This is a genomic window from Phenylobacterium sp. FG114 (genome assembly GCF_057809855.1).
Map to the genome: position 1 here is coordinate 391,712 of NZ_JBMDKU010000003.1, position 57,671 is coordinate 449,382.

42 protein-coding genes (2 of these 42 running past the window's edge) are annotated in these 57,671 nt (G+C 69.4%); 16 read left to right on the plus strand and 26 right to left on the minus strand.

The genetic code is table 11. The features are described 5' to 3' along the window. Window positions 1-1,000 carry the 3' portion of a pyridoxal phosphate-dependent aminotransferase gene (locus ACODSY_RS07230; protein ID WP_488951034.1) on the plus strand. Its footprint begins 179 nt before the window's first position, so 1,000 of the gene's 1,179 nt are visible here — the last part of the coding sequence; its start codon lies off the left edge, out of view; the stop codon is at window positions 998-1,000. A gap of 92 nt (window positions 1,001-1,092) precedes the next feature. Next, the gene (locus ACODSY_RS07235) at window positions 1,093-1,458 is read left to right on the plus strand and encodes a response regulator (RefSeq protein WP_488951035.1); all 366 of its coding nucleotides are present in this window, start codon (window positions 1,093-1,095) and stop codon (window positions 1,456-1,458) included. On the opposite strand, the gene nagE is transcribed toward ACODSY_RS07235, so the two are convergent. The 4 genes from nagE to ACODSY_RS07255 all read right to left on the minus strand — a co-directional run bounded on the left by nagE (window position 1,455) and on the right by ACODSY_RS07255 (window position 10,553). Next, entirely contained in the window at window positions 1,455-3,170 is a 1,716-nt protein-coding gene (nagE, locus tag ACODSY_RS07240; RefSeq protein ID WP_488951036.1) for an N-acetylglucosamine-specific PTS transporter subunit IIBC, read from the minus strand. The two genes, ACODSY_RS07235 and nagE, sit on opposite strands and share 4 nt — an antisense overlap. Continuing rightward, window positions 3,167-5,641 carry a phosphoenolpyruvate--protein phosphotransferase gene (gene ptsP / locus ACODSY_RS07245; protein ID WP_488951088.1) on the minus strand — a complete coding sequence of 825 codons (2,475 nt, stop codon included), beginning with the start codon at window positions 5,639-5,641 and terminating at the stop codon, window positions 3,167-3,169. Before ptsP ends, nagE begins: the two co-directional genes overlap by 4 nt. Before the next feature lie 53 nt (window positions 5,642-5,694). Beyond that, window positions 5,695-7,797 (minus strand): family 20 glycosylhydrolase, encoded by a 2,103-nt coding sequence (locus tag ACODSY_RS07250; protein WP_488951037.1) that lies wholly within the window; start codon window positions 7,795-7,797, stop codon window positions 5,695-5,697. Between the two features lie 89 nt (window positions 7,798-7,886). Continuing rightward, complete coding sequence (locus ACODSY_RS07255) at window positions 7,887-10,553, minus strand: TonB-dependent receptor (RefSeq protein ID WP_488951038.1); 2,667 nt, start codon at window positions 10,551-10,553, stop codon at window positions 7,887-7,889. 253 nt (window positions 10,554-10,806) lie between these two features. On the opposite strand from ACODSY_RS07255, the gene ACODSY_RS07260 reads away from it, so the two are divergent. The 8 genes from ACODSY_RS07260 (at window position 10,807) to ACODSY_RS07295 (ending at window position 20,443) form a co-directional block, all read left to right on the plus strand. Further along, window positions 10,807-11,556: a GntR family transcriptional regulator gene (locus ACODSY_RS07260; RefSeq protein WP_488951039.1), complete on the plus strand. Its 750-nt coding sequence runs from the start codon at window positions 10,807-10,809 to the stop codon at window positions 11,554-11,556. 64 nt (window positions 11,557-11,620) lie between these two features. After that, window positions 11,621-12,628 carry an SIS domain-containing protein gene (locus ACODSY_RS07265; protein WP_488951089.1) on the plus strand — a complete coding sequence of 336 codons (1,008 nt, stop codon included), beginning with the start codon at window positions 11,621-11,623 and terminating at the stop codon, window positions 12,626-12,628. Further along, window positions 12,628-13,773, plus strand: coding sequence for an N-acetylglucosamine-6-phosphate deacetylase (nagA, locus tag ACODSY_RS07270; protein ID WP_488951040.1), 1,146 nt, complete (start codon window positions 12,628-12,630; stop codon window positions 13,771-13,773). The genes ACODSY_RS07265 and nagA overlap by 1 nt, the downstream gene beginning before the upstream one ends. Window positions 13,774-14,042: 269 nt before the next feature. After that, window positions 14,043-17,495 carry a response regulator gene (locus tag ACODSY_RS07275; protein WP_488951041.1) on the plus strand — a complete coding sequence of 1,151 codons (3,453 nt, stop codon included), beginning with the start codon at window positions 14,043-14,045 and terminating at the stop codon, window positions 17,493-17,495. After that, entirely contained in the window at window positions 17,492-18,328 is an 837-nt protein-coding gene (locus ACODSY_RS07280; RefSeq protein WP_488951042.1) for a CheR family methyltransferase, read from the plus strand. The genes ACODSY_RS07275 and ACODSY_RS07280 overlap by 4 nt, the downstream gene beginning before the upstream one ends. Window positions 18,329-18,336: 8 nt before the next feature. Beyond that, window positions 18,337-18,900 (plus strand): chemotaxis protein CheB, encoded by a 564-nt coding sequence (locus tag ACODSY_RS07285; protein WP_488951043.1) that lies wholly within the window; start codon window positions 18,337-18,339, stop codon window positions 18,898-18,900. After that, the gene (locus ACODSY_RS07290; RefSeq protein ID WP_488951044.1) at window positions 18,897-20,039 is read left to right on the plus strand and encodes a hybrid sensor histidine kinase/response regulator; all 1,143 of its coding nucleotides are present in this window, start codon (window positions 18,897-18,899) and stop codon (window positions 20,037-20,039) included. The genes ACODSY_RS07285 and ACODSY_RS07290 overlap by 4 nt, the downstream gene beginning before the upstream one ends. Window positions 20,040-20,152: 113 nt before the next feature. Beyond that, window positions 20,153-20,443 carry a hypothetical protein gene (locus ACODSY_RS07295; protein WP_488951045.1) on the plus strand — a complete coding sequence of 97 codons (291 nt, stop codon included), beginning with the start codon at window positions 20,153-20,155 and terminating at the stop codon, window positions 20,441-20,443. A gap of 59 nt (window positions 20,444-20,502) precedes the next feature. Here ACODSY_RS07295 and ACODSY_RS07300 read toward each other — a convergent pair whose 3' ends face one another. The 6 genes from ACODSY_RS07300 to ACODSY_RS07325 all read right to left on the minus strand — a co-directional run bounded on the left by ACODSY_RS07300 (window position 20,503) and on the right by ACODSY_RS07325 (window position 27,482). After that, on the minus strand, window positions 20,503-21,690 hold the full coding sequence (locus ACODSY_RS07300; RefSeq protein ID WP_488951046.1) for an LLM class flavin-dependent oxidoreductase: 1,188 nt from the start codon (window positions 21,688-21,690) through the stop codon (window positions 20,503-20,505). 130 nt (window positions 21,691-21,820) lie between these two features. After that, entirely contained in the window at window positions 21,821-22,846 is a 1,026-nt protein-coding gene (locus tag ACODSY_RS07305) for an amidohydrolase family protein (protein WP_488951047.1), read from the minus strand. Window positions 22,847-22,895: 49 nt separating this feature from the next. Further along, the gene (locus ACODSY_RS07310) at window positions 22,896-25,190 is read right to left on the minus strand and encodes a TonB-dependent receptor (protein ID WP_488951048.1); all 2,295 of its coding nucleotides are present in this window, start codon (window positions 25,188-25,190) and stop codon (window positions 22,896-22,898) included. A gap of 44 nt (window positions 25,191-25,234) precedes the next feature. After that, window positions 25,235-25,753, minus strand: coding sequence for a VOC family protein (locus ACODSY_RS07315; protein WP_488951049.1), 519 nt, complete (start codon window positions 25,751-25,753; stop codon window positions 25,235-25,237). Window positions 25,754-25,978: 225 nt separating this feature from the next. After that, window positions 25,979-26,611 (minus strand): TetR/AcrR family transcriptional regulator, encoded by a 633-nt coding sequence (locus tag ACODSY_RS07320; RefSeq protein WP_488951050.1) that lies wholly within the window; start codon window positions 26,609-26,611, stop codon window positions 25,979-25,981. Window positions 26,612-26,687: 76 nt separating this feature from the next. Beyond that, entirely contained in the window at window positions 26,688-27,482 is a 795-nt protein-coding gene (locus ACODSY_RS07325) for an SDR family NAD(P)-dependent oxidoreductase (protein ID WP_488951051.1), read from the minus strand. Between the two features lie 99 nt (window positions 27,483-27,581). On the opposite strand from ACODSY_RS07325, the gene ACODSY_RS07330 reads away from it, so the two are divergent. Beyond that, on the plus strand, window positions 27,582-29,189 hold the full coding sequence (locus ACODSY_RS07330) for a flavin-containing monooxygenase (protein WP_488951052.1): 1,608 nt from the start codon (window positions 27,582-27,584) through the stop codon (window positions 29,187-29,189). Next, window positions 29,186-30,091 carry an alpha/beta hydrolase gene (locus ACODSY_RS07335; RefSeq protein WP_488951053.1) on the plus strand — a complete coding sequence of 302 codons (906 nt, stop codon included), beginning with the start codon at window positions 29,186-29,188 and terminating at the stop codon, window positions 30,089-30,091. Before ACODSY_RS07330 ends, ACODSY_RS07335 begins: the two co-directional genes overlap by 4 nt. Window positions 30,092-30,186: 95 nt before the next feature. Here the strand turns inward: ACODSY_RS07335 and ACODSY_RS07340 are convergent, their stop codons facing one another. The 7 genes from ACODSY_RS07340 to ACODSY_RS07370 all read right to left on the minus strand — a co-directional run bounded on the left by ACODSY_RS07340 (window position 30,187) and on the right by ACODSY_RS07370 (window position 40,967). Further along, the gene (locus tag ACODSY_RS07340) at window positions 30,187-31,239 is read right to left on the minus strand and encodes a hypothetical protein (protein WP_488951054.1); all 1,053 of its coding nucleotides are present in this window, start codon (window positions 31,237-31,239) and stop codon (window positions 30,187-30,189) included. 19 nt (window positions 31,240-31,258) lie between these two features. Then, on the minus strand, window positions 31,259-32,914 hold the full coding sequence (locus ACODSY_RS07345) for a tannase/feruloyl esterase family alpha/beta hydrolase (protein WP_488951055.1): 1,656 nt from the start codon (window positions 32,912-32,914) through the stop codon (window positions 31,259-31,261). 42 nt (window positions 32,915-32,956) lie between these two features. Beyond that, entirely contained in the window at window positions 32,957-33,952 is a 996-nt protein-coding gene (locus tag ACODSY_RS07350; protein ID WP_488951056.1) for an alpha/beta hydrolase, read from the minus strand. Next, window positions 33,949-35,970: an acetoacetate--CoA ligase gene (locus tag ACODSY_RS07355; RefSeq protein WP_488951057.1), complete on the minus strand. Its 2,022-nt coding sequence runs from the start codon at window positions 35,968-35,970 to the stop codon at window positions 33,949-33,951. The genes ACODSY_RS07350 and ACODSY_RS07355 overlap by 4 nt, the downstream gene beginning before the upstream one ends. A 138-nt stretch (window positions 35,971-36,108) precedes the next feature. Further along, window positions 36,109-38,364 (minus strand): TonB-dependent receptor, encoded by a 2,256-nt coding sequence (locus ACODSY_RS07360; protein WP_488951058.1) that lies wholly within the window; start codon window positions 38,362-38,364, stop codon window positions 36,109-36,111. A 147-nt stretch (window positions 38,365-38,511) separates the two neighbouring features. Next, entirely contained in the window at window positions 38,512-39,603 is a 1,092-nt protein-coding gene (locus tag ACODSY_RS07365; RefSeq protein WP_488951059.1) for an AraC family transcriptional regulator ligand-binding domain-containing protein, read from the minus strand. A 32-nt stretch (window positions 39,604-39,635) separates the two neighbouring features. Continuing rightward, on the minus strand, window positions 39,636-40,967 hold the full coding sequence (locus tag ACODSY_RS07370) for an MFS transporter (RefSeq protein WP_488951060.1): 1,332 nt from the start codon (window positions 40,965-40,967) through the stop codon (window positions 39,636-39,638). A gap of 124 nt (window positions 40,968-41,091) precedes the next feature. Here ACODSY_RS07370 and ACODSY_RS07375 point away from each other — a divergent pair, with 124 nt between their 5' ends. Next, window positions 41,092-42,186, plus strand: a complete 1,095-nt coding sequence (locus tag ACODSY_RS07375; RefSeq protein WP_488951061.1) for an AraC family transcriptional regulator — start codon at window positions 41,092-41,094, stop codon at window positions 42,184-42,186. Window positions 42,187-42,275: 89 nt separating this feature from the next. On the opposite strand, the gene ACODSY_RS07380 is transcribed toward ACODSY_RS07375, so the two are convergent. Then, window positions 42,276-42,770 (minus strand): MaoC family dehydratase, encoded by a 495-nt coding sequence (locus tag ACODSY_RS07380; RefSeq protein ID WP_488951062.1) that lies wholly within the window; start codon window positions 42,768-42,770, stop codon window positions 42,276-42,278. A gap of 3 nt (window positions 42,771-42,773) precedes the next feature. Then, on the minus strand, window positions 42,774-43,184 hold the full coding sequence (locus tag ACODSY_RS07385; protein ID WP_488951063.1) for an EthD family reductase: 411 nt from the start codon (window positions 43,182-43,184) through the stop codon (window positions 42,774-42,776). Between the two features lie 350 nt (window positions 43,185-43,534). Between ACODSY_RS07385 and ACODSY_RS07390 the strand changes: the two genes are divergently transcribed. Both ACODSY_RS07390 and ACODSY_RS07395 read left to right on the plus strand, forming a co-directional pair. Next, window positions 43,535-45,343: a winged helix-turn-helix domain-containing protein gene (locus ACODSY_RS07390; protein WP_488951064.1), complete on the plus strand. Its 1,809-nt coding sequence runs from the start codon at window positions 43,535-43,537 to the stop codon at window positions 45,341-45,343. Beyond that, on the plus strand, window positions 45,340-47,232 hold the full coding sequence (locus ACODSY_RS07395) for a winged helix-turn-helix domain-containing protein (protein WP_488951065.1): 1,893 nt from the start codon (window positions 45,340-45,342) through the stop codon (window positions 47,230-47,232). Before ACODSY_RS07390 ends, ACODSY_RS07395 begins: the two co-directional genes overlap by 4 nt. Here the strand turns inward: ACODSY_RS07395 and ACODSY_RS07400 are convergent. From ACODSY_RS07400 to ACODSY_RS07410, 3 genes are all read right to left on the minus strand, one after another. Beyond that, window positions 47,229-47,630: a helix-turn-helix domain-containing protein gene (locus ACODSY_RS07400; protein WP_488951066.1), complete on the minus strand. Its 402-nt coding sequence runs from the start codon at window positions 47,628-47,630 to the stop codon at window positions 47,229-47,231. The two genes, ACODSY_RS07395 and ACODSY_RS07400, sit on opposite strands and share 4 nt — an antisense overlap. Window positions 47,631-47,734: 104 nt before the next feature. Further along, window positions 47,735-49,090, minus strand: a complete 1,356-nt coding sequence (locus ACODSY_RS07405; RefSeq protein WP_488951067.1) for a TolC family protein — start codon at window positions 49,088-49,090, stop codon at window positions 47,735-47,737. 11 nt (window positions 49,091-49,101) lie between these two features. Further along, window positions 49,102-50,115 carry an HlyD family secretion protein gene (locus ACODSY_RS07410; RefSeq protein WP_488951068.1) on the minus strand — a complete coding sequence of 338 codons (1,014 nt, stop codon included), beginning with the start codon at window positions 50,113-50,115 and terminating at the stop codon, window positions 49,102-49,104. Between the two features lie 258 nt (window positions 50,116-50,373). Between ACODSY_RS07410 and ACODSY_RS07415 the strand changes: the two genes are divergently transcribed. Continuing rightward, window positions 50,374-51,945 carry a DHA2 family efflux MFS transporter permease subunit gene (locus ACODSY_RS07415; protein ID WP_488951069.1) on the plus strand — a complete coding sequence of 524 codons (1,572 nt, stop codon included), beginning with the start codon at window positions 50,374-50,376 and terminating at the stop codon, window positions 51,943-51,945. Window positions 51,946-52,003: 58 nt separating this feature from the next. Here ACODSY_RS07415 and ACODSY_RS07420 read toward each other — a convergent pair whose 3' ends face one another. From ACODSY_RS07420 to ACODSY_RS07435, 4 genes are all read right to left on the minus strand, one after another. After that, on the minus strand, window positions 52,004-52,990 hold the full coding sequence (locus ACODSY_RS07420; protein ID WP_488951070.1) for a class I SAM-dependent methyltransferase: 987 nt from the start codon (window positions 52,988-52,990) through the stop codon (window positions 52,004-52,006). 62 nt (window positions 52,991-53,052) lie between these two features. After that, complete coding sequence (locus ACODSY_RS07425; protein ID WP_488951071.1) at window positions 53,053-53,796, minus strand: hypothetical protein; 744 nt, start codon at window positions 53,794-53,796, stop codon at window positions 53,053-53,055. 503 nt (window positions 53,797-54,299) lie between these two features. Further along, on the minus strand, window positions 54,300-56,561 hold the full coding sequence (locus tag ACODSY_RS07430) for a TonB-dependent receptor (protein ID WP_488951072.1): 2,262 nt from the start codon (window positions 56,559-56,561) through the stop codon (window positions 54,300-54,302). A gap of 100 nt (window positions 56,562-56,661) precedes the next feature. After that, a protein-coding gene (locus ACODSY_RS07435) for a Gfo/Idh/MocA family protein (protein ID WP_488951073.1) crosses the window boundary here: on the minus strand, window positions 56,662-57,671 show its 3' portion. It continues 79 nt past the right edge of the window; 1,010 of the gene's 1,089 nt are visible here — the last part of the coding sequence; the start codon falls outside the window, past its right edge — the gene reads right to left on this strand; its stop codon occupies window positions 56,662-56,664.

A 57,671-nucleotide genomic window follows, 5' to 3' on the forward strand; every position in this document is an offset into this window, starting at 1 on the left:
GGACGTGGTGCGCAGCGCGTTCTCGCCGACCGTGACCTCGCGCTACGTCAGTGTCTTCGCCGACGGCAACCGCTACGCCGTCGGCGCCCTCTGTCGCCGCTATGGCCTGTCGCCCAACCAGATCGTGACCGCCACCGGCGCGACCGGCGCCCTCGGCATGGTGTTGAAGGCGCTGGTGAGCCCCGGCGACCACGTGCTGGTCGAGACGCCCGGCTTCGACATCCTGGCCCGCCAGGCGGTAGCCGCAGGCGCGGTGGTCGAGGACCTGGTCCGCCCGGCGCCGGACTATCGCATCGACCTGGACGCCCTGGCCGCGAAGCTGCGCCCCCGCACCCGCGCCGTGCTCATCACCAACCTGCACAATCCGACGGGCATGCGGCTGGACGCCGCCGAGATCGCCGCCGCCGCAAAGGTCGCCGCCCGCGTGGGCGCGGTTCTGGTGGTGGACGAAGTCTATGCCGAGTTCGCGGCGGACACCCGCGCGGCGCCGGCGGGAACGCTGGCGCCCAACGTCATCTCCGTCTCCAGCCTGACCAAGGTGTTCGGGCTGTTCTCGCTGAAGTTCGGATGGCTGGCGGGCGACGCCGACCTGGTCGCGCAGCTGCGGCTCAGCGCGCCGGACGGCGACATGGGCGTCTCGAAGCTGTCGCACGCGGTTGCGGCCCACGTGCTGGAGAACCCCGGGCCCTTCGAAGCCCATTGGCGCTCGGTGCTCGCGGCGACCCGGCCCGTGGTGGAGAGGCATCTGGCCGCCCTGGTCAGCGACGGCCTGCTCTCGGGCGACCTTCCGCCCTACGGCTGCATGTGCTTCCCGCGCGTGGTCGGCGTCGACGACACCCGCGCCCTGGGCCAGAGGCTGCTGGATGAGTTCGGCGTGCTGGTGGCGCCGGGCGAATACTTCGGCGCGCCGGGGCATATCCGCATCGGTTTCGGCGCCGACCCCGCGGCCATCGAGCAAGGCATGATCCGGCTGCGCGCCGGGCTCCAGGCGCTCCGCTAGCGCCTCCCGACGACTCTCACGCAGCGGCGCCTTGCAGCCGACGCAGGTTCGCACCACTCTGGGGTGCAGAGTGCAATTGCTGGGTGAGCCTCGTGAGCGACTTCAGTGGACACGTCCTGATTATCGAGGACGAGCCCATCATCGCCATCGAACTTGAAATCCTGTTGGGCGAGCTCGGCTATCGTAGCTTCACCGTGGCCGACACGCCGGAAGGCGCCTTGACCAGCGCGCGCGAACATCGCCCGGACCTGATCACGGCCGACTATCGCATCGTCGCCGGCACCGGCGTCGAAGCCGTCAGGCTGATCACCGCCGCACTGGGCCGGATCCCCGTGGTCTATGTCACCGGCAACCCTGACGTCCTCGCCGACGAGCCGAAGCCCAGCGTCGTGGACAAGCCGATCTCTCCCACCGCCTTGCGTCGCGCCTGCGCGTTCGCGACGGGCGCGCTGAACTAGGCGGAGGGCGCCGCCAGGTCGGCAGCCAGGGCGGCCGCCGTGGGACCGACCACGACGTGGAGCTGGTCGTCGCGCCGCCAGACGCCGCGCGCACCGTCCCGCTTCAAGGCTTCCACATCGACGGCCGCGGCGGCGGAGACCGTCAGCACCAGCCGGCCGTCGACCACCGCCAGGGCGCTTGCGCCCAGCGCCCGCAGCGACGCCGCCAGGCCGCCCGTCGCGCCGGCCTGCAGGGCGGCACGGATCTCCCCCGCCACCTGGTCGGCATGAGGCCCGAGCACTACCTGAAGTGCGGTGTTGCTGGGCCGCACGAGGCCGCGCGCGCCCAGAGCCCGCAAGGCCGCCTCGTCGACCGCCGCCTGGTCGCGCACTTCCAACCGCAGGCGGGTGGTGCAGGCGTCGACCTTCACGAGGTTGGCGGCTCCGCCGAGGGCGCGGGCGAAGGCCGGGCCGCGGGGCCCCGACACCGCCGCCGCGTTCGCGGCCGGGCTCGCGCCGGCCGGCTCGCGCCCCGGCGTCTTCAGGTCGAAGCGCACGATCGCGAAGCGGAAGACGCTATAGTAGACCGCCGCGTAGGCCAGCCCGATCGGCAGCAACAGCCAGGGCCGCGTGGCCTTGTTGAAGTTCAGCACATAGTCGAACAGGCCGGCCGAGAAGCCGAAGCCCAGGTGGATGTCGAGGGCGTTCATCAGCGCCATCGCCACGCCGGTCAGCACGGCGTGGACCGCGTAGAGCGCCGGCGCCAGGAACATGAAGCTAAACTCGATGGGCTCGGTCACGCCGGTCAGGAACGAGGTCAGGCCCACAGACATCAGCATCCCGCCCACCGCCTTGCGCCGCTCGGGCCGAGCGGTGTGGTACATGGCGAGACAGGCGGCCGGCAGGCCGAACATCATGACCGGGAAGAACCCGCTCATGAACGCGCCCGCGGTGGGGTCCCCCGCGGCGAAGCGGTTGAGGTCACCGGTCACGCCGTTGAAGTCGCCGATCAGAAACCAGGCGAGGTTGTTCAGGATGTGGTGCAGGCCGGTGACGATCAGCAGCCGGTTCAGCGCGCCGTAGAGGAAGAGGCCGACCGGCCCCAGCCCTAGGATGCCGGCGCTGAGGGCGTCCATGCCGCGCTCCAGCCCCGGCCACGCCAGGCCGAACACCAGCGCCAGGCCCACGCCGGCCAGGCCGCAGACGATGGGCACAAAGCGTCGGCCGCCGAAGAAGGCCAGGTATTCCGGCAGCCTGATGTCGCTGAAGCGGTTGTAGAGTACGCCCGAGATCACCCCGGACAGGATGCCGGCCGGGATGCCCAGCTTGCCGATCTCCTTCTGCCGCCAAGCCGCGCCGGCCAGGTCCTTGGCGCCCTCGGCGGCGTTGGCCAACACCTCGGGCGGAACCTGCAGCAGGCCCTTCGCGCCCTCGGTGGCGACGAGGAAGCAGACCACGCCCGCCAAGCCCGCTGCGCCGTGGTTCTCACGCGCCAGGCCCACGGCGACCCCGACCGCGAAGATCAGGCCGAGGTTGCCGAACACCGCGCCGCCCGCCGCGGCGAACACCTGGGCCAGGATGCCGAAGGCGCCGCCGGCGATCCCCGCCAGCGCGGGCGCGCCCAGCAGGTCGGGCTGGCCGAGGCGAAGCATCAGGGCCGCCACCGGCAGCACCGCGATCGGCAGCATCAGCGCGCGGCCGAGCTGCTGCAGAGAGCCCAGGGACAGGGTCATGTCAGGTCTCCCGGCGGGAAGCGTTCGAACAGCATGCCGCGCACGGCCTCAGCCGACGTGAGCGCCAGCGCGGCCTGGGCGGCCGAGCGGCACTGGTCGAGGGTGAGATCGCGCAGGCGCTGCTTCAGGCTTGGCACGGCGGCCGGCGCTGCGGACAGGCAGCCGACGCCCAGGCCCACCAGCACAGGCGCCGCCAGCGGGTCGGAGGCCAGGCCGCCGCAGACGCTGATCGGCTTGCCGGCCTCGGCGGCGGCGCGGGCGGCGAGCTCCACCAGGCGCAGGACGGCCGGGTGCAGGCCGTCGAGGCGCGGCGCCAGCTCGGGGTGCTCGCGGTCCATGGCCAGCGCGTATTGGGTCAGGTCGTTGGTGCCGATGGACAGGAAGTCGGCCTCACGGGCCAATTGGTCGGCGAGCAACGCCGAGGCCGGGGTCTCGATCATCGCGCCCAGCTTCGCCGGCGCGACGTCTAGCTCGCGGGCCACGCCGTCGGCAAGTTCACGGGCGGCGCGCAGATCGGCGAGGTCGGTGACCATCGGCAGCAGGATGCGGCGCTCGCCGGGGCCGGTCACGCGCAGGATGGCGGCGACCTGGGCGCGGAACAGTTCGGGCAGGCGGAGGCTCGCGCGCAGGCCACGCAGGCCCAGAGCGGGGTTCGGCTCGTGCGGCGCGGGCGCGAAGGCCAGCGGCTTGTCGCCGCCCGCATCGAGGGTGCGGATCACCAGGGGCCGGCCCGCAAGGCCGTCGGCGGCGGCCTGGTAGGCGGCCTGTTGTTCCTCGGTCGTCGGAGCCTCGGCGCGGTCGAGATAGAGCAGCTCGGTGCGGAAGAGGCCGCAGCCTTCGGCGCCCAGGGCCGCGGCGCCCGCCGCCTCGCCCGGCGCGCCCAGGTTGGCGAAGACCTCGATGCGGGTCCCGTCGGCGAGGTGTCCGGGAGCCTTGGCGGCGTCGAGCTCGCGGCGGCGCCGCTCGGCCGCGCGAGCCATGACGGCCTGCGCCTGTGCGAGAGCCTCGGGATCGGGCGCGATGCGCAGCAGGCCGGCGTCGGCGTCGAGAATGGCGGTCACGCCGCGGCGGGCCTCCAGCAGCGCTGGGCCCATGGCGCAGAGCGCAGGAACGCCCATGGCCGCGGCCAGGATCGCCACGTGCGAGGTGGCGCCGCCGCGCGCGGTGCAGACGCCGCCCAGGCCGCTGCCCTCCAGCGCCAGGAGCTGCGACGGGAGCAGTTCGTCGGCCACCACGATGGCGCCGTGCGGCAGGACTGGCGTGGCGACCGTCTCGCCGGACAGGGCCAGGAGCACCTGGCGTTCCAGGTCGAGCAGGTCGTCGGCCCGCTGGGCGAGGCGCGGATCGCTGAGCGCGCGGAGCGTTGCGACCTGGGCCCCCAAGATTTCGCGCCAGGCCACGCCGGCGCTCCGGCCAGCGGCGATGGCCTGCTCGGCGCGATCGCGCAGCTCGGGATCGGCCAGGAAAGCTTCATGCGCCGCCAGGATGCCGCGCCGGTGCGCGTCGCCGCCCGCCGCCTGGGCGCGCACGGCGCCCTCGACCTGACGCAGGGCCTCGGCCAGCCGGCGGCGCTCGACGTCGGGCGCCTCCGCTTCGGTCTTCACCATCGGCTCGGCGGCGTGCAGCTTCATCAGGACCCCGATCGCCAGCCCCGGCGCCGCGCGCACGCCGCGCAAAGCGCCGGGCGGAGCCTCGGCGAGGATCGGCGCCGGCGGCGGCTCGGGATCGGGATGGGCCGCCTCCTCACGCGCCAGCTCGGCCAGGGTGGTCCGCACGGCCTCCAGCGCCGCCGCCGCTTCACGTCCTTCGGCGCGCACGGTCAGCATACGGCCGCTGGTCGCGCCCAGCGCCATTATCGCCACCGCGCTTCGTACGTCCGCCCGGCCACCCGCCAGCAACAGCTCGACCCGCGCGTCATAGGGCTTCAGCGCGGCCGACAGCCGGGCGGCCGGACGGGCGTGCAGGCCATGCGGCAGGGCCACCAAGACCTCGCCCTCAGCGACGGCTCCGGCGGCCTCCGGCGACGCCGACGCGCGCCCTGTCGGCAGCAGTTCCATCAAGGCGTCGCCCAGCGACACCGCGCGGCCGGTGACACGGCTGACGATCTCAAAAGCGTCACCGGTGGTGATGACGATGGGGGTGATCAGGCTCTTCGCGCGGCGCGCCACGGCGTCCATGTCGAAGGTCAGAAGCAGGTCGCCCCGCCGCACCACCTGGCCCTGCGCCACGTGCGCCGTGAACCCCTCGCCGCCGAGGGCCACGGTTTCTAGGCCTAGATGCATCAGGATCTCGGCGCCGTTTGCCGCGCGGATAGTCACCGCGTGGCGGGTGGCCGGCAGGGCGACCACCAACCCGTCGCACGGCGCGCAGAGGCGCTCGTCCAGCGGATCGATAGCCACGCCGTCGCCCAGCATGCGCTCGCCGAAGACCGGGTCAGGGACCTCGTCGAGCGGCGCGGCCCAGCCGGCCATCGGCGCGCCCAGCACGAGCAACTCGTCGGCGGCGGCCGGAACCGAGGCTGTCTTCACTTCGACGCGCCCTTCACCAACTCGACCGCTCCGACCGCCCAGATAGGGTCCACGCTGGCGCGGGCGAAGCTCAGGCACAAGTCGTGGCGGCCGGCGGCGCTGACCGGAACCTCCAGCGTGGTCAGCGCGAAGTTATTCGCGGCGGCGTCCAGTGGCACGACGGCCACCGGGGCCCCGGCACAGCCGTCGAGGCGGACCTCCAGGTCGCCGACGGGCGACTTCGGCCGCTGCAGCGGGATCTTCTTCACGTCGTCGCCGATCTGGAAGTTGAACGGGACCTGGCCCACGTCGACCTTGATCCGGGTCACGCCATCCAGCTCGGCCGCCGGCCAGCTCCAGCAGGGGTTCATGATGTCGGTGAGGAAGATGGCGCGTTCGCCACGGACCGGCGCGTCGTCCTCCAGCGCCAGGGTCAGGCCGTTGGCGCAGGTGGAGAGTTCGCGGCTATCGCGGCGCGTGGGGCTGGGCGGCGGATCGGTGCGCCACACGGACTCGGCCGCGGGGAAGCCCATGCGGCGCAGGCGCGCGACGTCGGCCTGGGCGCGCTTCGAGAAATCGGGCCAGTCCTTGCGGCCGGCCGGCGACCAGCCCAGCTCGGCGATAGCCAGGGCTCGGGGGAAGGCCATGTGGGCGAAGCGGGCCTCGGTGCGGACATGCTCGGTCCAGAGGTTGCCTTGCAGGCCCAGGATGTGGCGTTGCTCCTCGGGCTTGAGCTGGGGCGGGGCCGGATCGAAGGCGTAGACGTCCTGCAGCCGCACCACCCATCCGCGGCCCGGCGGCTCCTGGAGACTACGTGACTGGCGGTTGTCGAGATAGAGCAGCGGCGCGGGCGACAGCACCGCGTCGTGGCCGGCGCGGGCGGCGGCCAGCCCGCCGTCCAGGCCACGCCAGGACATGATGGTGGCGTTGGCCGGCAGGCCGCCCTCCAGGATCTCGTCCCAGCCGATCAGCCGGCGGCCCTTGGCGGCGAGGTGCTTTTCCAGCCGCTGGATGAACCAGCTCTGCAGCTCGGCCTCGTTCTTCAGCCCCAGCGCCTTGAGCTGCGCCTGGACCTTGAGCGAGGCCTTCCACTGGTCCTTCACCGCCTCGTCGCCGCCCAGGTGGATGTAGGTCGACGGGAACAGGGCCGTCACCTCATCCAGCACGTTCTCGAGGAAGGCGAAGGTCGCGTCGTCGGTGGCGAAGAGGTTGGGATAGACGCCCCAGTCGGCCGGGACGGTCCTCGACGGGTTCGGGCCCGCCGCTAGCTCGGGATAGGCGGCGATGGCGGCCGAGGCGTGGCCGGGCACGTCGATCTCGGGCACGATGGTGATCTGGCGGGCGGCGGCGTAGGCCACCAGCGCCTTCACCTCGGCCTGGGTGTAGACCCCGCCGTAGAGGCGCGGCTTGCCGGTGACGGGATCGATGTCGGCGGCGGGACCCTGCCCGGCAGGGACGCGCCAGCCACCCACCTGAGTCAGCTTCGGATAGCGCCGGATCTCCAGCCGCCAGGCCTGGTCGTCGGTCAGGTGCCAGTGCAGGACGTTCAGCTTCGAGAGCGCCATGGCGTCGATCAGCGCACGGATGAACGCGGGCGACTGGTAGTGGCGCGCACTGTCCAGCAGGAGCCCGCGCCAGCCGAAACGCGGCGCGTCGGCGATCTTAGCGAAGGCCACACGGCCCTCGGAGCCCGGCGTGGTCAGCAGTTGCACTGCGCTCATGGCGCCCCGGAACAGGCCGGTGTCGGTCGCCGCGGTGACCGTCAGGCCGTCGGCCGAAACCTCGAGCCCGTAAGCCTCATCGCCAGGCAGCGGCGCGGGACCTCGGACGAGGCGCACGCCGCCCGGACCCTTGCCGCCGACCACCAGCTTCGGTCCGCCGGCCTTGGCGGTAAGGTCCGCCAAGATCTCCGCCGTGCGCCGGGCGGCCGCGTCACCGGTGGGGACCACGACGGGCGCGCCCGGACGCACCTCCAGCCTGCCCTGGAGCAACTCGACCCGGGCCGGGGCCGGGGTGAGCGGAAAACTGTCGGCCACGGCGGCCGAGGGCAGCATCAGCCAGGACAGGGCCGCGAGACCCAGACCGGCCAGCACCCCGGCCATTCCACGCCTCGCCTGCATGATCGCCTCCGCTACGCCACGGCCTTGGAAAGGAGACGGGCGCGGGGAAGAGAGCCGCGCCCGAGTCAGGGGAGGATGCGACCGCCGGCCTAGAACTTGAAGCGGACGCCGCCGTAGAATTGCCGGCCGTTGTCATAGACGCCGCGAGGCCGCGACCGGTCGCCGGAGTACTGGACGATGTTCTCGTCGGTCAGGTTCACCGCGTCGAACGTCAGGGCGACGTTCTCCGTCAGATTGTAGTTGATCGAGGCGTCCAGCGACTCCAGGCCGCCTTGGTTGAGAGGCGTCGCCCTGTCGAAGGTGACGAAGAACTTCGAGCGATAGGTGTAGGCCAGACGCACGCTAAGCCGTTCGGTCTCGTAGTAGCCCACCAGGTTGAAGGTGTGCTTCGAGTTGCCCGGCATCGGGTCGCCGCTGTTCGCCTTCGCGTCGGAGTAGGTGTAGTTCGTCTGCACCCCGAAGCCCCACTTCAGCGGAACCTGCACGTTGCCCTCGAAGCCCTGAACGCGGCCGCCGCCGCCGTTCGCGCGCTGATTGATGTCGAAGGCGCAGTTGAACAGGCTGGCGTTGCCGCCGCCCACCGGCATGCAGCGCGCGAGGTTCGGCGTTGTGGTCTCGATCGGGAACACCTGGGTGACCGGCCGATCGGTAATGAAGGACTCGATGTCCTTGTAATAGAAGGCCGCGGCGACGATGGCGTCCGCCGCCGGATACCATTCCACCGACACGTCGAACTGGTTCGCTCGGTAGGGATCGATGTCCGGATTGCCCGCCGAGCCCGACAGGGCGCCGGGGTTGAGCGAGACGCGCGGCGCCACGTCCGTGAAGTCCGGCCGCGCCACCGTGCGGGCGGCGGCGAAGCGCAGGACCAGGTCGTCCTTCAGGTCGAAACTGAAGTTGGCGCTGGGCAGGATGTCGGTGTAGTCGCGCTTGGCCGACACCTCTTCGAACGCGCCGAACGCGTTGGACACCTCGCGGCCCGGACTGTTGCCCGGCGCCAGGTCGACAGCGTAGCCGAAAGAGCTCTGCTTCGTGCGGACGACGCGCACGCCGAGGTTGCCGCGCCAGCCCTCGCCTTTGAAATCGCCCATCAGGTAGGCGCCCAGGGTCTTCTCGCCCACGGAGAACACCTCGGGATAGTTCGGGGTCCGCGCCCGCACCGAGGCGGGAAGGCCGAAGAGGATGCTTTCGAGCTTCGACTTGTCGACCTGCCAGTAGCGGGTGAGCGTGCCGGCCTGGGCGACGTCCTCCAGGAAGTCGCCCGGCGTCAGCGGGCCGGCGAAGGCGCCCGGCGTGCAGCGGCCGTTGCAGCCCGAGGCCTCGAGCGGCACGAAGAAGCCGCCGAAGGTGGTGGCCTGGAAGTCGGTGTCGCGATCGTGGTCGGTAGCCTTCACCCCGAAGCGAATGGCGGTGAGCGGACCCCACTCCATGCGCTTCTCGACGTCGAAGTAGGCGTACTTCTCCTTGTCGTCGTTGGTGATCTGGTGAAGCGACGCGAAGTCGAACGCCATCGCCGCCGGATTGGTCGGATCGAGGTTCGTGAAGCTGACCTTGGGCGACTTGCCGCGCAGGTCGTAGTCGAAGGTGGCGGCCTGGCCGAACTCGACGAACGGCTGGCTCTCGGTGTTGCCCTCGGCGTCGGTGTAGCCGAGCTTGGCGTGCACCTTCCAGTCCTCCGCCGGATGGAAGGTCAGGTCGAGGTCGATGTTTCGCGTCTCGGTGTTCGCGATGCGGTCGATGGCGTCGTAGACAACGCCGCGGCCGGTCGGCGTCGAGGCGATACGCCCGGCGATGGCCGTGCCGTTCTGCACCGTGGTGTTCGTCAGCGTGCCGCCGCCGCCGATCGCGTTCGAGCCCCAGGCCAGGTAGTTCTGGTTGAAGTTGTCGGCGTCGAACTTGGAATAGAGCCCGGTCAGCCGGGCTTCGAAGCGGTCGTTCGGCTGGTACTGGATCTCGAAGTTGCCGCCCTTGCGGACCCGCTTTTGTTGGAACAGGGCCGAGCCGATGAGGCTCGGCGCGTCGAGCACGCCGGGACCGGGATCGGCGTCGAAGTAGCCGAGCACCTCGACGCCGTCACGGCGAAGCCGGCGCTTCTGGTAGATGCCGCCCACCATCACGCCCAGCGTGCTGTCGGCGTTCTTCCAGCTCAGCAGGGCTGAGCCCTGCGGGTCGAACTTGTCGGAATTCTCGGTGTAGGCCGCCTGGATCGAACCCGAGGCATAGAGCGCCGGCAGGTCCAGCGGATGGCGGGTGACGATGTCGATCGTGCCGCCCACGCCGCCTTCCTCGATGTCGGCGGTGGGGCTCTTGAACACCTGCACCTGGCCGATGATCTCGGATGGCAGCATCAGGTAGTTGAAGCTGCGCGTGGCGGAGAGCTGGTCCTCGATGAACCAGTCCGCGGTCGCCAGGGCGTGGCCGTTCAGCAGCGTGCGGGTGAGGTTGGGCGCGAGGCCGCGCATGCTGACCCGCTCGCCCTCGCCGAACACCCGGTTGATCTGGATGCCGGGCACGCGCTGAAGCGCCTCGGCCACGTTCTTGTCCGGGAACTTGCCGACGTCCTGCGCCGTGATCACGTCGACGACGGCTTCGGCGTTGCGCTTGGTCTCGATCGAGGCGGCCTGCGAGGCCCGAATGCCCGTGACGACCAGTTCGTCCACCTCGGCGCCGGCCGTCTGGGCCTGGGCCGCGCCATGGCTCACGATCGCCGCGGCGATGGCCGTCGAGGCGGCCAGCATCGCTCTACGAATGCTCATAGGTAACTTCTCCCCTTCGCCGCTCTGCTCGCGCGGCAGCTCCCACAAGACCAATCGCAGGCCAATCGAACGGTCCTGCATCGGGCAATCCCCTGCACACACTCAGGGTTCGACGCTAGAAGTGCCGCATTCCGGCGGAATCGCAAGAAGAATTTGTGACCAATTTAGCCCGAATGCCAAATTGGTATGGAATTGGTCACTCCCCTCCCCTATAGCTTCGGGTGTGGTAGGAGCCTTCAGACGGTCGGGGGATATGGCGCCAGCCTTTTCGCAACTCATCGGATCGCTGGCGGAGCGCGGGCGGGGGCCCCTCTACCAGAAGCTCCAGCAGGCGCTGCGCGAGGCGATCCAGAATCGCGTGCTCGCGCCCGACGAGGCCCTTCCGCCCGAGCGCGACATGGCGGAGGAATTCGACGTCTCCCGCATCACGGTGCGCAAGGCCCTAGACGGGCTGGTGGCCGAGGGGCTGCTGACGCGGCGCCAGGGCGCCGGCACCTTCGTCGCCAGTCGCGTCGAGAAGAACTTCTCGAAGCTGTCGTCCTTCAGCGAGGACATGATCTCCCGCGGGCGCGTGCCCCGCAGCGAGTGGCTGAATCGCGCCGAGGCGGCCGTGACGCCCGAGGAGTCGATGGTGCTGGGGCTGAGCCCCGGCTCGTCCGTCTACCGCTTCCATCGCATCCGCTTCGCCGACGACGAGCCGATGGCCCTGGAATATTCGACGGTGCCGGGCTTTTCGCTGCCCTCGGCGCAGGCGGTGGACGCCTCGCTCTATGAGGCCCTGGCCGCAGCGGGCAACCGCCCGGTGCGCGCGCTGCAGCGCCTGCGCGCGGTTCTCTTCACAACCGAACAGGCCGGCCTACTGAATGTTCGCCCCGGCGATCCCGGCCTGCTCATCGAGCGCCGGGGCTTCCTCAAGGACGGGCGGGCGGTTGAGTTCACCCAGTCCTACTATCGCGGTGACGCCTACGACTTCGTGGCCGAGCTCAACACCTTGTCCGCTTGAGGCCCGAGGAGTGAACCCCGTGACGCTTGGCCACAACGGACCCTCTCGCCGGCCGCGCACGCGCATGGCGGAGGAGACGGCCGAGGCCCCCCGCGCCGTCCGCGACCTGCTGGCCCGCAACGCCGACCCGACCCGGCGCCTGGCTGAACGCCTGCGCGCGCACCCGCCGCGCTCGGTGCTGACCTGCGCGCGCGGATCGTCGGACCACGCGGCCACCTACGCCAAGTACTTGATCGAGACGCGCACGGGCCTGATCACAGCCTCGGCCGCGCCGTCGGTCAGCTCGGTCTACGAAACCACCCCGTTGGCCGACGACGTCCTGTGCCTGGCGATCTCGCAGTCGGGCGCCAGCCCCGACCTGCTTTCGACGGCCAAGGCCTATCGCGACGCGGGCGCCCTGCTGGTCGCCCTGGTGAACGCGCCCGGCTCGCCGCTGGCGGCCCTGGCCCAGGCCGAGTTGCCGCTGTGGGCCGGCCCAGAGCTCAGCGTCGCCGCCACGAAGTCCTACCTCGCCGCCCTCGCCGCCATCGCCCAGCTCGTGGCGGCCTGGACCGAGGACGCGGCCCTGGAGCGCGCGCTGACCGACCTGCCTCAACAGATGGCCCAGGCGCTCGAGCTCGACTGGAGCGCGGCGCTGGAGGCCCTGAGCCACGCCGGCAACCTCTATGTCGTGGGCCGAGGCCCCGGCTTCGCCGCCGCCCAGGAGATGGCGCTGAAGTTCAAGGAGACCTGCGGGCTGCACGCCGAGGCCTTCAGCGCCGCTGAGGTCCGCCACGGGCCAATGGCGCTGGCCCGCGACGGCTTCCCGGTGTTGCTGCTGGCCCAGGACGACGCCACGCGGGAAGGCGTCGAGGCGCTGGCGGCAGACCTGGTCGCCTCCGGCGCCAAGGTGCTGCTCGCGGGTGGCTCGGCCGCAGGCGCTATCGCCCTGCCCGCCAGCGCTGGCCATGCATTGCTGCAGCCGATCCTGCTGGTGCAGGCGTTCTACGGGATGGTGGAGCAGCTCGCCCGCGCGCGCGGCTTTGATCCCGACAGTCCGCCCGGGCTGCAGAAGGTCACGAGGACGCTCTGATGGCCACGGCGCTCGTCAACGGCCAGGTCCTCAGCGGCCAGGGGTTCGTCCAGGGCTTGGGCGTGATGGTGGAGGGCGGGCGCATCGCCGCCGTCCTGCCTGAGGCCGAGGCGCTGGCGCGCGCCGACGCACGGTTCGACCTGGAGGGCGGCCGGCTGGCGCCGGGCTTCATCGACACCCAGGTCAACGGCGGTGGCGGGGTGCTGTTCAACGACGAACTGACGGTCGACGCCATCGCCGCCATCGGAGCCGCTCATCGGCGCTTCGGCTCCACCGGCTTCCTGCCCACGCTGATCAGCGACGACCTGGACGCCATCGACCGCGCGATGCGCGCCGTGGAGCAGGCGATCGCCGCCCGCGTGCCGGGCGTGCTGGGCGTGCATGTCGAGGGGCCGTTCATCAACGCGGCGCGGGCCGGCATCCACGACAAGGCCAAGTTCCGCCTGCTGGACGACAGGGCCCGGGCGCTTCTGAGCTCGCTCAAGGCCGGCCGCACACTGGTGACGCTGGCGCCCGAACTGACCGAACCGGAGATGATCGCCCAGCTCTCAGCCTCGGGCGTGATCGTCGCCGCGGGGCACAGCGATGCGACCTACGAGGAGATCGAGGCGGCCCTTGCGGCGGGCCTGACCGGCTTCACCCATCTCTTCAACGCCATGTCGCCGCTCACCTCCCGCGCTCCGGGCGTGGTGGGCGCGGCGCTGACCGACCAGGCCAGCTTCTGCGGCCTGATCGTCGACGGGCGGCACGTCCATCCGGCGGCCCTGCGCGTGGCGCTGGCCTGCAAGCCGCTGGACCGGCTCATGCTGGTCACCGACGCCATGCCCAGCGTGGGTCTAGCCGACAAGACCTTCGTCCTGCAGGGCCAGAAGATCACCGTGCAGGACGGCGTCTGCGTGGCCGCCGACGGCACGCTGGCCGGGTCGGACCTGGACATGGCCGCCGCCGTCCGCAACAGCGTGGACCTGCTGGGGCTGGAACCCGCAGATGCGATTCGGATGGCCAGCCTCAATCCCGCGGCGTTCCTGGGACTGGACCATCTGCTGGGCCGCATAGCACCGGGCCGCATCGCCAGCCTGGTGCTGCTCGACGCGGCGCTGGAGGTGCGCGGAACCTGGATCGACGGCGATTACGAGGCCGCCTGACGACGTGGGTCCGCTCCGGCTGCCGGGCCGGCCAGTATTGTTGCGGCGGACACACCGCTGAATGCGCGAAATCCTCGGAACCGAAATCAAGCTCGGCCGTTTGCTGGCCTCAGGGGGAATGCGTCGCGCCCGGTTCACGTCCTGCCGTCCGCTCGGATCGGCAGGTGAGTCGTGGGCCGGCCGTCAGCCGATCCAACCGCTAATTCTGCGGATCCTTGCTTCTTCTGAAGCAGGCCCGCTAGGCAGGCGCGGAGTTTCAGTTCGTCAGGATGACCATGCCCGGCTCGCACACGTCACAGTCCAAATTCGCCGCGCAGCTCGGATCGCGTGTCGAGCTGTGGACGACGATCGGGCTGGTCGTCGTGCTGCTGTTCTTCCTGATCAGCGGAGCCATCTCGTACGCGAACATCTCGGCGCTGCAGGAGAACAACGCCCGCATCCGCCGCTCGCATGAGGTGATCGTTGCGGTCGACGACCTGCTTTCCACGGTCCAGGATGCCGAAACGGGCCAGCGCGGCTATCTGCTCACCGGAAACGGCCGCTACCTTGAGCCGTATCAGCGGGCGGCCTCGGCCGTGTCGTCACGACTGGACGCCGTCGCTTCGCTGACGCGCGACAACCCCGTCCAGCAGCTCAACGTGGCGCAGCTGCGCCGCAGCCTCGACACGAAGGTCGCGGAGCTGAAGGAGACAATCGAGCTGCGTCAGGCCCAGGGCGCCGAAGCGGCGCTGGCCGTGGTGAACACCGACCGCGGCAAAGCCGAGATGGACGCCATCCGCGCCCGGATCGATGCGATGCGCCAGGAAGAACAGCGGCTGCGCGAGGTGCGCGTCGACCAGATGCAGGTCGCCCAGCGTACAGCTGTGCTCAGCGGCGTCCTGTCGGGCCTGCTCGGCGCAGTCCTGACGGTCATCGTGTTCGGCCTGATCCGCCGCAACGCGCGTGCGCGGGCCCGGCAGGAATGGCTCCAGGCCGGCCAGGTCCAGCTCGCCGCTGCGATGATGGGCGAGAAGTCGGTCGAACAGCTCTCAGACGACATCCTGGCCTTTCTGGGTCGCTATGTCGGCGGCCACGCCGCGGCGATGTTCAAGCTCGAAGGCGCCGAATTCCGCCGCGTCGCGACGCTCGGCGTGCCGACCGACGCCGCCATCGCAGAGCGGTTCGGGCCAAAGGAAGGGTTGATCGGCCAGGCCGCCTCGGAGGGAAGCCCGATCGTGATCAGCGACGTTCCGGAAGGATACCTGACGATCGGTTCGGCGCTCGGCCGCGATAAGCCGCGGCATCTGCTCATCGCACCGGCCTCGGCGGACGGCGTGGTCAACGCCGTGCTCGAGATCGGCTTCCTGCGTCCTGTCGACGAGCAAGTCCTGGCGCTGATGGAGCGCAGCGCTCCGGCCATGGGCGTCGCGCTCCGCTCCGCCCGCTACCGCACCCAGCTGCAGGATGCGCTGGAGGAGACCCAGCGGCAGTCCGAGGAGCTGCAGGTTCAGAGTGAAGAGCTGCGCGTCTCCAACGAGGAATTGGAGGAGCAGGGCCGCGCGCTCAGGGAATCGCAGGCGCGCCTCGAGCAGCAGCAGGTCGAGCTGGAGCAGACCAACAGCCAGCTGGAGGAACAGGCGCAGGCGCTGGAGACCCAGCGCGACGAACTGGAGCGCACCACCGCGGCCGTCGAGCTCAAGGCCCGCGAGCTGGAGCAGGCCAGCCAGTACAAGTCTGACTTCCTCGCCAACATGTCCCATGAGCTGCGGACGCCGCTCAACTCGCTGCTCATCCTGTCGAAGCTTCTGGGCGACAATCCCGAGGGCAACCTCTCCGACGAGCAGGTGAAATACGCGCGGACCATCCAGTCGTCCGGCAATGACCTGCTGGTTCTGATCAACGACATCCTCGATCTCTCGAAGATCGAGGCCGGCCAGCTGCAGATCCACGCCGAGAGCATTCCGCTGGCCCGTCTCGCCAACGACATCCGCGGCCTGTTCCAGCCCGTCGCGGGCGAGCGGGGGCTGGACTTCACCATCACGGTCGCCGACGACGCGCCGCCCGCGGTGGAGACCGACCGACAGCGCCTGGAGCAGATCGTGAAGAACCTGCTCTCGAATGCGTTCAAGTTCACCGAGAAGGGCGGCGTGGAGCTGACCATCCGGGCGCAGGGCGACGAACATCTCGCGCTGGCGGTGAAGGATACCGGCATCGGCATCTCGCCCGAGGAGCAGCAGAGCATCTTCGAGGCCTTCCGGCAGGCGGACGGCACGATCAGCCGCCGCTACGGCGGCACGGGGCTGGGCCTGTCGATCTCCCGCGAACTGGCGCGTCTGCTAGGCGGGGCCATCAGCCTGGAAAGCACGCCGGGCAAGGGCAGCACCTTCACGCTGGTGATCCCCATGGTCTACGACCCGACCGGGATCGCGCCGCGCCAGATGCCGCTCGCCCCCACGTCGGCCGCGCCCGCCGCCCAGGTGATCGAGGCGCCGCGGGCTCGGCGATCGAGGCCCCTCGCGAAGGCTGTGGCGGACGACCGCGACGCCCTGTCGGGCGGGCGGCGCGTCCTTCTGGTGATCGAGGACGATCCGGCGTTCGCCAGCATCGTCTGCGAGCTCTCCCGCGAACTGGGCTTCCAATGCCTCGTCGCCGGCACGGCCGAAGAGGCGATGAAGCTGGCGGGGCAGTTCAAGCCGCATGCGATCGTGCTGGACGTCGGCCTGCCGGACCAGTCGGGCCTCACGGTTCTGGACCGCCTGAAGCGCGACGACGCCACGCGGCACATCCCCATCCACGTCGTGTCGGGCTCGGACCACGCGCAGACCGCCCTGTCGCTGGGCGCGGTCGGCTACCTGATCAAGCCGGTGGAGCGCGAGCAGTTGTCCGAGGTGCTCCAGAACCTCGAGTCGCAGCTGACCCGCACCATGCGCCGCGTGCTCATCGTCGAGGACGACGCGGTGCAGCGCGACGCGATGAGCCGCCTTATCGGCACCGGCGACGTCGAGACCGTCGGCGTCGGGACAGCGGCGGAATGCCTCGAGCAACTCAAGTCGGCGACCTTCGACTGCATGGTGCTCGATCTCTCCTTGCCCGACGCGTCTGGGTTCTCGCTGCTGGAGACCCTGAGCCAGGGTGAAGAGGCGTTCCCGCCGGTCATCGTGTACACGGGCCGCGACCTGTCGGCCGACGACGAGCAGCGCCTGCGTCGCTATTCCCATTCGATCATCATCAAGGGCGCCAAGTCGCCCGAGCGCCTGTTGGACGAGGTCTCCCTGTTCCTGCACCAGGTGGTCTCCGAGCTGCCTCCGGAACAGCAGCGGATGATCCGCAAGGCCCGGAACCGCGACTCGGTGCTGGAGGGCCGCCGCATCCTCGTGGTCGAGGACGACGTGCGGAACATCTACTCCCTGACCAGCGTGCTCGAGCCCCGCGGCGCGTCGGTGCAGATCGCGCGCAACGGCCAGGAGGCGCTGGACGCCCTCGCGCAGGCGGCGGACGACGGAGCCGAGCCGATCGACCTCGTCCTCATGGACGTGATGATGCCGGTCATGGACGGGCTTGAGGCGACGCGGAGGATCCGGAAGGAGACGCAGTGGGCGGATCTCCCCATCGTCATGCTGACCGCCAAGGCGATGCCGGACGATCAGGAACGATGCCTCGAGGCGGGCGCGAACGACTACATGGCCAAGCCCATCGACGTCGACCGGCTGCTGTCGCTCGTGCGGGTCTGGATGCCGAGGTGAGTACGAACGTGCGCGAAGGCGTCGAGGACATCGAGATCCGCCTGCTGCTGGAGGCGCTCTACCAGCGTTACCACTACGACTTCCGCAGCTACGCCCGGGCGTCGATCAAGCGACGGCTGGTGCAGGCGCGCGAACAGCTGGGGTTCGAGAGCCTCTCGGCGTTACAGGACAGCCTGCTGCACGACCCGGCGATGCTGGGCCGGTTGCTCGGCTACCTCACGGTCCAGGTCAGCGAGATGTTCCGCGACCCGAGCTACTTCCGGGCGCTGCGGGAAAAGGTCGTGCCACACCTGCGGACCTACCCCTCGCTTAAGGTGTGGATCGCCGGCTGCAGCCACGGCGAGGAGGTCTATTCGCTGGCCATCCTCTTCCGCGAGGAAGGCCTGGAGGAGCGGACCATCTTCTACGCGACCGACATCAATCCCACCGCCCTGGCGGCGGCCGAAGCCGGCGTCTATCCGCTAGACCAGCTGAAGAAGTTCACCGCGAACCATCAGAAGTCTGGCGGGAAATCGTCGCTGTCCGACTACTACACGGCCGACTACGGCCGGGCGATCTTCGACAAGTCGCTCCGCAGTCGCGTCGTCTTCTCCGACCATAGTCTGGTGACGGATGCGGTGTTCGGCGAGATGCACCTGATCTCCTGCCGCAACGTGCTGATCTATTTCGACCGCGCGCTGCAGGATCGCGCCATCGGCCTCTTCCGTGACTCGCTCGCGCGGAAGGGTTTCCTGGGCCTTGGATCGAAGGAGAGCCTCCGGTTTTCCAGCCACGCGGCCGCGTTTTCCGAGTTCGTGCGGGACGAAAAGATCTACCAGAGGCAAGACGCATGATCGGCGGGTTGGAAAGAGCCGTCGCGATCGGCGGGTCGGCGGGCGCGGTCCAGGCGCTGCTGCAGATCCTGCCGGCTTTGCCCGCGGACTATCCGCTGCCCGTGCTTATCGTCGTCCATGTGCCGCCAGGGCGCGAGAACGCCCTCGTCCCCCTGTTCAAGGACCGCTCGCGCATCGCCGTGAAGGAGGCCGAGGACAAGGAGCCGACCCAGGCCGGCGTCGTCTATTTCGCGCCCTCGGATTATCACCTGCTCGTGGAGTCCGACGGCGCGCTTTCGCTGTCCTCGGACGAACTGGTGAACATGTCGCGGCCCGCCATAGATGTCCTGTTCGAGAGCGCCGCCGACGCCTTCGGGCCGCGGCTGACCGCCGTCGTGCTGACCGGCGCGAACGCGGATGGCGCCGAGGGCCTGCGAGCCGTAGTCGCCGCGGGCGGGTCGGCGGTGGTAGAGGACCCCCAGACCGCCTTCGCCCCCGCCATGCCGGAGGCGGCGCTGAAGGCCTGTGGAGGCGCGCGGCGCATGACCGTGGAAGAGATCGCTTCGCACCTGGTGGAGCTGGGAGCGGCATGATCCGCGTCGAGGACCCGATTCACTTCCTCCTGGTTGACGACCTGCAGGAGAACCTGCTGGCGCTGGAGGCTCTGCTCCAGCGGGAGGGCCTGGTCTGCCTGAAGGCGCGCTCGGGCGACGAGGCGCTGGAGTTGCTGCTCACGCACGACGTCGCCCTGGCGCTGCTCGACGTGCAGATGCCCGGCATGGACGGTTACCAGCTGGCCGAGTTCATGCGCGGCGCCGAGGTTTCGCGCCACGTGCCGATCATCTTCCTCACCGCGGGCGTGGCTGACCGCCAGCGGCGGTTCCGGGGGTACGAGGCGGGCGCGGTCGACTTCCTGCAGAAGCCGATCGAGGCCGATATCCTGCGCAGCAAGGCGAACGTGTTCTTCGACCTGCACCGACAGCGTCGGCAGATCATCGCCCAGCGCGACGAGCTGGAAGCGCTGGCCGACGCGCTGCGGACCGTCGACCGGCACAAGAATGAGTTCCTGGCGGTGCTGGGCCACGAGATCCGCAATCCGGTGATGGCTCTGAGCGCGGGCCTGCACTTTCTGCGGCGGCGTCGGGACCCGCAGAAGGCGGAGGAGATCCACGCTCAGATGGAGCGCCAGGTCGCCCACCTGACGCGGCTGGTCGACGACATGCTCGACATCTCCCGGATCGACCAGGGCAAGATCGCGCTCAGCAAGGAGCGGGTGGCGCTGCGGACCGTTCTGGACTTCGCCGTCGAGGCGAGCCGGCCGCAGATCGACGCGGCGGGCCACGTCCTGGCCACAGACCTGCCCGACGCGCCCGTGAGCCTGCACGCCGACCCCACGCGCCTGGCGCAGGTCGTCAGCAACCTGCTCAACAACGCCGCGCGCTATACGCCCGCGGGCGGCCGCATCACCCTCGCGGCCAGGGTGGCCGACGATCACGTCGAGATCGACGTCACCGACACCGGGATCGGCGTCCCCCCGGAGATGCGCGCGAAGATCTTCGACCTCTTCGCCCAGGTGAAGCGGCCCACTGAGCGCGCGCAGGAGGGCCTCGGCATCGGCCTGGCGCTAGGCAAGCAACTCATGGAGCTCCACGGCGGAACGATCACGCTCGCGGCCACGCGTCCCGGCGAGGGCAGCACCTTCCGCCTGCTCCTGCCGATCCTGGAGGACTGAGGCCGGTCGCCCCGGCGCAGGCCCCTCGCCAGTCCCAACCGTTCGGGCGCGCCGTCGGGAAGGCTCCTTTGTGAATCGCCAGAACCTCAGGCGATCCCGGGCGTTGGCGCACGATGTCGATACTCACCCTTGAGGATGTGCCCGGCTGGGCCGGAAGCGAGACGGGCATAGCCGCTGCGTTGCGGCGCATGTGCGAGATCATGGCGCCCGAGGGAGAGGAGTCGCGGCTGGAGGAGTTGCAGGCGATGGCCGACCAACTCCTCGACAACTGTCCCGCGGCGAACGCGGCGGTCCTCGAGCACCGGCTAGGTTGCTTGTGCCGCGCCGTCGAAAGTCTCGGTCCCTGGGCCAACCCCGCCGCGATCGTAGACCTCGCCGTTTCGTTCACACGCCGCCTGCACTGACCCGCGACGGCGTCGGCGGTGAATTGGCCGAGCGCCCCGGTCAGGAGCGCCGCGCCGGCCTATGCCGCTCGCGCGAATGCCGGGACCAGCAGACGGCCGGCCAGCTCGATGCTCTTCAGCACCGCGGCGTGGGGGATCGAGCCGAACTGCATCATGCACATCATGCGGTCAGCGCCGATCGCCTCGTAGCCGCGGAGCTTGCGGGCGCAGTGGTCGGGGTCGCCGATCACGACACAGTCCAGCGGCTCCAGCACCTCGTGAGCCTCGTCCTTGCCGATGTCCTCGCCCTGGGCCATGCGCTTGAGCAGCACCACCACCGGCGGATCGTCGTCGTGGATGACGGTCTCGTTCGGATCGAGCTGAGCGAGCGCGGCCGTATCGCGCGCCGAGTTGGGATGCAGCCCTGCCTTGATCATGTCGTACCAGACCCGGCGCGGAACCTTGAACACGCGCGGCGCGGCGTTGACGTACCAAAGGGCCGACCAGGCGGCGCCGTTGGCGATGGCCTGCTCGCGCGTTTCGGCGATGTGGACGAACGTGAAGCAACCCTTCTGGCGGTTGACGAAGCGGCCGGCCGGCGCCGAGCAGGCCGACAGCCCGCGATCGTGCTCCCGCAGCATCTCACCCAGGAACTTGACCGGGCTCAGCAGCGTGGTGCCCAGAGCGCCCACACCCATCTCGCCGGCCATGTAGAAGCTCTCGGGCGATCCGCAGGTCTGCCAGAGGGGCGGGTGCGGGTTCTGCAGCGGCTTCGGCACGATCTCCCGCGGCGGCACCTTGTAGTCGGGACCGTCCCAGGAGAACTCCGGCTCGGTCCACACACGCGGGATGATGTGCATGGCGTCGCGCACCTGGTCGCGCGCCTTCTCGGGATCGACGCCGAACGTCTCCCATTCCTTCCCGCCCGACTTGGCGAGGCCCATCTCGAAGCGGCCGCCCGACAGCACGTCCAGCGTCGCGCCGCGTTCGGCGACGCGCAGCGGCGAGTTGATGTTGAAGGGCGCCAGGACGCCGGCGTGACCGACGCGCAGCCGTTCGGTCGCCATGGCGATCGCCGTCAGCACCAACTCGGGCGCGGCGGAGTAGCTGAACTCGGGTGCGCCGTGATGCTCCACCTGCCACCACGCGGTGAAGCCCGCGGCGTCAGCGGCGCGGGCCTGGTCCAGGATCTCCCGGAAGAGGCTGGCCTCGTCCCGGCCTTCCCACGGAAAGGCCCGCTGGATCTCGCAGAAGATGTCAAACTTCACGCTTCACGCCCCTTCGTTTCGTATATTTTATAACGTCTGTTATGTATCGAACGGCAGGCCTGGAAGTCAATCTTCCGAGATCGAACTCGCGGCTTTCCTAGAGGGTTTTACATAACGGCCGATATGTTTATCACGCCAGCTCCCGGATTCGGTAAGCCTGCGTCGCTACGTCCCGGAACATCAGCCGCTTCTCGTCGGGGCTGAATCCGGCGGCCAGCTTCTTGTGCGCATTCCAGAGCACGCCATAGCTGCACGCGCGCTTGTCCATCGGGAAGTTGCTCTCGAACATGCAGCGGCCGGGACCGAACAGGTCGATGGCATGGGCATAGTAGGGGCGGTTGGCGGCGGCCAACTCATCGGACGTCGGCGGCATGGGCCGCGCGTGCCAGTCGAAGCCGTTGAAGTGCATGTTGAGCCCGCCCAGCTTGAGCAGCACGTTCGGCTGGGCGGCGACCGCCGCCATCCCGGCCCGCCACTCGGCCATTACCTCGTCGCGGCGGCTTGCGTACCAGCCCATGCCCAATGGGGTGCCGATGTGGTCGAGGATGATCGTGAGGTCGGGCAGCGCCGCCGCCAGCTCCGCCACCCGGCGCAGCTGGTGGTGGAACACCCAGATGTCCAGCGACAGGCCGCGCCGCTGGAGCTCGCGCGCGCCGGCGCGGAACGCAGCGCTCTCCATCATGTCGAGCGGCGAGCTGGGCCAGGGATCGAGGGCGCCGTGCGGGTCGGCGCACACGATGGGACGGACGCCGCGATAGCGATCCGGCGCGCGCGCGATGTGCAAGTCCAGCACGCGAGCGACCTCGGCTCCCAGCATCAGATCGGCCGAGCCGAACAGGGCCGCACAGGCGAGGGTCGGCCCGAAGAGGCCGCTGGCCGCCTGGGCGCCGACCCCGTTCGCGAACTCGACCTCACCGATCGAGCGCAGCTCGGCCGGGCCGTCGGGGCGGTACATGGCTCCGCACTCTGCGAAGACGCTGGCCACGACGTTGTGCCCGCCCCGGACCGGGTCGGCGTCGGCGAGGAAGTCGTCCAGCAGATAGGTGTCGTGCGGCAGCTTCCAGAGGTGATGGTGAGCGTCGACGATCGGCAGGTCGGGCTCCAGCGGCGCTTCCCGCACCTGGGCCAGCCATTCGCCGCGAACGGGCCACTCCATGGACATCGCGAAAGTCCGGGGCCGGAGGCGCGAGGCCCCCGGCCTCTCCTCAGAAGGTCACGCCGAACCGGACGCCATAGGTCCGGGGCGGGTAGTAGACGAAGTTGTCAGGCTGCAGCGCCTGCTGGCCCAGCGAGATCGACTGCAGGCCGTCGTTCGAGATGATGTCGTCGTCCTCGATATTGGCGACGAACGCCTCGGCCCGGTACCGGCGGTCGGGGCTCTCCCACGTCACTCTAGCGTTGGTGGTGTGATAGGCCTTTTGCCGCGAGGTGACGAAGTTGTCGGCCAGGAAATCGACGCGGCCCGAGAAGTAGACGTCCAGCCGCGGGGTGATCGAACCCATCCCGGTCTCGAACCGATATTCGGCGCCCAGGTTCACAGTGTAGTCGGGCGTCTGGTTGAGGTTGTTGCCCTTGAAGTTGCAGAGCTTGGTCGCCGCGTCGCACCCCGGACCCGGGCCGCCGAAGCGCGCGGCCGTCGTGATGTAGCGGCCATACTGGGCGTCGGTGAGCGTCGTCGTCGCATTCAGGCGCAGATTGTCCACCGGCACTGCCGAGAACTCGATCTCCAGGCCGTTGACGTCGGTCTTGCCGTCGACGTTGTTGATGCCCGACTGCGTGGCGCTCTGGATGAACACCTGCAGGTTCTTGATCTCCTGGTGGTAGGCCGCGACGTTCAACTGGACGCGGCCATCGGCGAAGCGGGTCTTGAAGCCGGCGTCGAACGACGTGAGCGTCTCGGGATCGTAGATGTTGCCAAGCCCCGTGATGTTGCCGCCGGCCAGATACCCGCGGGCGACCGAGGCGAACACCATGGTGGCGTCGTTGACCTGGTAGCTGAGGCCGGCTTTCCCGGTGATGCGGTTCCAGGTCTCGCTGAACGGGCCCTCCGTCACGCCGCAGCTGCCGCCGCAGACCAGCGGCAGCTGGTAGTCCAGCGAGTTGAAGCCCGACTTCTTGTCGCGGGTGTAGCGGACCCCGACCGTCAGGATCACCGGCAGATCCGGATTGGCCTTGCCGAAGTCGTAGTCGAACTGTCCGAAGGCGGCCAACGCCCGGGTCTTGCTGGTGCCGAAGCTCAGGAAGTTGAACCGGTCGAACGGCGCGGTTGGGCCAAGGTCGTTGTAGCCGAAGTCGCTGTAGGCGAAGTCCTGGAAGTTCTTTCCGTAGAAGTAGATGCCGCCCACCACCCACGTCAGCGGCCCCTCCCCGTTCGAGGCGAAGCGAACCTCCTGCGAGAACTGCTTGGCGTCGAGGCGCCAGGCGGAGCCGGCCGCGATTGGCAGGTCCGAACCGTCGCCGTCGCTGATCTGGTCGACGTGACTCTTTCCGTAGGCGGTGACCGAGGTGAAGTTCGCGAAGCCGAACTCGTGCTCCAGCGTGCCGGAGTAGAGCTCGGTGTCGTTGCTGCCGACGTCGGGATAGTCGTGGCAGACGCGGCGCGGGTCGAACCTGGCCGCCGTCGAGAAGTCGCAGGCCGAACCCGCGGCGATGCCCAGCGGCGGCGCGGTGTATCGCGCGGGTGTCTGCCACCAGGCCGCGACCGTCGCGGCCACACCCTCGCTCCAGGTGCGATGCGCCGCCAGCAGCAGGCGCGTCTGTGGGCTGAAGTCGACCGCCAGCTGAGCCCGGATCATCTGATAGTCCAGGCGGTCGAGCTGGTTGGTGGCGGTGGCCTTGCTCGACAGGTTCTTGGTGTAGGGGTCGTGTTCGGCCGAGACGGCGGTGATGCGCGCGGCGACCTGCATGTCGCCCTGCGTCACCAGCGGCACGTTCAGGAAGCCGCGGAAGGTCCGGGCGTCGTAGTTGCCCAACATGGCGTCGACGCCGGCGCCGAAGTCGCCCGTGGGCTTGTTCGTGATGACATTGATCGAACCGCCGACCGAGTTGCGGCCGTAGAGCGTGCCCTGCGGCCCGCGCAGCACCTCCACGCGGGCGATGTCGTAGAACTCGGGGTCGATCGACGTCGTGCGCTGCACGTAAACGCCGTCGATGTTGTAGGCGACCGGCGAGTCACCCCCCGGCGTCGTGTTCTGGCTCCCCAGGCCGCGCATGGTGATGACGTTCTCGCCGCCCGTGACCCCGGCGCCGAAGCGCAGCGAGGGCACCCGCGTCCCCAGTTCCTTGAAGCCGATCACGCCCTGCTTGGCGAGGTCCTCGCCGCCGACCGCCGTGATGGGGATGGGCACGCGCTGGACGTTCTCCTCCCGGAACTGGGCGGTGACGACCACCTCGCTGACCGCGCTCTCCGCCTGTTCCGCGGCCTGCGCGGCCCCAGCCGCCAGCGCCAAGGCGGCGACACCGCCCAGAAGGCGCGCCTGGCGCCCGAACATCCTGGCCATGTGCAGATCCCTCCCCGATCTTCGTTGTGGTTACGCCGTCCGCTTCAGTGGGACTTGTCGCCCAGCGTCTCGTTCGCCCGGGAATGGCGCACGCCGGGTTCGAGCTCGATCATCTCGATGATGTTGCCGTTGGGGTCGTAGCAGCACGCCGTGCCGACGATGCCGAGACCCGCCACCGGCACGTTGACGGGCTGGGTGAAGACCACGCCGGCCGCCGACAGGGCCTCGTAGGCCGCGTGAACGTTGCGGGTGCGGAAAGCGATGATGCGCGGCACCACGCTCTTGCGCGCCGCGGGGTCCGGGAACGTGGCCTTCGGCTCCACCCACTGGATCAGGTCCATCATCGGCCCGTCCGGGTCGCTGGGGAGCACCATCAGAACCCCATGCCCCTTGGCCCTGGACAGGCCGAAGATGCCGGCCACGAAGTCGGGCCAGTCCACCTCGCGCCGGTCGTTCAGCACCTCAAAGCCCAGCTGCCGGTAGAAGGCGACCGACTCGTCGAGGTCCCGACAGTTGATGACGGTGTGATAGAGGCGCGACAGCGCCCACGCCGGTTCGGCCACGTTCCACTCCCCTTGCATGGCTCCGGACCGCCGCCCTCCGCGGTCGTTCCGGCGCTCGTGTTATGACCAAAGCATAACGCTGGTTCTGTCCGTTTCGTAAAGAGGAATTATAACGGTCGTTCTGGAATATCGCCGACGCCTACAGAGGTGGCCGCCACGCGCTGGCGCTGACCCTCTCTTGGGTCGGGCAGCCGACGTCATACGTAACAGTTGTTATGAGTGGGGTTAGCTCGCGGCGCGCGAGGGCTTGCGCGAAACTTCGGGCACGGGACCGAGGCGGGCGTTGACCAGGGCGTCGACGAACTGGCGCTGCGACACGCTGGTGAACTTGCCGGCGCCCAGCAGCACCTGAACGCCGAGGCCATCGATAAGGGCGATGATCTCGCGGGCCACATGCTCCACGTCGATGTCGCGCGGCGCCTCGCCCTGCTCCTGGGCGCGGCGGATCACGGTGGAGACCCGGTTCATGTACTCGAAGTAGCGCTCGCGCATGACGCGCTGGACCTGAGGGCTGTGCGCCCCGCGCTCCCAGAACGCCAGCCAGCAGCGCCACTGGGCCTTCATCGCCGTCGAGGTGGGCAGGATGGTGTGCAACAGGTCCTGAAGTGCGGCGCGCGCCGACATTCCGGCGGCGGCCTCGTCCATCATGGGTCGCACGACCTCTGCGCCGTGCTCCGAGGCGGCGATCAGCACCTCGTCCTTGGACTGGAAGTAGTGGGTGAGCGCGCCGGTGGTGAAGCCGGCCTCCTTGGCCACGTCCCGCATGGTCAGGCCTTCCAGCCCCTCGCGGGCGATCACCGCGACCGCGGCGCCGGCGAACTGCCGTCTCCTTTGGTCGTGATCCGCCTGTCGGGCCATGCGCGCCTGATTCCCAAGAACCTATGGAACAGGCGCGTTAGCACAGGGGCGGCCACAGGAACACGCTCGTTATGTTTCAGCCCGCGTGAACCCCGCCGTCGATCACCAGCTCGGCGCCCGTGACGAACCGGGCCTCGTCGGCGCACAGGTAGAGGACCCCCTCCGCGATGTCCTGGGCCTCGCCGGCGAAGCCGAGGGGCGTCACGCGGGCGGCCGCTTGGCGCGTGGCGTCCATCGTCTCTTCGGCCGAATTCGACCCGGGATCCAACTGGCCCCCGTTCTGCATCTTCACCCAGATCGCCGTCTCGATCGCGCCGGGGTGGACCGAATTCACCCGCACGCCGTTGCGCGCCGCCGCGCACTCCAGCGCCACCGCCTTGGTGAAGAGCCGCACGCCGCCCTTGGTGGCGCAGTAGGCCGACAGGCCGGGGACGCCGTCGAGGCCCGCAACCGATGAAAGGTTCACGATCGCAGCGCCGCCCGCCTGCGCCAGCAAGGGCATGGCGGCGCGCGTGCCGTAAAAGACGCCGTCCAGGTTCACCGCCATCTGCCGCCGCCATATGTCGTTCGTCGTCTCGAGGATCGGCGCGCTGATGCACAGGCCGGCGTTGTTCACCAGAGCGTGGAGGGCGCCGGCGCTGCGTCCGATCTCGGCCACCACGTCCGCCCAGCCCGCTTCGGACGTCACGTCGAGCCGCACCAGCTCCATCAGACCGGCTTCGGGCGCCGCACACGTCTCTGCCAGGCCGTCCAGATCCACGTCCGCAGCAAACACACGGGCGCCCTCGCGCGCCAGCGTGCGCGCGAGGGCTCTGCCGATGCCGCCGCCCGCCCCGGTCACCAGCGCCACCTTGCCATCCATCCGTCCCATCGATCCCCCTCACCATAACGTCCGTTATCTTTACACAGGGCCCGGCTTGCCGGTAGCGTATACATAACATTCGTTATGCAATGCGACCTGGGAGGCATCATGCGGGCGGAGCACGACGTCGTCGTCATCGGAGCTGGCTTCGGCGGCCTCTACGCCGTGCACCGCCTCGCCGAGCAGGGGCTGGACGTGCTGGGCCTGGAGCAGGCCGACGACGTGGGTGGGGTCTGGTATTGGAACCGCTATCCCGGCGCCCGCTGCGACTGCGAGAGCTACTACTACAGCTACGGGTTCGACGAGACGCTGCAGCAGGACTGGTCCTGGAGCCTGCGCTACTCCGAGCAGCCCGAGATCCTGCGGTACCTGAGCCACGTCGCCGACCGCTTCGACCTGCGCCGGCGCTATCGGTTCTCGTCGCGGGTCACCGCCGCCCACTTCGATGAGGCGCTGCAGGGCTGGCGGATCCGTACCGCGGACGGCTTCGAGACGACGGCAGGCGCTCTGGTGACCGCCATGGGCTGCCTGTCGCAGGTGAACTGGCCGAACATCGCCGGCGTGCGCGATTTCAGGGGCCGGCTGCTGCACACCGCCCAGTGGCCGCACGAGCCCGTGGACTTCTCCGGTCGCCGCGTGGGCGTGATCGGCACCGGCGCCTCCGCCGTGCAAGCCATCCCGCGCATCGCCGCACAGGCCGCCGCCCTCACCGTGTTCCAGCGCACCGCCAACTGGGTCCTGCCGGCCTGGAACCAGTCCACCGATCCCGACTTCGAGGCCTGGGTGAAGGCCAACTACGGCGACATCCGCGCCCGTTGCCTGGCGTCCGGCGGGGCCGTTCCGTTCGATCCGCCCCAGCGCTCGGCGCTCGAAGTCGGCGACGCAGAACGGCGGGCGGCCTACCAGGCGCTCTGGGAGCAGGGCGGCATGCGCTTCTTCAGCGCCTTCACCGACCTTTTCACCGACGAGGCCGCCAACGCCACCGCCCAGGACTTCGTGCGAGAGCACATCCTGCGCACCGTGCGCGATCCGGCGACCGCCCAGCGGCTGATCCCCAACGACCACCCCATCGGCGTGAAGCGCCCTCCGCTGGACGACGACTACTACGAGACCTTCAACCAGCCGCACGTCGCCCTCGTCGACGTGCGCAGCGCCCCGATCCGGGAAGTGACGGGCCAGACCGTGCGGACGGATGGCGGCGACTACGAGCTTGACGACCTCGTGGTGGCCACCGGCTTCGACGCCATCACCGGGGCGCTGCTGGCCATGGACGTGCGGGGCCGCGACGGCGTCCGCCTGTCGGATCGTTGGGCTGAAGGGCCGAAGACCTACCTGGGCCTCGGCGTGGCGGGCTTCCCCAACCTGTTCACGGTCACGGGGCCCTTGAGCCCCTCCGTGCTGGCGAACATGCCGACCGCGGTCGAGCAGCACGTGGACTGGATCGCCGATTGCTTGGTTCATATGCGCGGGACAGGCGTCGCGACGATCGAGGCCACCGAGGGCGCCCAGGCGGCGTGGTCGGCGGAGTCGGATGCAGCGGTGGCCCACACCCTCTACCCCAAGGCCAGCTCCTGGTACTTCGGCGCGAACATTCCGGGGAAGCCGCGCAGCTTCGGCGTCTACGTGGGCGGCTTCGCGAGCTACCGGGCTCGGTGCCTGCAAGTGGCCGAGCGGGGCTACGAGGGCTTTCGGCTGGATGCGGGTCCGAACCGGTGAGCGACGAACGCCCCATCGATGTCGTCCGCGGCATGCTCGCGGCGATGCTCGGCGGGCCCGACGCGTCGATCGCGCACCGCCGGGCGCAATCCGCGGTCTTCGCCGCCCATCAGCCGCCACCTCCCGCTGGGCTGTCGATCGAACCCATCACCCTGGGCGGCGTGTCCGGCGAGACAATCGCGGTGACGGACGGCCTGGCCCCCAATCATTTCCTGCACCTGCATGGCGGGGGCTACGTCATGGGCGACCCCGGCGGCAGCCGCGCCTTCACGACCGCCCTTGCCCTCGCGACCCGCGCCCGGGTTGTCAGTCTCGACTACCGGCTGGCCCCCGATCATCGCTTCCCGGCCGCGGTCGACGACGCCCTGGCGGCCTATGCCGCGATGCTGGCGGCGGGGATCGGGCCGTCGCGGATCGCCATCGGCGGCGAGTCCGCGGGCGGGGGCCTGACCGTCGCCGCCCTGCTCGCCATTCGCGACGCGGGGCTTCCCCTCCCCGCCTGCGCCGTCGCCTTGAGCCCCTGGGTCGACTTGACCTGCGCCGGCGGCTCGTACGGCGCGTGCGCGGAGCGCGATCCGCTACTGACGCGCGGCGTGCTGCTCGAGATGGCCGACCAGTACCTCTTCGGCCAGGATCCGCGGGCGCCGCTGGCCTCACCCGCCCGCGCCGACCTCACGGGCCTGCCCCCGCTGCTGATTCAGGTCGGGGCCGACGAAGTGCTGCTGGATGACGCCATCACGCTGGCCCAGCGCGCCGAAGCCTGCGGCATTCCCACGGAACTCGAGGTCTGGCCCGACATGATCCATGTCTGGCAGATGTTCGCCGGCGCGCTGCCCGAAGCCGACGAGGCTATCCGGCGGATCGCGACCTTCCTCGATCGGCGATGGACAGCCATGGATTGATCGCGTGGTGGCGTGACTCGAAGGTGCGCATCAATCAAACCTCGCGAGGCCTCAGGCCGAGGCTACCCCTTTCCGCCCGGACCCCGCTGTTCGACCTAACGCACCGTCAGTTCGGCGATGCCGATGCCGCGCTCGCCCTTGACCGCGTACAGCAGGTAGGTCCGATCGTTCTCGACGAAGATCGCAGGGTCGCGCAGCTGGTTGACCTCGCGATTAATCGCGCTGCGGTAGGATGGCTTGGCCGGCAGGCCGGCCCCCTCCCACGTCCGCACGGGACGCATCACCTCGATGGGTTCGCTCGCCTTCCACTCGCGCCAGTCGGGCCTGAGATCCACGGTCGAGGCATATATGCGCTCGGGCGCATCGCCGACGCGGGTCCAGAAGACGTGCAGCGTGTCCCCGCGGGCCAGTAGCGCACTGTGCCTCTGGTCCGACGCGAAGAGCGTCGGCCCGGGTTCGAACGGCGTCAGGCCGTCCCGAGACCGCAGGAACTGGCCCGGCATCGCCATGGCGTACTTCCAGCCGCCATGGTCGAAAACGCGCATGTAGGCCGGGCCCAACGTCGGACCATCCAGCGCCTCGAAATTCACCCCGTCCGTCGACACCGCCACGCGGGTGCGCTGGACGCCGAACTCCGCTAGGCCGTGGTAGTACATGACGATCCGGCGGCGGACCGGGTCCACATGCACATCGGGCGAGGCCACATGGGGCAGGCTGGCGTCCTCAAGGGGCGTCGGGATGCACGCGTATTCCACCGGGTCCCGCCGCTGCGCGATATCCCGCAGCCGCGCTTCGGCCTCCGGCGGACCGACGAGCCGGGCCGGCAGCTTGGTCTGCGAGAACTGCAGCGACCCTGGCGAATGGATCCGCCACGGACCTTTCAGCCGGTCGGCATAGGCCAGCCGGATGTAGTCGCCCTTGTGATCGGCGAAGTAGAGGTAGTAGCGGCCCAGGCGGTTCGGCAGCCATGGCGGCGCAGCGATCAGGGACGGGCCTTCGATGTTGGCGCCCATGCGGGCGTCCAGGCCGGGCGCTACGATGGGGCGGTCGACGAGGCGACGGACGGCGTAGCCGCCTGCGGACGCGGCGGCAGGACGGCCGAGGGCGGCAAGGCTCAAGCCCGCGATGGCGTTCCGGCGCGACAACATCCTGGGCCTCCTCGACCTTCTAGCGCGGCTTCGAAGGCCGGGAGATCGAGCAGACGAAGCTGGCCGCCTGGCCCGTATCACCCGCCCCGCGCCACCACGCCTTCGCCGGATAGGCGCACAGTGGCCGCTGCATCGCCACGCCTTTGGCCGGCAGGCGGTCCACATAGCGCGTGGCGATCACCTGGGCCGGCGCCGCACCGGTTTCGACCCAATCCGTGAGGGCGGCGAAGAGGTCGTGCTGCGGCGTCAGCGAAGGCGGCGGGACGGCCGAGCCGGTCGCCGAGTTGAAGACGTCGGGGCCAGGCCCGCCGCCGCAGTGCGACAGCCCCGGCGCCATGAACAGCCGCGCGAAGTCCTGGGCCGGCGCGACGCCACCCGCGTCGTGGGCGACGCGCTGGTAGAAGGCCACGGTCTGGTCCGGGGGCACCAGGCTGTCGGCCCAGCCGTGGTAGATGATCAGCTTGCCGCCCCTGGCCCGGAAGGCGCGCAGGTCTCCGCGGGTCGCGTCGTTCACGACCGGCCCCAGGGTGGCGTCGACCTTGGCCATGTCGCGTTCGACCTGGAACCCCGACCAGTCCCAATCGCGCCCGAACACCCACTTGAAGAGGCTGACGAACGGCGGCTGCCCGTTCGGTCGCGACTGCAGGAACGCCCAGTCGAACAGGCCGGTCGCCTCGCTGCCCGGCAGCCAGCCGTGGAACAGCGGCCGGCCCGCCTCGTCCGTCGGTCCGGAGTAGAACGCCCGCGCCGTCGCCACCTCGGCCGCCGTGAGGCAGTCGTCGCGGTCCTTGTCGCGACACATCAAGACGCCGGGATCGAAGCGGCAGGCCTTCGGATCCGCGATGAAGGGGTCGCCGGCAAGCCCGCTCCCCTTCGCGCCGCAGCGCGCCAAGGCAGTGTCGCCGAGCAGGCGGAGCTTCGACTCGGAGAGACGGTGGTCAGGCTTCAGATTGGCGGCGAGGTCGTTCCACAGGACCGAAGCGTGGCCCCAGGTGCGGTTGATGACCGGCGCCCCCACGAGGATGCCGTCGTAGTCCTGCGGATAGTAGAGCGCCTCGATCAGGCCCTCCTGCCCGCCGGTCGAACAGCCCGTGTAGTAGGCGCGGCGGGCGGGTGCGCCGTAGAAGGCCTGGGCGATCGCCTTGCCGGTGACCGTCATGGCGTGGGTCGAACGGCGTCCCCAGTCGCGCCACGTCTCCGGCTGGCCGATCAGCGCATCGCCCTCCAGGGGCGTCGCCGGGGCCGTGCCGGTGTCAGTGACGGCCGTGGCGTAACCGCGCCGAAGCCCGGCCGACATCGGCCCGTACCCCGACGCCAGGACTCCGCCGAAGCCGCCGTTGCCGTTGCCGTGAAAGACCCCCTGCCATCCCTGCAGCGGCAACCACAGCTCGACCCCGACGGCGGAGCCCGGCGCGGTGCTCACCGAAGCGACCACGCGGCAGAAGGACGGCAGATCGGGCGCCCGGACAGGTCCCATCGCGGCGAACCCGCCGGCCGGCATCACCTCGGCGCTCCTGATCTCGGTGTTCGGCAGCTTGAGCTCGCGGAGCTGTTCGCAAGTCGCCGCGTGACCCGGCCCTCCCGCGGCCACGGCCAGCAGACCAACGGCCGCAGACGCGAGAAGGCCACGGGTCGACACTTGCCGGCGAAGGCCTCGGAAACGCGGTGAGAACATCAGCTTCCCCCAACTCCTTGAACGGTGCGCCCCAGGGGCGGATCACCAGCCTCGAATGCGACGCGGATCCACGGTCCCCACAGGCAGTCCCGCCGCGCGTTTCCATTCGTCCATGACAGCCCGCGTCTCGGTCACCTGCCGATCGATCCAGGTCGGTGGATCGATCTGCCGGCCGATGAAGCCCAGCGCGTCGGCCAGCCGCGGCGCCAGCGAGGGGCCCACATGCTCCGCGCCGCGGACAAGGCGATACTCATGGGCGACGCCGGCGTCGAAGAGCACGCGATGGAGGAACTCCACGCCATGGTTCAGGTAGAGCATGTCCTGATCGCCGACCTCCAGATAGACGCCCAGGTCGATCAGCCGCCGCGGATCGCGCTTAGCGATGGTCGCCGGATTGTTCGCGGCCCAGTACTCGGCGTCGACGGGCGAGCCGAAGATCCTCTCGTAAACCACGTCGGACCGCCAGAACTTGACCCTTGGTCCGATCTCGTTCCAGGCCAGCGCCGGCTCGATGGCGGGCTCTACGGCTGCAACGGCGCCGAAGGCCTCGGGATACTTGAAGGCGAGCCGGAGGCTTCCGAGGCCGCCCATCGACCACCCCCCGACAAAGGTGCGCTCACGCCTCGCCTCAACCCGCAAGCTCGACCGAAGGTGTGGAAGCAGATCCTGGACGACGAAGGTCTCCCAGCGCTCGGACCCGTCGCGATAGTCCATGTACAGCGAGCGCCCCGCCCTCGGCGTGGCGATCACCAGCGGCGCGGTTCGCCCCTCGCTGATGGCGCGGTCGATGGTCCCGGCGAAGCGGTCCAGGTCCCGGTCGCTTCCATCGCCGCCATGCAGGAGGAGCAGCAAGGGATAGGCCGGGCCCGAGGCGTCGTATCCGGGGGGCAGGTAGATGCGGATCGGGATTTCGCGCCGCAGGGCCTTGGAACGCAGCCCGTTGTCGACGAGCCGCCCTTTCGCTTGGGACGCCGCGGATGCGCCGGCCGGAGCGCCCGCAACGATGGCCAGGGTGGCGAGGTCCCTGCGCCGGATCATGCCGGAGCCGCCTGGGAGCCTGCCAGCCAGGCCCGCGCCTGGCCCTCGTACCAGGCGACGATACCCGGATCCTCGATCCCGTCGAGGTTGATCACCTTGGCCACGGGCCAGCCCTGGAACAGACGCTTCACCGGAAGCTCCTGCTTCTTGCCCGACAGGGTTCGAGGGACGCCGGGCGCCTGGATGAAGGCGTCGGGCACGAACCTCGGGGAGAGCGCCTCGCGGATCGCCTGGGCCATGGCCGCCTCCAGCGTACCGTCGAGCATCCGCCCTACGGGCGGGACCACGAACATCAGAAGCTTGCTGCCCCCCTCGCCGTCCTCGAGGTCGATCACCAGGCTATCGGCCACGTCGGCGAGCGTCTCGACGGCGGCGTAGAGCTCCGCGGTCCCCATGCGCAGCCCGTTCCGATTGATGGTCGCATCGCTCCGCCCACTGATCGAACAGGTCCCGTCCGTCTCGATCTGCAGCCAGTCGCCATGGCGCCACACGCCAGGCCATTCAGCGAAGTATGAGGCGCGGTATCGCTCGCCGTCCGGGTCGCCCCAGAAGAACAGAGGCATGCTGGGAAACGGCCGCGTGCAGACCAGTTCGCCGACCCGACCGACCACCGGCTTGCCGTCCTCGTCCCAGGCCTCCACGGCCGCGCCCAGATGCCGGCATTGCAGCCGCCCGGGCGCTGGCGGGAGCTCCCGGTTTCCTGAGAGGAACGCCGCGGCGATGTCCGTGCCGCCGGAGATGTTGCACCACCAGATATTGTTACGGCCCAGCCCCGCGAAGGCCTCGCGCCCCCAGGCCTCGACCTCGGCGGGGAGCGGCGAGCCGGTGCTACCGAGCGCCCGCACGGCGCCAAGATCGCCCATCTCGCCGACGGCGAGTCCGGCCTTGCGGCAACTGCTGAAGAACGCCGCGCCGGCGCCGAACCAGGTCACCCGATGACGGGCCGCGAACCGCCAGAGCCGACCCCAGTCGGCCTCGTCCCGCGCACCGCCCGGCGATCCGTCGAAGAGACAGATCGTCGTCCCCGAGAGCAGGCCGCCGACCTGCACGTTCCACATCACCCAACCGGTGGCGCTGTACCAGTGGAAGCGTTCCCCCAGCGTGTTCGGCGCGTAGCTGGGCCCGATGTCGAGATGCATGTTGCCGACGCAGCCGGCCAGCACGACGCCCCCGTGGCCGTGGACGATCGCCTTGGGCAGGCCGGTCGTGCCGCTGGAATAGAGGATCCACAACGGATGGCTGAACGGCAGCCATTCGGGCTCGAACGCCGCGACCTCGTGGTCGTCCCGCGCCTGGGCCGCCGCCAGGTCCCTCGCGCCCTCGATCTCACCGTCGCCATTGCCGGTCCGGATCACGAACACGGCGGCCAGGCTGGGCAGTCCGCGCCGGATCTCCTCGACCTGCGAGACGCGCGACCGCCGCCGACCGGCGTAGTGGACGCCATCGACCGCGATCAGCGCCTTCGGCGTGACCTGCCGGAAGCGGTCGAGCACGGCCGGCGTGCCCATGTCCGGCGAACAGAGCGTCCAGACCGCGCCAAGGCTCGCGCAGGCCAGCAGCGCCACGACCGCTTCGGGGATGTTCGGCAGATAGGCCGCCACCCGGTCGCCGCGTTCGACGCCGGCGCGGCGCAGTTCGAGGGCCAGTGAGGCGGCGCGCCGCCGCAGGTCGGTCCAGCCGACTTCGACGACGCGCCCTTGCTCGTCTTCGGCGACGATGGCCGGCTGGCCGGCGGCTTCGGCCAAGTCGGCATGACGCAGGACCTGCCGCGCGTAGTTGACCGTGGCGCCCTCGAACCATGCGGCGCCCGGCATCCCGCCGCGCAGAACGGCGTCGTACGGGGTCGGCGAGGAAATCCCACCGTAGCGCCAGATGCTATCCCAGAAGGCCTCGAGATCGGTCGTCGACCAACGCCAAAGCGCCGCGTAGTCACGGAACGCCAAGCCGTGCTTCCCGTGGAGCCATGCCCGGTAGAGCGCGAGCTGGGGAATGGGGTCGCCCCCGTCTTGGCGTCGCATGGCAAGGTCCCGTTGAAGCGTACTGGTGGCCTGGCTTGGGATCTGTGGGCGCGGGCCGCCGCCCGCACCCACAGGGCCGACCCCCGAGGGGCAGGCCGGAGCTCAGGGGGGAGGCGCCTGAGCTGTTCGGTCGTCCGGCTAGAACTGGCGGGTGAGCGTCGCGCCGAACATCCGCGGCAGCCCGAGCGAGCCCGTGATGGCCGCATTGGCGCCTGAGCCGGCCGAACCCTGGCTGACATAGCGCTTGTCCGCCACGTTGCGGACCCAGGCCAGCAACGACCAGGTTCGGTCCTGGGTCGCAAGTTCGAGCGACCCGTTTAGCAAGCCATAGGCGGCCTGGGAGTTCTGCGGATTGTTGTAGATGTCGAAGTAGGTCCGGCTCTGCCACTTGTAGTCGGCGCGCGCCGTCAGGTTCAGCAAGTCGGATACGGGGAAGGTGTACTGGGCGGACAGGTTGTACTGCCATCGCGGAGCCTGGGTGAGCGAGTTGCCCTTCAGCTGGACCGCCCCGGAGGGCAGCGGCTGGCCGTCCCGGGTTACTCCGACACAAGAGGGTGACGTCGGGACCGTGGGGTACAGGGGATTGTTGTTGCAGAAGAAGCCGAACTCCGCGTCCAGGTAGGTCGCTGCGCCCGTGAGCCGCAGGCCCGTCACGGGCGTCGCTTCGGCCTCAAGTTCGATCCCCTTGATCGTCGCCCCGGTGGAATTCTCGACCCGGGGGAAGCGAACCTGGGTCGCGTCGTTCAACCGGAACACAGTCTGCTGGAGATTGGTGTAGTCGGCGTAGAAGCCCGTGAGGCCCATCCGCAGCTTGCGGTCGAACATCATGGCCTTCAGGCCGACCTCGTAGTTCCAGACGTACTCGGGATTGAACCGGTTCACGGGCAGGCTGACGTCGCCCAGGGTGTTGAACCCACCCGACTTGAAGCCGCGCGACACGCTCGCGTAGATCAGCGTCTCGTCGGTCGGGGTGTAGTCGAGCACGAAGCGGGGCGTGAACGCCTTGAACTTGCCGGAGTCGGAGGTGAGGCGCGGGACCCCGCCCACCGAGGAGTCCATCTGATAAGACTTGTCGTCGATCGTGTAGCGCCCCCCGACCGTGGCGCGCAGCTTGTCGGTCACCTGGTAGCGGAACTGGGCATAGGCAGCGTACGAGTCCAGCTGCTCCTCCGGCAGGTAGACGAGATAGTTCTTGAATGTCGCGAGGCTGAGATAGAGCGGCTCGCTGGAGTCGCCGCGCATGTAGAAGGCGCCCGCCACGAGGTCGGCCCGCTCGCCGAGTTCGGCCGTCAGGGTGAACTCCTGGGTCACCTGCTTGGCGTAGAGCCCGATCAGGTCGAAGCGCGACGTGTTGGCCGGCGTGGCGTCGACGTCCAGGTCGGTGAGGTCGATGTCGTGCCGGATGAAGCCTGTCGTCGAGGTCAGGGTCACATCGGGCGAGACGGCCCAGGTGGCCACCGCCGTCGCCCGCACGTCCTCGACATCGCGGTGGTTCGGCTCGTTGAAGTAGAAGGTGAGCTTGTCGGGGTCGTTCCGCGGGTAGGTGTAGGTGGGCAGCTCAGGCACCGTGGGCCGGGCCGGATCGGCCCGTCGGAGGATCTGGGCGAACCCGGGATCGCTGCGATCCTTGGTGTAGTCGACCAGGGTACGCAGGCTGAACGTCTCCGTCGGCGTGAACAGGAGCTGGCCGCGCACCTCGGTGACATCGGTGTCGTCGTTGCGCTTGCCGATGAAGTCGTTCTTCAGCCAGCCGTCGGCCTCTTCCCGCTGGAACGACAAGCGCCCTTGGAGTTGGTCCGAGAAGGCGCGGTTTACATATCCCCTGAGCCCAAGCCGCGACCGGTTCCCGGCCGTGAGGCTCAGGCTGCCGCTGTTCTCGGCGCGCGGTGAGGTGCTGTAGATGTTGATCGCGCCGCCGGTGGCGTTGCGGCCGGAGATCGTGCCCTGGGGTCCGCGGAGGACCTCCACCCGTTCGATGTCCATGAAGGCCGGGTTCATCATGAAGTGGTTCAACAGCGGGACGCCGTCCAGCGAGACGGTCACGCCCGACTGGCTGCCGATGTCCTGGCCCGCCTGGCCGATGCCGCGCATGGCGATGAAGACGTTCGTGGAACGGGTGCCGAACTGCAGGCTGGGCGTCAGCTGGACGAGGTCGCCCACCTCCTTCACGCCCGCCTTCTGCAGGGTCGCGTCCGACAGCGCCGTGATGGCGATCGGGATGTTCTGCAGGCCCTCCGCGCGCTTCTCGGCGGTGACGACCACCTCTTCGAGCGCGTTGTCGTTCGCGCGCGCCGGGCTCTGGGCCCAGGCGATCACGGGCGCGGCCACCCCGGCAAACAGCGCGGCCGCGCCAGCGGACGTGGCGCCGAGCCTGCGGATCACATTGCGTTTCATCGTGCACCCTCCCTGCGATCGCAACGATCGTTTCGACCCGAAGTCTGAAGCTTCGGCGGGTGAGGTTTGGCGGGGTCCGGGGGTGGAACTCAATCGCCGGTCTGACGGCGTGATTTAGCGTAAGTGACCAGCCTCCCGGCGTTGAGGTCAGGATACCCGCCGCTCGCTGAGGATGGCGGTCGCCGCCGTAAGCCTCGGGGCGTCCGCGACGTATCTTGCGCGGTAGGCCGATGGCGTCATGCCAGCCCACGCCGCGAACTGGCGCGAGAAGCTGCCGGGATCGTTGTAGCCCAGCAACAGGCCGATCTCGGTGATGGGCATGTCGCTGGCCAGCAGATAGGCGCCGGCCAGCTCGCCGCGGAGCCGGGTCCTGATATCCTGGAAGCTCTCGCCCTCCTGGAAAAGGTCGCGCCTCAGGCGGCGGGCGCCGGTTTTCAGCCGCGCGGCGATCATCTCCACGCTCGGCGACCAATCGCCCGCCTTGTGGAAGTCGAGCACGGCCAGTCGGGTCCGCTCGCGCCAGCTGGCGCCGCCGCCGGGAATGCCGAACCAGTACGGCTCGCTGGCGTAATAGGCGTCGTAGTCCTGAAGTGACGTGTGGGCGAGGGGCGCCTGGAGATCGTTCCAATCGTAGGACAAGGCGTCCACGGCGGCGTCGAACTTTACCGGGCATCGAAAGATCGCGAAGCGGTCGAAGCCGTTGTCCTGCACGGGGCGCGGACCCTGGATCGACAGGCCCTTGAGGGCCAGGGGTCGTCCGATCAGCCAGCTGAACATGTGGTAGATCCACAGGAACCGGATCCAGACCAGGATCTGCCGGTCGACGCCGTCCACCGTGTGGTACTCGCAGGTGTGCTGCAGCCCGGTGCCGTGCTCTTCGGTGACCGACGGTCCTGCATCGGCCGACATGGCGTTGGTGAAGCGGATGCTGACCCGCAACGCCTCGCCGAAGGTGGCGCAGCTCAGCAGCGAGATCATCCGCTCGGCCTCGAGCGCCAGCCGGCATCCGTTGGCGAAGAACCCCAGGTAGACGTCGTCCAGGCCGAACTGGATCTGGCGGACGAGGCGCACCAGCGCCCGGCCGTCGATCGCGCGACTGCGGTCGCCATTCACGCGGGCGTCGATGCCGGCCCCGCGGAGGATATCCGCCGGATCCTTGCCGCGGCGGACGGCGCCCTGCAGCAAGGCGCCGACCGCCTCGCCGTCTAGTCCGCCCCCCGGTGATGTGTCGCCCTGCATGGGCCTACGATCCCACCGGCGGCGCGCCTTCGCTAGGGCGCGGAGATGGTCGGCTCACTCGCCTTCCGGTGGGCATGGAGCCATGAGACGCAGACAAGCGACACGAGGCAGGTGGCGGCCATGTATCCCGCCACCGTCGTACTGTTGTCCGACGCCGCGAACAGCGCGGTGGCGATCATCGGCGCGAAGCCGCCGCCCAGCAGGACGCCGACCTGGTAACCCAGCGACGCGCCCGAATACCTCACCTCGGTCGAGAACAGCTCGGCGAACAGCGCCGCCTGCGGGCCGTACATCATGGCGACGCAGCACAGGCCGATGGCGATCGCTCCGCCCACGCCGGCGGGTGTCCCGGTCTCCAGCAGTGGGAAGAAGGCGAAGGACCAGAGCCCCGTCGTGATGCATCCCAGCCGGAACAGTCCGTACCGGCCGAATCGATCCGACGCGCCGGCGACCAGGATGAGGGCCGGGATCATGCAGAGGCTGCCGAACATCACGCACGCCAGCATCAGCTCGCGCGACAGCCGCAGCTCGCTGGTCCCATAGGCTATGACCCAGGTGATGATCACGTAGAAGCACGCGTTGCTGGCGATGAAGGCCCCGCCCGCCAGGAGGATCCGCCGCCAGCTGGAGGCGATCACCTGCAGGATCGGGGAGCGGCTGGGCTGCTGTGACGTACCGCCTTCCCTCCGCTTCGCGGAAGCGGCCGCGAACTCGCGTGATTCCTCCATCCGCGTATGGACATAGAGCGCCAGCCCGACCACCACGCCGCTGAGGAGGAATGGGATCCGCCAGCCCCACGCCTCGAACGCCGCGCGGTCCATCAGGCGATCCGAGGCGATGAAGGCGATGTTGGCCAGGACCACGCCCGACGGCACCCCGATCTGTACGAAGCTGCCGAACAGGCCGCGACGCCCTTCCGGCGCGTTTTCGATGGCGATGAGCGCGGCGGCCCCCCACTGACCGCCCACCGCGAAGCCCTGCACGAAGCGCAGCGCGATGAGCATGAGCGGCGCCCACATGCCGACGCCGGCATAGGTCGGCAGCAGTCCGACGAGCAGGGTCGAGACGCCCATGATCATCAGCGCCGCGACCAGGGTCGCCTTGCGGCCGTGGAGATCGCCGAAGTGCCCGAACACCACCCCGCCCAGGGGCCGGGCGATGAAGCCGACGGCGAAGGTGCTGAAAGCGGCGAGCTGCGCCACCAGGGGCGACAGGTCCGGGGAGAAGAAGATGTGCGGGAAGACCAGCGCCGCCGCCGTGCCGTAGACGAAGAAGTCGTACCATTCGACGCCAGCCGCTACCGAGGAGGTCAGGGCGAGCCTCACGGTCGAAGTGCGCGCCGGCGCGGCGCCTTGGGTTGTCACGATCCCTCTCCCTTCCGGTAGCGGCCGATCTCCGCCGGCCGTGACGAAAGGATATCCAGAACGATGTGGCGTTTGAGGTCTTTGCCGGACAGCTATATGTCTTTCCCGGACAAAGTGGTGACCCGTGGCGAAGACCAGATCGGACGGCGCGCGTTCCGGACCGACCGGCGGTGAGGCCCCCCGACCGGGCCGACCGCTCCGACGCCCCCTCCCCGACCAGCGCATTTTCGCGCCCTACAAGATCGCCACGCTCATCGACGCCGTGGCCTCGGCCGGCCTCGCCCCCGAGGCGGTACTGGCTGGCGCGGGCCTCAGCCTGGCCGACGTCCGCGACCCGAACTCGCTCACCTCGATCCGCCAATATCTGACCGCCTGCGAGAACGTCGTGGAGGCCGGCGTCGATCTAGGCGTCGCGTACGAGGTCGGCGCCCGCCTCCACCTGTCCGCCTACGGCATGTACGGCTACGCGCTGATGTGCTCGCCGACGATGCAGGACTTCTTCGATTTCGCCGTGCGCTATCATCCGCTCGCCACGCCGATCCAGCAGCTGGGCTGGCGTCGGGACGGCGACCTCGCGATCTGGACCTTCACTGAGATCTACGGAGACCTGATGGGCCAGGATCTCCGCCATTTCCTGCTGCGCCAGCAGATGATGATGACCTGCACCCACATGCGCGACGTGATGGGCGCCGCCACACGTCCGATCCGGGCGGTCTTCGGCCTGGAGGACATCGGCCGGACCGCGGCGGACGAGGCCGCGCTCGCGTGCCCATGCCTGTTCGGCCGGCCCGCTCATGAACTGCACTACCCGGCCAGCCTCCTCGACCGGGCGCCCGAACTGGCCAATCGGCTGACCCGAGCCATGCTGGAAGAGACCTGCGACCGGCTCGTGGGCCAGGCCAAGATGACGACGGGCGTCGCCGGCGACGTCTATCAGCTGCTGATGCTCTCGCCGAACCGGTTCCCGTCCATGGAGGCGGTCGCGCAGCGCCTCGGCATGACTGAGCGGACCTTGAGGCGACGCCTCGACGACGCCGGGCACGCCTACGCGGGGATCGTCGATGACGTGCGCAGGACGCTCACGCTGGAGTACCTGCAGACCACCCGCATCAGCGCCGACGACATCGCCTGGAAGGTCGGCTTCAGCGACAGCTCCAACCTCAGGCGCGCCGTCAAACGCTGGACCGGCAGGACCTTCGCCGAGGTCCGTCGGGGCTAGCCTCGGCCGCCACGGCGGGGAGCGCAGTGGTCATCTTCAGACTGGCCGACTCACGGGGTTCCGTGGAGTGGCTCGCTGCCGGAGGCGGCCTAAAGGGCTCTTGGGCCGCGCCGGCGACGCGGAACACGGATGGTGGCTGCGCCGTCCATCACGAGTTCATTCCCGGCGTAGACTTCCAAGCTCAGCACAGCCTGAGCGGCTGCCTTGTCAATCGCCGCAATGGCCACGCGGGCGAGCACCAGGTCACCGATCCGCACAGGCTTGTAGAACCTCAGGCTCTGGGACAGGCAGATTACCCCTGCGCCGGGCAGGATCGTGCCGACGACCGCCGAGCCGAACGACGCCGACAACAAGCCGTGCGCGATCCGGCCCCGATAGGCCGTTCGGGACGCAAAGGCCTCGTTCGTGTGCAGCGGGTTGAAGTCGTCACACGCCTCCGCGAACCGGCCAATCCGCTCGTCGGTGACGAGAAGGCGCTTCTCAGCGGTCATTCCGACGACAAGCTCGCCCAGGATGTAGCCCCCGGACGGATGGGGTCCGACCTTGCGCGAGCCATGGGGCGGTTCGTTCGAAGAAGCGTTCATGTCCTAAACAGCGGTCGCGATGGCGAGGGCGCCGCCCGGGCTCGGCGGACAGAGGTGATGGAGCCGCGACTGTTGCTTTCGCGGCGTCCCCGCGCGGGCGGCGGGATTGAGGACAATCTCGCTGACCTGGATGGTGGGCGCCGCGCCGCCGCAGCGCTCCATGTCGTCCTGCAACTCCTCGATCTGCGGGAAGAAGGCGGCTTCGAACGTCTCGCGGTTCTCGCACTCCAGGCTGCAGATCACCTCGTGCTGGGCCTCCGGCCAGGCCGGCGCGTCGACGCCGCGCTCGACCGTTACGCGCGTCACCGCATCGCCCGCGACGTCGAGGAGGTGGGGCAGGTGCCGATTGAAGAAGTAGTCGTGGTCGAACGCCCGGCCAGAGACCCTGGGATAGGCGATGGTGATTTTGATCAAGCGCTCCTCCGGACATCATGGCGCGTGCGCCGCTGCGGTCGCAGGACCGATCCCCGGCGACGAAGCCACCATTCAGATCGCCGCGCGCAGCGGTCCTGTCGGAGTTCTGAAATCTTCTGAAAATTGCTGAGGACGGGCAGCGAACCGCCGCTTGCAGACGCTCGCGTCGCGACGAACGGCGCTTGAGCCGGCGCGCCGGGTTCGGCAGTAGCATAAGGGCGACCATGTGTGCCCGGTCAGGTAGCCGCGGAGGCAGTCCAGTCGAAGAGGCCCGAACGCATCGGTTCCTGTTGAGCGGGCCACTCCGGCTCGACCGCGTGGAAGGGCGCCTATGGCGCGACGGCAAGCTCATGCCTCTGGGCGGCAAGCCGTTCGCGCTGCTGCGCGCGTTCATGGAGACGCCGCAGACCCTGCTGACGAAGGAGGAACTGGTCGAGCGGGTCTGGTCAGGGCTGGCAGTGAGCGACACGCTGCTGACCACGACCATAAAGGACCTTCGCAAGGCGCTGGGCGATGACGCTCGCCACGCGAGGTTCATCAGCACCGTCCATGGCCGCGGCTATCGCTACCTCTTGCCTGTGGACGCGCGGGACGACGTCGCGCCGCCCAGCAAGACGCTGGTCCGCCGCACGCTTCTGGTCGGCGGGGGCGCGGCGGTGGCCGCAGCTCTGGCGGCGGGCGTTCTTCACTACGTCCTCCCGGCCGAGCGGCCCGCGGACAGCAAGTCGGTCGCGGTGCTTCCTTTCACCGACTTGTCGGAACGACGAGACCAGAACTGGTTCGCCGACGGGCTGACCGAGGAAGTCCTGAACAGCCTGACGCGCGCGCCCGATCTGCGGGTCACCTCGCAGCAGGCGCTGACGCAGTTCACGCAAGGGGGGCGCGACCCGCGCGCGGTTGCCCGCCAGCTCGGCGTCTCCAACCTGCTGGAGGGCTCGGTTCGGCGGTCGGGCGCGCGGCTGCGCGTCACCGTCAAGCTGGTTAGGGTCAGTGACGGCGCCCATGTCTGGTCGCAAAGCTACGATCGCGAGGGCGCCGATGTGATGCGGGTCCAGGAAGATATCGCCTTCGACATCGCGCGCGCGCTGAAGACGGTTATCGATCCGGCTCAGTTGCGGGCCATGGTCGAGGTCGGGACACGATCTGTCGACGCCTATGACGCCTACCTCCGCGGGCTGGGGCTGGAACGGCGGGAGAGCCTGATCGGAGATGGCCGGTTCCTGCGGTCCGCGGGCGAGGCCTACGAGACCGCCCGGCGGCTCGACCCCGGCTTCGCCACGGCGCACTGGCGGGCCGCCCAGGTGTGGTTCGGCAACAGCACCTCCATCAACCCGACCGGCTACGCGGAACTCCCGGCGGATCGGCGGCTTGCCGAGGCGCTCTCGCGCGTCGACCAGGCCATCGCGGCCAGCCCCAACGATGTCGACCGGCTGAAGTACAGGTCTGGCGCGGCCTGGATGCGGCTCAACCTGCGTGAGGCGCAGCGGCTGATGGAGCGCTACCTGGCGGCGCGGCCCAATGACGTCGACGCCTGGAACGTGATGACCGACCTCTCCGTCTTTGCCGGCGAGCAGGCCGCCTTCGAGCAGGCGAGCGAGCGCGTGCACGCGCTGTCGCTGCTGGATGGCGCTCCGCGGTCGCGTGCTCTGGCTGCGCCGTTTCAGCAGGAGGACTACGCGCTGGCCTACCGTCGCGCGCGCCAGCAGCTGGCCGTCGCGCCGGCGGACATCACGACCGTCTACCAGGCGCATCGCGCCTACATCGGAGCCGACCGGTTCGACGACGCTCGCGTGCTGCTGCGGCGGATCCTGGCATCGGACATCCCGATTTCCACGCGCTTGCTCGCGGAGCAGCGTCAGGCCTGCGCTGAAGGCCGCGTCGTCGATGCCGCGGCCCTGGGCGCCAGGATCGAGGCGGCCGGCGAGCTCGGCGCCGTCTGGGTCGCCGCGGAGCAGATGGGAGACGCGGCGAAGTCCCGCGCGTTGCTGCGGCCGCTCGATACGCCCGCCGGCCTGCCGACGCTCATACAGTTCATGATCTATCCCAGCTTCGATCCCGCGGACTTTCCGGAACTGTCGCGGATCCTGCGGGAACAGGGGATCCGGCCGCGCCGGACAGTGCCGATCCGCAACGCGTGTCCGTCCCCCGTCCCGGCATGAGCGCGCGCTATCGCCTGAGCGGTCGGCTGCAGCTGGACCTCGTGGATGAGCGACTCTGGGTCGACGGTCAGCCCGTCGTGCTGGGGTCGAAGGCCTTCGCCCTGCTGCGCGTGCTCATGGATAACCCGCAGGAGGTGTGCGCCAAGAGCGAGCTTCTGGACGCAGTCTGGGGAGACCGCGACGTCGGCGAAGGGGTGCTGACCACGGCGGTCAAGGATCTTCGCCGCGCCATCGGAGACGACGCCCGCGAGGCCACGCTCGTCCGCACGGTGCACGGACGGGGCTACCGCTTCATCGGGCCCGTCACCTCTGTCGACCAACTCGAGCGCGAAGGCGCCGCCCCTAAGACGCGGTGGGCGACACGTCGGGTCCTGTTGGGGCTGGCAGGCGCGGCCGTTCTGGGCGCGGGCGCGGTTGGCGTCGCCACCGCGCTCCGTCCCAGGAGGTCAGCGCCCGCGGCGGAGAAGTCGATCGCGGTGCTTCCGTTCCGCGACGAGTCCGAGGGTAAGGATCAGCAATGGCTCGCAGACGGCCTAACTGAGGAGATTCTCACGAGCCTCGCGCGGACCCCGGACCTTCGGGTGGTCTCGCAGCGCGCCTCGCTGCGCTTTCGCGCCACGAAACAGGCTCCGTCCGACGTGGCGCGCAGCCTTTCGGTGGCGCACATCCTGGAAGGCGGCGTCCGTCGCGCCGACGGGCGGCTGCGCGTCCGGGTCAACCTGATCCTCGCCGCCGACGGGACCTACCTCTGGTCCAAACTGTATGACGAGAAAGCGGAGGACGTCATTGCGGTCGAGGAGGAGATCGCCTTCGACGTCGCCCGCGCCCTGCGCACGATTCTGGATCCAATCCGCCTGCGCGCGATGCTGGCGACCGGCACGCGATCGGTCGACGCGTACGAGGCCTACCTCCGCGGACTTGCCCTGGGCCAGCGCAACATGGCGGGCGGCGACCTGGCCGACGCGCGCGCTTCGGCCGAGGCGTTCGAGCGGGCGCGCGCACTCGATCCCGGGTTCGCGCGCGCGCACTGGCTGGCCGCACAAAGCTGGTCCGGCAATGCCACGCGCATGGACGCCGCGGCCCGCGGCGACGTCTCCGACGCAGAGCGGCGGCGACAGTATCTGTTGCGCGTCAGTCAGGCCGTTGCGTCCAGCCGCGACCCGGTCGAGCGCTTGAAATACGAAGCCGAAGCCGCCGTCGCCCAGCTCCAGCTTCGCCAGGCGCACGGGCTGCTGGTGCGGTACCTTCGTGCTCGCCCTCGCGACCTGGAGGCGTGGGACGACATGACCGACCTGGGCGCCTACGTCGGCGAATGGGAGTGGGTGTCCCTCGCGGCGGAGACGATCCACCGCGCGTCGATGCAGGACGGGCTGCCGCAATCGCGCGCCATCACAGCTTCCGTCCACGCCCAGGATATCGCCGCGGCCGCGCGCCGCGCCGACGAGCAGCTGGCGATGCGCCCCGACAACGCCACGACGCAGTACCAAGCGCAGCGGGCCTACCTCATGGCCGGCCGGCTCGACAGGGCGCGGGCCGCGCTCGCGAAGGTGAGCGGGTCGAAGATGGCCCCCTGGAACCGCGCGCTCGCCGAAATGCGCCAGGCGTGCGCGGAAGGCCGCCAGGCAGACGCGGCGCGTCTGCGCGGGGTGATCGAGGGAGAAGGCCAACTGACGTCGCGCTGGAACGCGGCCCAGCTCATAGGTGACGAGCGCGCCGCCGAAGCCCTGCTTGCGCCCTATGACACCACCGAGGGCCTGTCTACGCTGGTGCAGTTCCTCGTCTATCCGAGCTTCGATGCAAGGCCGTATCCGCAGCTCCAGGCGCTCCTGGCGCGCGAGGGGATCTCACGCCCTCCCCCGGCGCCGCTGCCCTACGCCTGCAGGCGCTAGTCGGGCCGGCGGTTGAGGTCGGCTTCGTCGGCCATGACCCGCACGAGCTGCAGGACCGCGCCGCGCAGCGACGGCTGGATGCGGGCGAACACCTCGAGCAGGGCCATGGCGCCCGGCGTCGAGAGGATGGTGAGGCGGTCCTCCGTCTCCTTCGCGCCCGGGGCCTCGCCAACCAACTCCGCGACGGTCGTGCCGAGGAAGGCGGCCGTGCGGACCAGAATGGAGGCCGAGACCCGATTGGCGCCGCGCTCGTACTTCTGCACCTGCTGGAAGCTGATGCCGAGGTGCACGGCAAGTTCGGTTTGGGTGACGCCAGCCGCCGTGCGCCGCAGCTTGATGCGTCGGCCGACATCCACATCGATCGGGTCCGGCGCCTCGGGCGCTGCAGTCGTCGTCAATTCCGTCACCGAGTAGGCGCTAGATCGGGGGGCGAGGACGCTGCTTAGCACTGCGACGGCCGGCGTCAAATCGCGCTGGGCCACAGGTCCGGCGACCTTGTCCGTCACCGGGCGCCCGCCGCGCGCCAGCCGCCGCCCGTGGCCTGCACGACGTCGAGCTCGAGCTGGAAGCGCCTCGACTCGAGGGTCAGGAGGTGTCGGCGTTCGGCCAGGAGGCTATCCTCCGCCGCCAGCAGGGCCGAGGCATCGGCGTCGCCGACCTCGAAACGTCGACGCAGGCTCTCCCACGTGGCGGTGCGCGCCGCCACGGCCGCGCGCTGATGGGCCACCTGGCGGATCAGTGCGGGGTGGGCCGTTTCGGCGGCGAAGGCCTCAACCACACGCCGATGCCGCGTCTCGTCGCGTGCGGCCGCCGCGACGTCCCGCTCGGCGCGCGCCAGCTTCAGGGCGGCGCGCCGGCGTCCACCGTCCAGAAGGGGGAGCTGCAGCGTCGAGCCGAGGGCGCTGAGGTCTCCGCCGCCCAGCAGAGCGTCGGCGCCGGCGATCTGCGCGCCGGCCAGCACTAGCCGGAGATCGGGGAAGTAAGCGGCGCGGGCCGCATCGACGCGCAATGCCGCGGCGGCGAGCCGCTCCCCGGCGGCGGCGAGCTCGGGTCCGCCAGCCTCGATGTGTCCGTCGGCCAGGGAGTCGCCGACCCGCAACCGGGGGCGCGCAAGGTTCGCCATGGCCTCCGGCTGTGTCCCCACCCAAAGCGCAAGCTCGGCCCGGGCGCGGGCGATCGCTTCGTCGCAGGCCGCCACCTCTGCGGCCGCCTGGGCGACGGCGTGGTCGGCGGTCCGCAGGTCGGACACCGAAGCGGCCCCGGCGTCGCCGCGTCGGCGTACGGCGGCCAGCATGTCCTGCCGCACCGCCGCCCCCCGCCACAGCAGGTCGCGGAGCTCCAGCAGCGCGGCCAACTCCCCATAGGCGCGCGCGATCCCGGTGGAGACCAGCAGCGCGGTGGCGTCGGCGTCGGCGGTGGCGGCGCGAGCCTCGGCCCTTGCCGCCGAGGTCTGGGCGCGCGCCTTGCCCCAGAGGTCCAGATCGTGGCTCAGCAGGAGGCCGGCGCCGGCCGCGGCGCTGCGCCCGTCGCCCGGCGCCGCAAGATCGCCCAGCCGCCCGTCGCCGGCATCGAGGCGGCTCATCGCGCCGAGCGCCATCAGACCGGGCCTGCCGGCGGCGGCTGTCCGGTCGGCGGCGGCCTGAGCCCGTTTCGCCCTCGCCCGCGCGCCGGCCATTCGCGGGGCGTTCGCCAGCCCCTGCTCTATGAGCGCCTGGAGTTGCGGATCATCGTACGCGCGCCACCAACCAGCGCCCGACCACGCGGTCGAGGCCGAACCGGCGTCTGCCTGCGCGGGACCGGCTGCGCCGAGCAGGAGGACGAAGGCGGCGGCCATGGAGGCCCGAGCGGTGCGCACCACTGACTTATCCTTCAGTTCGTAGAGACGTCGGCGCCACGGTCGAAGACCACCTTGACGCGCGCCGACAGTCCCGGCCTCAGTCGGGCGACTTCCGGCTGGCCAGGTTCGAAGGTCAGGCGGACCGGCACGCGCTGGACGATCTTGGTGAAATTGCCCGTGCCGGGCTCGAATGGCAGCAGTGCGAACTCCGCCCCCGAGGCGGGCGAGACGCTCTGGACCCGCGCCCTCAGGACCACCCCGGGCAACGCATCGACCTTGACGGTCGCCGGCTGTCCGACCAGCACGCGCGGGGTCTGCGTCTCCTTGAAGTTGGCGGTCACGTACAGACCGCGGGACGGCACGATGGTGAGCAGGCGCATGCCGGGCTGCACATAGTCGCCGGGGTTCACCTTGCGATCGGCCACGACACCGGCGATCGGGGTGCGCACCAGGGTGTCGGTCTCATCCCGGCGGGCGAGGTCGAGCGCCGACTGCGCGCGTGCCCGCTCCGCCTCCGCCGCCGCGACAGCGGCGGCGAGTTCGGCCTGCCGTCGCTCGGTCGCTACCGCCTGCGCCCGGCTGACGGCCAGGGTTGCGCGGCTGCGCTCAAGGGTCGCCTCCGCGCCGATCGCGTCTGCGCGAACCTTCTCCGCCTCGCGTCGCGCCACGGTTCCGTCCGCGGCCAGGGCGTCGTAGCGGCCCAGGTCGGCGCGGGCTCGGACCGACTGGGCCTCGGCGGCGGTGATGTCGGCGGCCGCCTGGCGCACGACGGAGCGGGCAAGGTCACCCTCGGCGTAGCCTCGCGCGAGCGCGGCCCGCGCCGCCGCCAGCTGGGCCTCCGCCTTGGCCAACTCGCCCTGCGCGGCGGCGAGCCGCGCCACGTACTCGGGGGAGTCCACGCGGAGCAGCGGCTGGCCGGGGCGCACCATTGCGTTGTCGGTCGCAAGCACCTCGGCCACTAGGCCCCGGACCCGGGTCGAAACGAGTGTGCTGTCGGCCTTCAGGTAGGCGTTGTCGGTAGCCACCGAGGTTGGCGCCATCCTCATCCATACAACCCCGAAAGCACCTAGGGCGATGGCGACGCCGGTCACCACCAGGATGCGCCGACTCGGCCGCACGCGTGCCGACGTCTCAGCAAGGGCATGAGAATCTTTGGCTGCAACGCTACTCATCGGCCTGTTGCCCTCCGCTAGCCCAAACCGACCGTTGGATCTCGGCGGTGGATCGCTATCGACTATATGCGTCTTGTAGGTAGTATGAAACATTGTCATACATCAATAGGTAATTGAATAGAGAGGGGCGGCATGTCGGTGGCAAGGGAGGATCCGGTCGCGGGGCTCAGCGAAGGGCGCAAGACCCTCATCTTCTGCGTCATGGCGCTGGGTCAGTTCCTGGCGCTCATGGATATCCAGATCGTCGCCGCGTCGCTCGCCCAGATCCAGGCCGGCCTGAGCGCCGGCCCCGACGAGATTGCCTGGGTGCAGACGGCCTACCTGATGGCGGAGATCGTCATGGTCCCGCTGGCGGCCTTCCTTGCGCGGTCGCTCTCGACGCAATGGCTGTTCACCGCCTCGGCCGCCCTGTTCACCGCCTCCAGCCTGCTGTGCGGACTCGCCTGGGACCTAGAGTCCATGATCGCGTTCCGCACGATTCAGGGGTTCGTGGGCGGAGCCATGGTGCCCACCTGCTTCGCCATGGGCTATGTGCTTTTCGAGGGGCGGCGGCGCGCGACCATGACCGCGATCCTCGGCATGGTGTCCACGCTGGGGCCGATGCTCGGGCCGAGCCTGGGCGGGTGGATCACCGAGGTGGCCGACTGGCGCTGGCTGTTCTTCATCAATGTCGCGCCCGGCGTCCTGATCGTCACGGTCCTGCCGGTGATCGGCAAGGTGGACAACGGCGACCTTGGCCTGCTGCGCCGGATCGACTGGGCGCACGTGGCGTCGCTGGCGGTGTTCCTGGGCGGGCTGCAATACGTGCTGGAGGAAGGTCCGCGGCACGAGTGGCTCGGCGACATCTCGGTGGCCACGGCCGCCTGGCTCTCGTTCATCGCCGCGATGCTGTTCCTCGAGCGCTGCTTCTGCTCGGCGAACCCGGTGGTCAGCCTCGCGCCGTTCCGGCGACAGCTCTTCGGCCTGGCCTGCATCCTGAACTTCGTGATCGGCGTCGGCCTCTACGCCACCATCTACCTGACACCAGTGTTCCTGGAACTCGTTCGAGGCTACTCCTCGCTGCAGGTCGGGTGGGTGGTCGTGGTGTCCGGCGCCTTCATGGCCATCGGCGCGCCGATCTCGGTGCGGCTGCTGGCCGTGGTGGACGGGCGCATCGTCATCGCCGCGGGCTTCGCGCTCTTCGCGCTCTTTCTCTTCCTCTATGCGAACGTCACGCCTGAATGGGGGTTCGCCGAGCTGTTCCTGCCGCAGGCCGTGCGTGGGCTCGCGATCCTGCTGTGCATCATGCCGGCGATCTCGATGGCGCTGTTCGGCCAGGAGGGGGAGGCGTTGCACGCCGCTTCGGGGCTGTTCAACCTGATGCGGAACCTCGGCGGCGCGGTCGGAATCGCGGTCGTCAATTCACAGCTGATCGATTTCACCCGCCTCTACACCCTGCGCCTATCGGAGGGCTCTGCGCAGGCGACGGGCTATGCCGCCGGGGCGCTGCAGGACCTGGGCGAACGCTTCGGCACGGTCACGCCGGACGGGGGCCTCGCCCACGACATGGCCCTGGCGGGGCTCGCGAGGGTGATCGCCCGCGAGGCCGCAACGCTGGCCTTCGCGGACATCTTCCACCTCCTGGGGCTCGCCTTCCTGGCGGTCCTGCTGATCGCGCCGTTCTGCCGGACGCCGGCCATGAACGACACCGGGGCGCTGCACTGACGCAAAACGGCCGGGCGTCGCCGCCCGGCCGCTCTTCCGTCTGTCTGATGGGCGCCGGTCAGGCTGGGCCGCGCTCCACGGTCACCATCTCCACGAGGCCGGTCGCCTCGCGCGCCATCGTCACCCTGGCGTCCGGCGCCGAGGCTGCGACGAGGTCGCGCAACTGCTCGCGCGACCGCTCGATGAGCCGCCAGTCGGCGATGCACTCGAGCCAAGGCCGGAAGGGGTTGCCCGGCGCGACGTTGGTGAAGAAGAAGCGGCCGCCCGGCTTCAGCAGGCGTTCCAGTACGATCCGGGTGAGCAGCAACGCCGCCCGGTCGTCGAGATAGTCGTAAAGGCCGCCGGCGACCACGCAGTCGTAGCGGCCGGCCCGTTCGAGTTGCGGAACCCTGCGCAATACATTGCCTGGCACGAGCAGAGGCGCGAACGCGGACCCCGCGAAGGTCTCGCGCGCGTGCTCCAGCGCCTCGGCCTCGCCGTCGTTCAGCACGATCGTCTGCTGTGCGCGCGGCAGGTGATCGATAAAGGCGGCGAACTCGGGTGCGGCGCCCGCCGCGATGGAAAGCACGCGCGCGTCCCGTGAACGGGCCAGCCCCCACATCAACACCGAGGCCTGGGCCGCCAGTTTGTTGCGATGCTGCTGCGACATCGCCGTGTCGAGGATGAAGTGCTCGATGTAGTGTTCGGGCCGGCTCGCCGGGTGGGCGTTCGCCATGGTCATCACGGACGTGATGGTTTCGAAGTCGCCGCGGTAGCCCCGCGGCCAGTCGCCGACGCGCCGAACGAAGTCCGAGCAGCGGTAGGCGCGCCGCGCCTCCTCGACCAGCGGCCGCACGTCTTCGGGCCCCAGGCCGGCTTGCATCACCGCGTGCATCGCACGGTTCAGGGCGAAGCCGCGGGCGCGCACGTCGCTGTAGAACGCGGCGGGATCGCGCACGGGGCGCTCGAGGATGAGGTCGGCGAAGGCCCGCTGGGCCGTCTTGAGGTCTTCCAGTTCTCGCCGGATCGACGTGACCGTGAGAAGCGAGGGTGCGTGGATGATCATGGGCCTGGGAAGGTTGGGGCGGCCGCGTCCCCGGACGCCGGCCGCGGTTGCAGGGTCGCCCGTCAGGCTTGCTTCCGCTGGGGATCGCGGCGGGCTGCGAGGGCGTTTTCGGCTCTCGGGCCTCGCATCGCGTGCACGTAGAGTTCGGCCGACCAGGCGATGAAGTGGTCGAACACAGCGTCGACCAGCCGGATGTACCGCCGACGCTCGGCGTCGCTGAGAGCGATCTGCGCGAGACGCTCGTCGTGCGACGCCTGGCCCGCCGCGTGGCCCTGCTCGACGGCGAAGTGGTGGTCGGCCACATAGATGAGCGGCCGCGCGAGGCGACCCTCGGGAACGCGGCGCGAAACGGAGACGAGGCCGCCGAAGAAAACGACGCCCGTGGCTTCGATCGCCTCGATGATGACCATCCGCTCCAGCGGAAGCGCGTTCTCCGCCAGGGCCCAGAGGCGATAGGACAGCAGGCGCGTCTCGCGGTTGGCGTCCGCCCAGAGGAACTGCAGTGCCTCGGTGAAGGACAGCCGGTCGTCCAGTCCGAGCGTCTTCAGGTCGCTGAGGTACCAGGGCCAGTGATGGTCGTCTTCGTAGGTGTGGGCGTTGACGTCGTCCTGCCAGCCGCCGGTGTGGATCTCATCGCGGAAGCAGAACCGATTGAGGTCGGCGAAGCTCATCACGAAGTGCGCGGCGTTGCGCATGAACGTCAGCGCGCCGGCTGGGTCGTCGCCGGGGTCGCGGAGATGGTCGAAGAGGGGGAGCGAAGCGTAGGCCTGCCGACGGGCCTCGATGTGATCAAGCACGGCTTGCACGCGGGACTACCTTTTTCGGGTGGGGGGATCCTAGCGCAGGGATAGCGCCATGTAGGTTGTATTATATAAACTCATACAACCCTACAAGCGCTCTCCACACAGAAGCGTGGACAGCTTTGGACTCCCTTCCGATTAGTCCCTTCCGTTACATACCATCATAGGTAAATGGCCGAGACCGGCCAGACGGCCTCGCCCCCTTGCGTTGCTCAGCCGGACGATCCGTCACACAGAACGCCAGCCAGGCGCCGCGCTTCGTCGGCCGAGGCCGAAGCGCCAGTCAAGCTGGTGTTAGGCAGCCCCACGTCCGACGGCGGCCGGCCGGCAAACCGAGCTCTCGCTGAATCGACGTGGTTGGGCGCGCCAGGGGGCCGCTCTGCGCCTGGAAACGGCTCGGGTTCGCCCCCGGAAGCGGACATTCGTCGGGGGCTGCCGTGGGTGTCGCGACGCGGGGTCAGCCCTCAGCACGCGCGCGGGCGCCGCTGAGGGCTGGTGGCCTAAGCCTTTTAGAAGTTCACCCGCGCGGTGACGCCATAGTAGCGATCTGCTTCCCGCGGGATCAGATAGCGGTAGCTCCCGCCCGGCCCGCCGCTGGTGATCGCCGAGGCGAAGCTGGTGTCGAGCAGGTTCTTCACCTGGAACAGGATCCGATAGCGGTCGTCCCGATCGACGATTCCAGCGGACAGGTCGATGAGCCCGTAACCGTCGATCGTGGTGGCGTTGCGGATGGCCGCTGAAGCGTCGAACTGGGCGATCTGCTTGGACTGGAACGAGCCCTGCGCGCCCAGCACGAGGTCGACCGGACCCACATCGCGGATGCGGTAGTCGACCGCCAGCGAACCCTTCCACTTGGGCGCGTAGCCCAGTTGGGTGCCTGAGGGCACCACGCCGGTCACCACACCATTGGTGGGCACCTTGAACTGGTCCACCTTGGCGTCTGTATACGCTAGCCCGCCCGAGATGTTCAGGTCGCTCATCGGCCGGAACAGGAAGTCGAGTTCGCCGCCCCGGGTCGAAATCGTCCCGGCGTTCGTGAAGCGGGTCACCAGGACGCCGGCTACGGTGTCGGGGTTATTTGCCTGGAAGTTATGGTATTTTGCGTAATAGGCGGCGAGATTGAGAATCAGCCGACCGTCCAACAGGGTATTCTTAAGGCCGACCTCATAGCTGTCGGCGGTCTCGGCATCGATGACATTCGTCCCTGTTGCGCTCAGGTTGTAGAAGACGTTGTAGGCTGGACCCTTGTAGCCCCGTGAATAGGTGGCGTAGGCGGTCGAGCTGTCGGCCAGGTCGTACTGCACGCCAGCCTTGCCGGAGATATTGTCGTTCGAAGTGCTGTCGGCGAATGGGCCGAAGCTGGCGGCGATGCCCGGTCCCGCCAACGGGGTTACGCGCTGGTGATAGACCGACAGCTTGTCGGCAGTGAACCGCAAGCCGCCGATTAGCCGTAGCCGCTCGCTGATGTTGGCCACGCCCTGGCCGAACAGGGCGTAGTTCTTGAACACCGACCCGAAGGTGGCCGTCCCTGTCGGCATGGCTACCACCGTGCCGGGCGCGCCGCAGGGCGTTAGGCCCGTGGGAGCCGGCGTCAGCGTGCATACGATATCGTTGCGGGTGAAGGTGCGGTCGGTCTCGGCGCGCGAGTAGTAGGCCCCCAGCACATAGGAGAAGAACTGGTCCGCGGGCGAGGTCAGACGCAGTTCCTGGGTCAGCGTGTTGCTTGTCTGCGGACCCACATCGTGCAGTTCGTTGAAGCCCACATAGGCGCGCGGCAGCCAGTCGCCGTCGCGGATCTCGGTGTTGTCGTACTCGCGGTACGAGCCGATGTAGGTCACCACCTGCTCGCCCACGCTCCAGTCGGCCTGCAGGGAGACACCGCCGCTCTTCTCGGTCGTGGCGGTGATGAGGTTTTGCGCGGCCCGGCGGGTGCGGTCGCCGCGCGGCGTCGGCAGGACCGTGGCGGTCAGGTTGGACGGCACGGTGCCGATCAGTTCGGCGCAGCAGTCGTCGTCGCTCTCGCGGTAGTCGGCGATGATCGTCAGTTCCAGCGCCTCGCTGGGTTTGGCGACGACCACGCCGCGTACGCCCCAGTGCTCGTAGCCGTTGACCCGCTTGTCGAGGGTGACGTTTCGGATATTGCCGCCATACGTGCCGTAGAAGGCAGTGAAGCGCCCCTTCACCGTCTCGCTGAACGGCACGTCGACGCCGGCCCGGATGCGATACTCACCGCCGTTGCTGAAAGCTCCGCCCTCCAGATAGCCGCCCAGGGTGTCGCCGGGCCGCTTGGTCACGATATTGATCACGCCGGCCGAAGTGTTCTTGCCGAACAGGGTGCCCTGCGGACCGCGCAGCACCTCGATGCGCTCGACGTCGATCAGGTCGCTGAAGGCCTCGCCGGCGCGGCTGAACACCACCCCGTCCACAACCGTGGAGATCGAAGGCTCCCCCGCGATGGAGAAGGTGGAGGTGCCAACGCCCCGCAGGAACAGGGTCTGGTTGATGGTGGTGCCGGACTTCCGGAAGTTCAGCGTCGGCACCAGGTACTGAGCGCTCTCAAGGTTCACGGATCCCCGCGTCGCCAACGCATCGCCCGAGATCACCGAAACGGCGGCCGGCACGTCCTGCAGCCGTTCTTCCCGCTTCTGCGCCGTGACGACGATCTCGCCCAGGTTTACGGCGTCGTCACCGCCCGTTTGGGCCAAGGCCGGCGGGGCCGCGAGCATCATGGCCGCCGCGGCGGCCCCGCAAATCAAAGTGGTCTTGGTCATGTTTCCCCCTGGGTCGTTGTTCTTTTGCTTCGCTTGAACAAATGTCTGGCGTTGTCATGTCTGGGCCAACCGCGATCGGGTCGCGTGTTGCCCCCGTCGTTCAGAAGCCGAGTTCGCTCATCTCCACGACCCGCTTCTCACGGGCGCTAATCTCCGCGGCCGCGCCGATGGCCACCGCCATCAGCCCGTCGTTCGCGGTCACTTCCACCGGGCCTTCTCCTCGCACCGCGGCGTTGAACCGCTGGTGTTCGTAGAAGGTCGAGCCGTGGTGGGTGCCGACCTTCAGCGCCGTGGCGTCCACGCCGACGACGCGCGTCTCGATGCGCTTCGGATTGCGGAAACCAACCCTCGGGGAATAGGTCACCGTCCCACTGGGGATCAGGACGTCCAGGCGTCCGGAATCGCCGACCGCGGTGATCTCTTCCTGGTTCTCCGCCCCATCGGCGAACATGCAGAGATCGAGCATGGCGCGCACGCCATTGGCGAAGTCGACCGTCGTGAAGCCGTTGTCGATGATGTCGGGGCGGCGGCCATCATAGCTCTCGTCCAGATGGTTCACGTCCATGGCGCCCGAGCAGTACACCCGCACCGCCTCGGAGCGGGTGATCAGGCGCATCAAGTCAAAGAAATGACAGCACTTTTCGACCATGGTGCCGCCGGTGTTGGCGGCGAAGCGGTTCCAGTCGCCGACCTTCTCCAGGAAAGGAAATCGATGCTCGCGGATGGAAAGCATGCGCAGCGCGCCCACCCGCCCATCGTGCACCTCGGAGATGAACTCCGCGGCGGGCGGCATGTAGCGATACTCCATCGCCGTCCAGAATGGCGCGGGCGTCTTGGCGGCACGGTCCACGATCCAGCGGGCGTCCTCGATCGTCGTGGCCAGAGGCTTCTCGCAGAGGATGGGAAGCCCGGCGTCGAACAGGGGCTCGAGGACCCGCCGATGGGTGTTGTTGGGACTGGCCACGATCACCGCGTCCACGAGGCCGCTCTTCGCCAGCGCGGCGCTGTCGCTGAACGCAACCGCGCGGTCGGCCTGCGCTCCGAGGGCCGTCCGCGCCCAGCCGAGCGACGTCGCCACGGGGTCGGCGAGCGCGGTGACCACCGCGCCCG

Coding starts and splice junctions, on each gene's coding strand:
- nagE (WP_488951036.1), bottom strand. CDS start 3,170: ATGACCCTGTCCCTGGGCTCTCTGCAGCAGCTCGGCCGCGCGCTGATG.
- ptsP (WP_488951088.1), bottom strand. CDS start 5,641: ATGGCCGGCTGGGCCGCGCCGCTCGACGAGGTCCCTGACCCGGTCTTC.
- ACODSY_RS07250 (WP_488951037.1), bottom strand. CDS start 7,797: ATGCAGGCGAGGCGTGGAATGGCCGGGGTGCTGGCCGGTCTGGGTCTC.
- ACODSY_RS07255 (WP_488951038.1), bottom strand. CDS start 10,553: ATGAGCATTCGTAGAGCGATGCTGGCCGCCTCGACGGCCATCGCCGCG.
- ACODSY_RS07260 (WP_488951039.1), top strand. CDS start 10,807: ATGGCGCCAGCCTTTTCGCAACTCATCGGATCGCTGGCGGAGCGCGGG.
- ACODSY_RS07265 (WP_488951089.1), top strand. CDS start 11,621: ATGGCGGAGGAGACGGCCGAGGCCCCCCGCGCCGTCCGCGACCTGCTG.
- nagA (WP_488951040.1), top strand. CDS start 12,628: ATGGCCACGGCGCTCGTCAACGGCCAGGTCCTCAGCGGCCAGGGGTTC.
- ACODSY_RS07275 (WP_488951041.1), top strand. CDS start 14,043: ATGACCATGCCCGGCTCGCACACGTCACAGTCCAAATTCGCCGCGCAG.
- ACODSY_RS07290 (WP_488951044.1), top strand. CDS start 18,897: ATGATCCGCGTCGAGGACCCGATTCACTTCCTCCTGGTTGACGACCTG.
- ACODSY_RS07295 (WP_488951045.1), top strand. CDS start 20,153: ATGTCGATACTCACCCTTGAGGATGTGCCCGGCTGGGCCGGAAGCGAG.
- ACODSY_RS07305 (WP_488951047.1), bottom strand. CDS start 22,846: ATGGAGTGGCCCGTTCGCGGCGAATGGCTGGCCCAGGTGCGGGAAGCG.
- ACODSY_RS07310 (WP_488951048.1), bottom strand. CDS start 25,190: ATGGCCAGGATGTTCGGGCGCCAGGCGCGCCTTCTGGGCGGTGTCGCC.
- ACODSY_RS07320 (WP_488951050.1), bottom strand. CDS start 26,611: ATGGCCCGACAGGCGGATCACGACCAAAGGAGACGGCAGTTCGCCGGC.
- ACODSY_RS07325 (WP_488951051.1), bottom strand. CDS start 27,482: ATGGGACGGATGGATGGCAAGGTGGCGCTGGTGACCGGGGCGGGCGGC.
- ACODSY_RS07330 (WP_488951052.1), top strand. CDS start 27,582: ATGCGGGCGGAGCACGACGTCGTCGTCATCGGAGCTGGCTTCGGCGGC.
- ACODSY_RS07340 (WP_488951054.1), bottom strand. CDS start 31,239: ATGTTGTCGCGCCGGAACGCCATCGCGGGCTTGAGCCTTGCCGCCCTC.
- ACODSY_RS07345 (WP_488951055.1), bottom strand. CDS start 32,914: ATGTTCTCACCGCGTTTCCGAGGCCTTCGCCGGCAAGTGTCGACCCGT.
- ACODSY_RS07350 (WP_488951056.1), bottom strand. CDS start 33,952: ATGATCCGGCGCAGGGACCTCGCCACCCTGGCCATCGTTGCGGGCGCT.
- ACODSY_RS07355 (WP_488951057.1), bottom strand. CDS start 35,970: ATGCGACGCCAAGACGGGGGCGACCCCATTCCCCAGCTCGCGCTCTAC.
- ACODSY_RS07360 (WP_488951058.1), bottom strand. CDS start 38,364: ATGAAACGCAATGTGATCCGCAGGCTCGGCGCCACGTCCGCTGGCGCG.
- ACODSY_RS07365 (WP_488951059.1), bottom strand. CDS start 39,603: ATGCAGGGCGACACATCACCGGGGGGCGGACTAGACGGCGAGGCGGTC.
- ACODSY_RS07380 (WP_488951062.1), bottom strand. CDS start 42,770: ATGAACGCTTCTTCGAACGAACCGCCCCATGGCTCGCGCAAGGTCGGA.
- ACODSY_RS07390 (WP_488951064.1), top strand. CDS start 43,535: ATGCCTCTGGGCGGCAAGCCGTTCGCGCTGCTGCGCGCGTTCATGGAG.
- ACODSY_RS07395 (WP_488951065.1), top strand. CDS start 45,340: ATGAGCGCGCGCTATCGCCTGAGCGGTCGGCTGCAGCTGGACCTCGTG.
- ACODSY_RS07410 (WP_488951068.1), bottom strand. CDS start 50,115: ATGAGGATGGCGCCAACCTCGGTGGCTACCGACAACGCCTACCTGAAG.
- ACODSY_RS07415 (WP_488951069.1), top strand. CDS start 50,374: ATGTCGGTGGCAAGGGAGGATCCGGTCGCGGGGCTCAGCGAAGGGCGC.
- ACODSY_RS07420 (WP_488951070.1), bottom strand. CDS start 52,990: ATGATCATCCACGCACCCTCGCTTCTCACGGTCACGTCGATCCGGCGA.
- ACODSY_RS07430 (WP_488951072.1), bottom strand. CDS start 56,561: ATGACCAAGACCACTTTGATTTGCGGGGCCGCCGCGGCGGCCATGATG.